Here is a 57,671-nt window from a genome sequence, read left to right on the forward strand (position 1 = left end):
GTAGCCGTGGACATGGATGCCTTTGCCGCCGTCAACGCGGACAAATGGGCGCGGCTGCAGGAACTCGCCGGTAAGGGCAGGCTCAGCGGCGCCGAGGCCGACGAATTGCTGGCGCTCTACCAGTCAACCTCCGGCCACCTGTCCCTGGTCCGTTCCATGGCGCCCGAAAGCGGGCTGTCCGCCTCCCTGTCAGCAACGCTGGCACTGGCCAGGACCCGTTTCACCGGCGCGCGTTCGAACGCCATGGCCGACCTGGCGAGGTTCTTTGTGGCGGCACTGCCGGCCGCGCTGTACCGCCTGGCCTGGCTTACCGTTGCCTGCGGAACAGCCTTCGTGATCATTGCTGCAGCGTACGCGGCCTGGATCGGAACGTCCCCCGAGGCGCTCCGTGCGGTGGCCTCCGAGGCCGCCGCCGCCCAGTACGTCGACCAGGATTTCATCAACTACTACTCGGAAAATCCGGCCGCGTCCTTTGCCGGTGCCGTGTGGACCAACAACGCCTGGATCTGCGCCCAGGCGGTGGCTTTGGGGATCACCGGGGTCTGGGTCCCCATGATCCTCTTCAGCAATGCCCAGGGCGTGGGCGTCGCCGCCGGGATATTCGCGTCAGCCGGAAAGTCGGACGTGTTCTACAGCTACATCCTGCCGCACGGCCTGATGGAACTGACCGCCGTCTTTGTGGCCTGTGCCGCCGGCCTGCGGATCTTCTGGGCCATGGTGGCGCCGGGCCCCCGGACCAGGGGCCGCGCGGTGGCGGAGGAAGGCCGGTCATTGATCACCGTGGCCCTCGGGCTGGTCCTGGTGCTGTTTGTCTCCGGCCTGGTGGAAGGCTTCGTCACTCCCAGCCCGCTTCCTGCCTGGGCCAAGATCGGAATCGGCGCGGCTGTGCTTGCCGCATATTGGCTGTACGTCCTCTTCCTCGGCAGGCGTGCCTTCCTCTCCGGTGAACGCGGGGACCTTCGCCGCGAAGATGCAGGCTACACGGAAATCGCTGCCTGAATCGTTGTAATCCAGCCGGGGTGGTTCCTCGCCCGGTGCAAGTCCCGGACGGTAGGCTCGACAGGAGAATGAATCGCGCCGGCACTGGGACCGGTGCGGAACCCAACGGAAGTGACGCTGCTGTGAATGACGAAACACCGGCCCGCGCCAAAAGCGCCGTGCCGCAGCCGGAGCCGTTCCTGGACACATCCGGGGATTCCGACGAGCCCGCGTTCTCCTGGCTGACGCCCGCCGGCGGGGATAGCCCAGGCACGGAAAAAGCCGCCGATGGGAAGCGGCTCCGGAGCGGTCCTGCGGGGAACGGCGTCCCGGCTGAAGCCGAAGAACCTGCGCCAGCCACCGCCGGAACTGACGGCGACGCGAAGGGTGCCCCCGCAGCTGAGGCGGAAGCCGGCAACGCCGTGCAGCCGGAAAGCCGGGCCGGCCGGAAGGCGGCGGAAGCCGCCATCGGATCCTCCGCCGTCGACAGTCCCGCATCCTCCACCGCGGGCCGTCCTGCAGACGGCTCTCCGTCTGCCGCCGCTTCCACCGGGCTTCCGGGCGGTGCCGGTTCACCGGTCTTCAAGGAATCCCTTCCCACATCTGCGCTGCATGTCCGCCCGCCCGAGGAGGAAGTGGCGCGCCGCAACGCCCAGCGGGAAAGCGCCGCGAACGCCAAACCGGCGGCGCCGCGCGTTATGCAGGTCCTGCTGGCCATCATGTACCCCGTGATCCTTCTGGTCCTGGCCGTCCGGGCCGTGACCAGCCCGCTGTTCCTCTGGGTCGAGTACAACCGCCCGGGCTTCCCTGGTGACGGCTACGGCTTCAGCACCGACGACAGGATGACCTACGGCTCCTACGCCGTGGACTACCTCAGCAACTGGGCCGGCCCCCGCTACCTCGGCGACCTGGTGCACCGGGGAGGCGAGAAACTGTTCAAGGACGGCGAAGTCAGCCACATGGCGGACGTCAAGGCGGTCATCCTGTCCACGTTTAGTGCCGGGACGCTTCTGCTCCTCCTTGCACTGATCGCCATCCTGTACCTGCGCAAGCGCAGCCCCGGCGGCGTCCGGCGCGGCCTTTTCGCCGGTTCCATCATCATGCTGGTCCTGATCCTGGGCCTTGGCACCCTCGCCGCGCTGGGCTGGCAGCAGTTCTTCACCGAATTCCACCGGGTCTTCTTTGCCGAAGGGTCATGGACCTTCAGCCTGGACGACACGTTGATCAGGCTGTTCCCCAGCCAGTTCTGGATAGATGCCGGCATCGCCATCGCCGGGTTGGTGCTCCTGGCCTCCATCGTGACGCTGGTCTTTACCTGGCCCACACGCCGCCGTCGCGGCGTCGCGCCTGAGGTGAAGCCCGCCAAGGCCGACACAGTGGATCAGCCGTAAAGTTCGGCGATCTCCGCCTGGAACTCCTTTACGACGTCGGACCGCTTCAGTTTCAGGGAAGGCGTCAGGTGACCGGACTCCACGGTGAACTCGGCGGCCAGGAGCTTGAAACTCCGGATCGACTCGGCCTTGGACACCGTCTGGTTGGCCAGGTCCACGGCCTCCTGCAGCGCCGCCAGGACCTGGGGGTCGTCCATCGCTTCGCTGAGGGGCACCGGCGGCAGGCCCCGCTCCGAGCGCCAGTTGGCCACGCCTTCCGGATCCAGGGTCAGCAGCGCTGACACGAAGGGCTTGCCGTCGCCCACCACCACGGCGTGGGCCACCAGCTGGTGGGCGCGGATTTTCTCCTCCAGTGGCCCCGGTGCCACGTTCTTGCCGCCGGCGGTCACCAGGAGGTCCTTCTTCCGGCCCGTGACCGTCAGGAAGCCGTCCTTGTCCAGCTCGCCCAGGTCGCCCGTCCGGAAGAAGCCGTCCACGAAGGCCTCCGCCTGGGCGGCAGGGTTACGGTGGTAGCCCCTGAAGACGCCGATTCCCTTGACCAGGATTTCGCCGTCCTCCGCGACCCGGATGGTGGTGCCCGGGACAGGTATGCCCACCGTTCCCACTTTGGTGCGTGACGGTGTGTTGGCCGTGCACGGTGCCGTCGTTTCGGTCAGCCCGTAACCCTCGAGGACGGGAATGCCGGCGCCGCGGAAGAAATGCGCGTCCTCGGAGGCAAGGGGACTGGCCCCGGAAACGGTGTACCCCACCTCGCCGCCGAGCGCCTGGCGCAGCCGCGGATAGACCAACCGGTCATAGACCCCATGCCGCATCCGGCTGAACAGGCCCGGGCCCGGGCCTTCTCCGCGGCTTTGCCGGTCCTGTTCCCGCGAGTAGTCGATGGCGGCTGCTGCTGCAGCCTCGAAGAGCCTGCCCTTGCCTGCCACAGCTGCCTTGTGCGCCGCCGTTGCCCTGACTTTCTCAAAGATGCGCGGCACCACCAGCAGGAACGTCGGGCGGAACGTCCCCAGGTCCTCGAGCAGCTGCGCGGCCCCGGGCGTATGGCCGAGCGTTGCACCGGCGGCCATGCACACCACCTGGACAGCCCGGGCCAGCACGTGGGCAAGGGGCAGGAACATCAAGGTGCGGGACGGGCCCTCCTGCAGTATCTCGGGCAGGAACGCCACGATGTTCTTGGCCACCAGGGCAAAGTTCCCATGGGTGATCTCACAGCCCTTCGGCTTGCCCGTGGTGCCGGAGGTGTAGACAAGCGAGGCGAGGTCGCCCAGGCCGGCGCGGCTGCGCTGGCGCTCCAACTCCGCGTCGCTGACCCCGGCGCCCGCAGCGGCGAGGCTGGCAAGGTCCGGGGCCTCGCCGTCGTAATCCATCCGCACCACGTTGACCAGGCGGTCGCTGAGCTCGGCGGAGCCGGCGACGACGTTGGTGACCAGCTGCACTGTTGCCCGGTCGCCGGCGAAGACGCGGCGCACTCCAGCGTCAAGGAGGATCCACTCCATCTGGCTGGGGGAGGACGTTTCGTAGATGGGTACCGTGACGCCGCCGGCGAACCAGATGGCGAAGTCCACCAGGGTCCACTCGTAGGAGGTGGGGGACATAACGGCCACTGTGTCACCGGGCTCCAGGCCGCCGGCGATGAGCCCCTTGGCAAGCGCGCTGACGTCCTGGAGGAATTTTTGCACGGGCACGTCCACCCAGCCGTTGGGCCCCTTCCGCCGGTACAGGGCGCGGGTTGGGTTGGCGGCGTGCTGCTCCAGCAGCAGGTCAGTCACGTTGCTGTTGGCGTCCAGCTCCACCAGCAGTTCCGTGCTCGCTTCTCTCACAACAGGTCTCCGTTTCCGCTGCCACGCCGCGGCAGCGGCTCCTTCAGGTATCTGTTGCCATCCTGCCCTAGATCCAGGACGGCATCCACATCCGGACTTTCCAGTCGACGTAGGGGATCACTTCGGCGGTCCAGATCGGGTAGAAAAACGCCGACAAAAGGGCGGCCGCGGCCAGGAACAGGACCACCAGGTACAGTCCCGAGCGCCGGCGCCAGGGCGGGTCGCCGGCCCTGCCCAGGACCAGCCCCAGGCAATACACCAGGGCCAGCACCAGGAACGGCTCGAAAGACACCGCGTAGAAGTAGAACATGGTCCGTTCCGGGTACATGAACCACGGCAGGTAGCCGGCGGCGACGCCCGCCAGCACAGCCCCGGCACGCCAGTCCCGCCGTCCCACCCACCAGAACAGCAGGACCACCAGCGCAATGGCGGCCGCCCACCAGATCAGCGGGTTCCCCACGGACAGGATGGCCGAGGTGCACTTTTCCACTGCACAGCCCGGGGTGCCCTGCTGCGGGGATTCGTAGAAGAACGACGTGGGCCGGCCCATCACCAGCCAACTCCATGCGCTGGCCTGGTAGGGGTGCTCCGAACTGAGGCCCTGGTGGAACTTGTACGCTTCCAGGTGGTAGTGGGCCAGGGACCGGACGGAATCGGGAAGCCATCCCCATTCCGCGGAGGGGTTGCTTTCGGCCCAATGGCGGTAGTAGGCGTCGTCCGACAGGAACCAGCCGGTCCAGGTGGCGGAATAGACCATCCCCGCCACCGGGACCATGCTGAGGAACGCGGGGATGCCGTCGCGGATAATGCCGCCGCTGATCCAGCCCTGGATCCCTGCCACCCGGCGCGCGTTGAGGTCCCACAGCACGGTGAGGAGGCCGAATGCGGCGAGGAAGAACAGGCCGGACCATTTGGTTCCCACGGCCAGGCCCAGGCAGACGCCCGCAGCCACCCGCCACCACCGCAGGCCCAACCACGGGCCGGCCAGCAGCGCGCCGGCCGGCGGTTGCCCGCCGTTGGCCGCCGCGGCGTGCGCCAAGCGGGCGGCCAGCCGCCGCCGCCCGTCGTCGCGGTCCATCAGGAGTGCGCCGAAGGCGGCAAGGATCCAGAACGTGAGGAAGATGTCCAGCAGCGATGTCCGGGACATCACCAGGTGGTGGCCGTCGATGGCCAGGAGCAGGCCGGCGGCGCCGGCCAGCGGCAGGGAACGGAACAGTTTCAGGGCGATCAGCGCGACCAGGAGAACGGTAAGGGTGCCGGTGAGCGCCGCCGCGAAGCGCCAGCCAAATGGATTTTCGGGCCCGAAAAGCCACATGCCCGCCGCGATCATCCATTTGCCCACCGGCGGGTGGACCACGTATTCGGGAGTGGTCAGCAGGACGTCGGGATTGCCGGCATTGAAGGCATCATTCGCTTTGTCCGGCCAACTGCGTTCATAGCCGCTGATCAGGTACGAATAGGCATCCTTGACGTAGTACGTCTCGTCGAATACGAGCTTGTGCGGCACCTCGAGGCGGATGAACCGCAGGAGACCCCCGGCCACTGCCGTCAGGACGGGGACCAGGATGAACCAGAGCCTAAGCGACGGCGGATAGTCCCGCCACGCGGGGCCGGGACCGATGAGCCGTGCACGCAGGGCCTCGAACGTGAAGGCCTCATCCGGCCGGCTGATCCAGGGCCGCGCGGGCCGCGTCGAGGTCTGCGTCACGAGCCCCATGCTACCTTTTGCGGCTGGAAGAGCAGGCCGCAGTAGGCTTGGGAGGTGGATCCGAACCCCAACACCCTTTCCGAAGCCGGCCCGTCGACCGCGGGGAGGATCGTCCTGGCCGCCACACCCATCGGCAACACCGGTGACGCCTCCGCCAGGCTGGTGGAACTGCTCGGCACAGCCGACATCGTTGCCGCGGAGGACACCCGCCGCCTCCACCGCCTGGTCCAAAGCCTCGGAGTTGCCGTCACAGGGCGCGTCATCAGCTACCACGAGCACAACGAGGCCACCAGGACTGCGGAACTCCTGGACCAGGTGCGGGCGGGCAGCACCCTCCTCATGGTGACCGATGCCGGGATGCCGGCGGTGTCCGACCCCGGATTCCGGCTCGTTGAAGGCGCCATCGCGGCGGGCCTTCCCGTCACGGCGGTTCCCGGTCCCTCCGCCGTCCTGACGGCACTCGCGCTCTCCGGCCTGCCCACGGACCGGTTCTGCTTCGAGGGGTTCCTGCCCCGCAAGGCCGGTGAGCGGGCTTCCAGGCTGGCGGACCTGGCGGCGGAGCGCCGCACCATGGTGTTCTTCGAGGCGCCGCACCGGCTGGAGGCCATGCTGCGGGCCCTCCGGGAGAAATTCGGACCGGACCGCCCCATCGCCGTATGCCGGGAACTGACCAAGACCTACGAGGAAGTCATCCGCGGCACCGTGGACGAACTCCTCCAGTGGGCGGAGGGCACGGAGGTGCGCGGCGAGATCGCCGTGGTGGCCGGGGGCGCCCCCGAGCAGGCTCCCGGCACCCCGGAGGACCACGTGGCGGCAGTCAATGAGCTGGTGGCACAGGGCATCCGGTTGAAGGAAGCCGTCGCCGCCGTCGCGGAGGATGCCCGGGTGAGCAAGCGGGAGCTGTACTCTGCGGTCCTGGCCGCCCGTTAGCAGGTTGGCGCACCGCTTTCCAGCCCTGTGCAGCTGCACAGCAAAGCGGTGATTCCGCAGTGCGCGCGGGCGTAGACCGGGGGAGTGCCCGGCAGTAGTCTGGCTGTTAATCAGCCCCATGATCCCGGTCACTCCGGCCGCGGCAACGGGCTGCCACAACCCTACTGACGAGGGAGTCATTGTGACTGTCACTGCACAGCCGGCCGTAACCGCCGAACGTGAAACCAGGCTTTTGGCCTCTGTTCCCACCGGACTGCTGATCAATGGTGAGTGGCGGGAGGCCGCTTCAGGCAAGACGTTCGACGTCGAGGATCCCGCCACCGGGAAGGTGCTGCTGAGCATTGCCGACGCCGGCCCCGAGGATGGTGCCGCGGCCCTGGACGCCGCCGCAGCGGCCCAGGAATCCTGGGCGAAGGTGCCGCCGCGGGAACGCGGCGAGATCCTGCGCCGGGCCTTCGACCTGGTGACTGAACGGGCCGAGGACTTCGCCCTGCTGATGACCCTGGAAATGGGCAAGCCGCTGGCCGAGGCCCGCGGAGAAGTGACCTACGGTGCCGAGTTCCTGCGCTGGTTCTCCGAGGAAGCCGTGCGGGCCTTCGGCCGCTACTCCGTCTCCCCGGACGGCAAGTCCCGCCTCCTGGTGACCAAGAAGCCGGTGGGCCCTTGCCTGCTGATCACCCCGTGGAACTTCCCGCTGGCGATGGCTACCCGCAAGATCGCCCCCGCCGTCGCAGCGGGCTGCACCATGGTGCTGAAGTCGGCAAACCTGACGCCCCTGACGTCCCAGCTGTTTGCTGCCGTGATGCAGGAGGCCGGGCTCCCCGCCGGTGTCCTCAACGTCATCCCCACCTCCACCGCGGGTGCCACCACAGGGCCGCTGATCAAGGATTCGCGCCTGCGTAAGTTGTCCTTCACGGGTTCCACCGAGGTGGGACGGCGCTTGCTCGCCGATGCCTCTGAGACTGTGCTGCGCACCTCGATGGAACTGGGTGGCAACGCCCCCTTCCTGGTCTTCGAGGACGCCGACCTGGACGCTGCCGTCACCGGCGCCATGGCCGCCAAGCTGCGGAACATGGGCGAGGCCTGCACTGCGGCCAACCGCTTCATCGTGCACGAATCCGTCGCCGCCGAATTCGCGGAGAAATTCGCCGCGAAGATGAAGGACATGACCACCGCCCGCGGCACCGAGCCTGAGTCGAAGGTGGGCCCGCTGATCGACGCCAAGAGCCGGGACAAGGTCCACGAACTGGTCTCCGACGCCGTGGCATCCGGCGCCAAGGCCGTAGTTGGCGGCGGCCCCGTGGAGGGACCGGGCTACTTCTACCAGCCCACCATCCTTTCCGGCGTCTCGGAAGGGACCCGCATCCTCTCCGAGGAAATCTTCGGCCCCGTTGCCCCGATCATCACCTTCAGCACCGAGGACGACGCCGTACGCCTAGCCAACAACACCGAATACGGCCTGGTGGCCTATGTCTTCACCAAGGACATCAACCGCGGCATCCGGATGGGCGAGCGCCTGGAAACCGGCATGCTCGGCCTGAACGCCGGCGTCATCTCCAACGCTGCCGCTCCCTTCGGCGGCGTGAAGCAGTCCGGCCTGGGACGCGAAGGCGGCCTTGAAGGCATCGAGGAATACCTTTACACGCAGTACATCGGCATCGCCGACCCCTACGCCGGCTAGTACCGGCGGTCTCCAAACGGACAGCAACCCACACGTGCCGGCCGGGCTTCCCCGGCCGGCACGTGTGGGTTTAATGCCCCGCCGCCCTGCGGCCGCCGTCGTGCCTTCGTTGCGGTAGGCGCGGCCGGAAGCGCGCAGCGATGTTCGTGGCCTTCCGGATTCCCGTGCGGGCCGCCCTGAACGGAAGCCTGACCAGCATTCCAAGCCGGCGCGTCACGGACGGCGGAAGCCAGGCTGCCGCCAACCGCCGGGGAAGGGTGGCATTTGCCTGGAGGGAGGCTTCCACTGCCGCGATTCCCGGCGCAAAGTCCTGTCCGGGCCTGCCGGATGGGCGTGCAGTGCCCGCGGTATGCCCGTTTACGGGCCGGCCGTACCTGTACTGCTCGAAGGCCGCGGTCAGGGTGATAACGGCTTCATGCGCCTCACGGTCCATGCCTCCGGCCTCGCCGAGCAGCTGGCCCCTGAACCGGGCCGAGTAGGCCCGCGGGGTTTCGCTGTCTCCGGCCGGTACTCCATAGTCCGTGCCAAGGTCCCTCAACTCGCTCCACGCCAGCGGGACGGACTGGTCCGGACGCCGCGGGCGCAGCCGGCGCGACCGGATGCCCGCGCGGGCCAGGTGCGGGGCAGCCGCCAGCAGCACCAGCCCTGCTGCCCCGGCGCCGCCAAGAATCCAGGGCATGAACTGGGCGCCGTCGCTGCTGCTGCCGCTGCCGGCACCGGGAACTGCCGGTGCGGTGGCACTGGGGGACGCACTGGGAACCGGGGCGGCATCGGGGATGAGGCCGTCATTGTTGCCCAGGGAATCGGGAACGGACTGGACGGATGCCTCGGTAGCGTAGTCCGGGACCACACCCCGTGACGGGGTTGGCTCGAAGGGCACCCAGCCCAGCCCCTGGAAATACAATTCCGGCCACGCGTGGGCATCACGGGCATCTGCCTCGTACTCCGGCAGGGCCCCTTGGCCGAAGACCGTAACGGTGGCCCCCGTCAGCCTGCCCGGGGCATATCCTACGGCGATCCTGCTCGGGATTCCCTCCAGCCTGGCCATCACCGCCATGGCCGAGGCGTAATGGATGCAGTAGCCGCTCTTCTGCTGCAGGAAGTCGGCCAGGACAGAGAGCCCGTTTCCGTCGTAGCCGCCCTGCACCGGCGACTGCAGGGAGTACGTAAACTCGGAAGAACGCAGGTACTTCTGGATGGCCATGGCCTTTTGGTACGGCGTGCCGGTCCCGGCCACGGTCTGGGCTGTATTTTTGACGATGTCCGGGACGTTGCCCGGGACCCTGGTGAAGACGTCCGGGATGCCCCGCACGGGTGCAGAGGACTGGGCCAGCAGCGCCGCGGTTAGTTTGGGCACCGCCGAGGTCACCGTGTACTCCTGCCGCCGGGTGGTGGTGTCGGTGCCTTTGATGCTCAGCGTGGCGGGATCGAAGGTCCATTGTCCGCCGAGTCCACGCACTGTCTCGGGTGCATAGGGGACAGGCAGGTAGGGGCTGGTGAAGGATCCGGCGTCGATGGCCGTGACCAGCCGCACCTGCTCGTCGGTCAGGACGGCGTAGCCCGGATCGATCCGCCCGTCCAGGGGAATGCGCGATGCTGCCCGGTCATCCGGTCCCCATGAGTCGCCGTCGAAACTGTCCACCGTCACCGAGCGCAGGTAGAGGGGCGCCGGGGACGTGGTGGCGTAGGTGATCCGGCCGCTCCCGTCAGGGGTGCGGAGGCTGTTGCCGAGGGTGATCATGGGATTCAGGCCAGTGGTGGTGCCCCACGGATTGATCCGTGATCCCTGCGGGAAGGTGCCATGGTCAAAGCCGGGGATAGCCAGCGGCAGCACCAGGGTGGCAGCCAGGGCCAACGCACCGGTCAGTGCGGCACGGCGGAGCAGCCCGGGGCTCCGGGCGGAGCCGCCCTGGAGCCTGCCATCGGGGGCAAACCATTGGCTGCAGGCGAGGATCAGAAGGTATCCGCCCGCGGTGGCCACGAAGCTCAGGACGCCAGCGCTCTGCGGCTTGATCATGGCCGGAACCACCAGCAGCGCCAGCAGGCCCGTACCGGCGGCGGCCGGCATGGCAAGGGGAACCGCCAGTGCATCAACCAGGATGACGGCCAGGCCAAGCACGGCGCAGACCACCATGACGATGCCGGCATTGGGTGCCACCGGGGCAGTTTCCCCGAGCACGGTTTCACTTGCCCGCCTGATCAGGCGGTCCAGGTCTGCGAAAGTGGAACCGGTGGGGAAGACCCAAAGGAAACTTGAACTGCGGAAGAAGGTGAGCGTCAGCACGCCGCCAAGTGCAAGGAATCCGGCCGCCGTGACCAGCAGGGGATGGGCCCGGACGGACCGGAGGGCCGCCAGGGTGAACGCCACCACCAGTACTGTGGTCAACGCCGGCCAGTACCAGTTCCAGCCGCGCAGAACGCCATTCAGGGACAGTGCCGCCCCGCAGACGGCCACGGCGATGGCTGCCGCCATGGCCCACGGGTAGGCTCCCCACCGCAGGCGGCCCGAGTCAGGCTCCGGCGGCAGCGGCGTGTGTTGCCCGGCGTCGGCAGGCCGCGCCGGTGCCATCGTCATGTCGCCACCCCCGCACCGCGCCGGACCTCGGAGGCGGGCGACGCCGGCAGGGCGGGCTCCTGGTCGAACTGGACCCACGCGGCAGCAGGAGGCGTCCGCGGCGCCACCGCCACAGCCCGCCAGCCGCCCTGGTGAAGGACGGCCAGGACGTCCCGCGACTCTGCCGGCCGTTCCACCACCACCATGGCGAAGGCGTTGGTGCCATAGGCCGCCGCCGGCGCCAGGGCCAGGGCCTCTTCGGCGGTAATGCGGCCCAGGACCGCGATGATGGGACCCCGCATCCGGTGCGCCGACAGTTTGTCCATCAGGCGGTCATCGAAAGCCGGGGGCCCCGGTTCGCTGTCTGCGGACGTGCGGCCTGCCGGCTCCCCGCGCCGCCCGGCATCCCTGGCCGTCGCTTCCCGGGCCATGCCGCCGCGGTGTTGGTGGGACGCACCGGAAAGGTGGATGGCCGCCAGGCTCTCGGCGATGGACTGCAGGCCCGCCGTCCCGCTGTACTCCTCCGCTGACGGTTCGGGGGAAGAAGGCGAATGCAGGAACGCGGGATCCCCGCCGGTGTCCAGCAGCCGAAGGCTGTAACTGCGTTCGGCGAGGTGCGCGCTGATGGACATGGCGGCAACAACGGACCATTCGAAGGTGTCGCTGGTGGCCCGGGCATGCCCGTCCTGGCCGGCCAGGCCCGGCATGGCGGTACCGGGGCTGCCGGCGAACGCACCCGACCGGTGGTCCAGGATGAGGGTTGCCTCCGGAGTGGTGACGGATTCCTCCTGCCGGACCATCAGCTCCCCGTGCCTCGCCGTGGCGGGCCAGTGGACCCTGCGCATCGGGTCTCCGTGGCGGTACTCCCGGGTCATGACGTCGTCATCGCTCGGGTTGGCGCGGACGCGGGTGGCGGTGACGCCGTCGCTGCCGCGGGCTCCGGCCAGGGCCGTGGCAGGAAGGACGACGGCGGCAGGCGTCACGGTGAGGACGTCGCCGTCGTCAATTGCCTGGCGGTGCAGCGAAAGGCCGAAGGGGTCCGTGAACTCGGCCGTCACCGGGCCGATCCGGAACTGGCCGCGGTGCCTGGACGTGAGGTGGTACTCGTAGCGGCTTGTGCCGCCGGAGGCGGAGCGGGATGGGAACCGGAAGGACGGTGCCTGGCCGAACTGGGCGGGCAGACGCTCCTCCATCGCAACCCGCCCGCTGCCGGGGTCCGTCCTGGCCACAGCAAGGTGCACCGTGGCAGGAGCCGACGTTTCAACGGGGGAGGGGTCGAATTCCCGGTACACCCGGAACCGGGGCTTGACCAGCCGGACCCCGGCAAGGGAAACCACCGGCAGGACCAGCAGCAGCAGCGCCAGCGTCAGCAGGTCCCGGCGCCCCATGACCTGTGCGGCGGCAAGGGCGAAGGCCCCGGCGGCAAGCATGCCCCAGCCGCGCCTGGTGAACAGGTGCCGCGGAAGCTTGTCCAGCAGGGCCATGGTTGGCCTAGCGGTTCCTGCTGCCAGCCGCGGCCGCAGCCCGCCCGGCTTGCCCGGGCTGGCCCTGCGGCACGGGCAGCCGGGACAGGATGCCCCGCAGGACGCTGTGCGGGGTTTCGCCGGACCCCGCTGCCTTGCGGTCCAGGATGACACGGTGTGCCAGGACGGATTCGGCCACATCGCCCACGTCATCAGGCAGGACAAAGTCCCGGCCGTCCAGTGCCGCCGTGGCCTTGGCGGCCCGCAACAGCTGCAGCATGGAGCGGGGGCTCGCGCCCAGCCGCAGCAGCGGACTTTCCCGGGTGGCCCTGCCCACCGACACGGTGTACTCCTTGACGGCTTCGGAGACAAAGACCTGCTGGACGGTGGTGATCATGGCCGCCACGTCGGCTGCGGTGACCACGGCCGAGACCTTTGCCAGCGGCGAGACGGCCTGATGGGTCTCCAGCATCTCGATCTCGGCGTCCTTGTCCGGGTAGCCCATCGAGATACGGGCCATGAAACGGTCCCGTTGTGCCTCCGGCAGGGGATACGTTCCCTCCATCTCAATGGGATTCTGGGTGGCCACCACCATGAATGGTTCATCCAGCTTGTAGGACGTGCCGTCCACCGTGACCTGGTGCTCCTCCATGCACTCGAGGAGGGCGGACTGGGTCTTGGCCGATGCCCGGTTGATTTCGTCGCCGATGACGATGTTGGCGAACACCGCCCCCGGCCGGAATTCGAAAAGCCTGGAGGCCTGGTTGTAGATCGATACCCCGGTGACGTCGGACGGCAGCAGGTCGGGGGTGAACTGGATGCGGTTGACGGTGCAGTCGATGGTGCGGGCCAGGGTCTTGGCCAACAGCGTTTTACCGACGCCGGGCACGTCCTCCACCAGGAGGTGCCCCTGCGCGAGGAGCACCGTCAGCGCAAGCTTGGCAGCATCGGACTTGCCGTCGATCACGGTGTTGACCGTGGTGAGGATGCGCTGGGCTGCCGCGTGGAAGGATGCCGCGTCCATGGCCGGCGTCCGGTGCCCGTTCAGGTGGCTGACGGAATCTGCGCCACCGGCCAGGTTGAGGTTCGGTGCGCCTGCGGTGTTGGCAATGCGTCGGTGGGGTTCCATCGGCAACCTTTCAGCCCGGGTTTCACCTGGACGGGACAGCAGGCCTGCCTTCGCCCCTCGGTGGGCGTGCGCGTGTGTTCGTTCCAGACTACTAACACAACTGCCATGCCTGACAGAGAGTTCCGGCAAATATGTGGCTGCCTGTGGCCGATAGGCTGGGTGGATGTGCGATTCGTCGATCCCAGCTGCCTACCGGCTCCCTGCCGAAGACGGAACTCCCGGCTCCGAGCCGGGCCGCCGCAAGGATTTCCCGCCCGCTCCGGAGCCCCTGCCCGTGCCCGTCATGGACAACCACACCCACCTGGACTTTCCGGAAGGCAACGGACCGGTAGGAATCACGGCTGCCCTGGACGCGGCAGCCGCCGTGGGCGTCCAAGGTGCAGTGCAGGTGGGCTGCGACCTGGAATCCTCACGCTTCACCGTGGAGGCGGTGGACCGCGATCGACGGCTCCTCGGGGCCGTGGCGCTCCACCCCAATGATGCACCGCACTATGCGGCCCGGGGCGAACTTGAGGACGCGCTTGCCGAGATCGAACGCCTGGCAACGCATCCCCGGATCCGGGCCATCGGCGAGACCGGCCTGGACTTCTTCCGGACCGAAGGCGAGGGACTGCGCCACCAGGAATACTCCTTCCGGCGCCATATCGACATCGCCAAGCGCCTGGACCTCACCCTGCAGATCCATGACCGGGACGCGCACAGCGACGTGGTGCGGGTGCTGCGCGAAGAAGGGGCGCCGGAAAGGGTGGTGTTCCATTGCTTCTCCGGTGACGCCGAACTGGCAAGGACCTGCAACGAAAAGGGTTGGTGGATGTCCTTCGCCGGCACCCTGACGTTCCGGAACGCCGCGAACCTTCGGGCGGCGCTCGCCGTGGCGGACCCGGAGCTCATCATGGTGGAAACGGACGCCCCGTTCCTCACCCCGCACCCCCACCGGGGACGCCCGAACGCGAGCTACATGGTCCCGTACACGGTGCGCGCCATGGCAGAATTGACAGGCTCCGACCTTGGCGGCCTCTGCACCACGATCTCCGAAAATACGGTGCGGGCATACGGATCCTGGCACTAAAAACCGCTTCCCGGTAACAGGCAAATTGCATATTTGGTATGCAAAAATGTTGGTCGCTTTATAACGCTACGGTTACAGTGGAAAACTATTAGCCGGGGTCGGGGAAGGCCAACGGGTAATTTCGCTCCAACTGCAGCCGGCCCGGCCTGTCCAACGGCCAGCCATGCCGCTGCGTGGAGCGTGGCGGCGCATCGATGCCCGGACTGCCGTATCCGCGGTTGTACCGGGCATTTTTCTGCGCGTTTCCCCGTGCCCGGATGGACCGAGAGTTACGGGCAATCGTGATCAAGTTCTTCACATCGGACGGCAAGTTCAGCTTTATCAAGGTTGGCGCCCAGCTGCTGGTGCTTTGCGGCCTGGTCGCAGGCCTCGTAGCCTTCGTGGGCAATAACAAAACAATTACGCTCAACGTGGACGGCAAAGCGTCGTCCGTGCAGTCCTTTGGTGGAACAGTTGAACAGGTGGTCAAGAGCGCCAACCTGGAACTGAAGCCCGGCGACCGCGTGTCGCCCTCCCTCGACGCAACTGTCCAGAACGGCACCGTCATCAACATCAACCAGGCCAAGGAAGTCAAGGTCAGCCTGGACGGTGCCGAGAAGACCGTGAACACCACGGCCCAGGACGTGGAAGACCTGGTCACCGAACTTGGTGTCGCCAGCGCGTCGTCGGTTTCGGCGCCCAAGGACGCCACGCTCGCACCCGCCGGTTCCTACGTCTCGATTTCCACCCCCAAGACCGTCAGCATCGTTGCCGACGGCAAGGTGAACACGGCCACCACCACCGCCCCCACCGTGGGCAAGGTCCTTGAGGACTCGGGCGTGACCCTCGGTGCCAACGACCGCACGTCGCAGCCGGCCAACGCCAACGTGGTGAACAACATGGTCATCAAGGTTTCCCGGGTGGACACCAGCCAGACCGCCGTCACCAGCGAAGAGGTTCCCTTCCAGACGGTCACGGCCGAGAGCGCCGACATGCTCAAGGGCGAGAAGGAAGTCACCCAGGCAGGCGCTGCCGGAAAGCTCGAGCGCACCTTCAAGCTGGTGCTCGTGGACGGACGGGAAGCCTCCCGCACGCTGGTCTCGGAGAACGTCGCTGTCCAGCCGGTCACCGAGAAGGTCACCGTGGGCACCAAGGCCAAGCCCGCACCCCAGGCGGCAGCAGCGCCTGCCGGCGCCAATACCGGCGCGGCAGCTCCGGCCATGATGAACGAAGCCATGTGGGACAAGATCGCCCAGTGCGAGTCCAGCGGCAACTGGAGCATCAACAGCGGCAACGGCTACTACGGCGGCCTCCAGTTCGATATCCGCACCTGGATTGGTGCAGGCGGCGGGGCTTACGCGCCCAACGCCAGCCTGGCCACCAAGGCACAGCAGATCGATATCGCCAACCGGGTCTACGCACAGCGCGGACTGTCCCCGTGGGGCTGTGGCTGGGCGGCAAGCAGCTAATCTCCACGATCCACGCAGCGGTAATACTGTGGCCGGTCCCGGGTTTCCCCGGGCCGGCCACAGTGCGTTAACCGGCCGGGACCCCGGGGCCGCGCGGGATAGGATACCTAGGTGACTGAACCGATCCCCGCCGTGCCCGCACCCTTGTTTGGTGCTTCCGATATACGCCGGATGGCAGAGGAAATCGGGGTCAGGCCCACCAAGACGCTGGGCCAGAATTTTGTCATTGACGGCAACACCATCCGCCGGATTGTCGCCGCTGCCGGCGTAGGTCCGGATGAAACGGTGCTCGAGGTCGGTCCGGGGCTTGGCTCGCTCACGCTGGGGCTGCTGGACGCGGCCGCGGCGGTCGTCGCCGTCGAAATCGATCCCATCCTGGCGGCAAAGCTTCCGGAAACCGTGAAGGAATGGCGCCCGGCCGCCGCCGACGCCTTCCACCTCGTGCAGGCGGACGCGATGAAGGTGACGGAACTGCCGGTGAAGCCCACCGCACTCGTTGCCAACCTCCCCTACAACGTGGCCGTTCCCGTGGTGCTGCACCTCCTGCAGCATTTCCCCAGCCTGCAGCACGGCCTGGTGATGGTGCAGGACGAGGTGGCCGACCGGCTCGCCGCACCCCCCGGGTCGAAGACCTATGGAGTGCCGTCGGTCAAAGCCGCCTGGTACAGCCAGATGCGCAAAGCCGGCGTCATCGGCATGAACGTTTTCTGGCCGGCTCCCAAGATCCATTCCGGCCTGGTGGCCTTCACCCGCCGCGAACCACCGGCCACCACCGCCACCCGCGAGCAGGTGTTCGCCGTGGTGGACGCCGCATTCGCGCAGCGCCGCAAGACCCTGCGGGCAGCCCTGGCCGGCTGGGCAGGTGGAGCTCCGGAAGCCGAGCGCTGCCTGCTCGCAGCCGGCGTCGATCCCACCGCCCGGGGTGAAGTCATCGACATCGCCGCGTTCGCCAGGATCGCCGAAGCCAAGGAAAACCGCCAGTGAGCGCAGCAGGCCGGTTCGCTGCCAGGACGGTCCGGGTCAAGGCCCCCGGCAAGGTCAACGTCTCCCTGGCGGTGGGTCCGCTCCGGCCGGACGGCTACCACTCAGTGGCCAGCGTCTACCTCGCCGTATCCCTCTACGAGGAAGTGGCAGCCACCAGCACCGCCACCCCGGGCATCACCATCAGCCTCAGCCCCGAGAGCACCCTGGACCTGGATTCGGTCGACATCCCGCTGGACAGCAACAACCTGGCCTACAAGGCGGCGGCCATCATGGCCGACGTTTCCGAACATGCCACCGGCGTGCACCTGGAAATCACCAAGCGTGTCCCGGTGGCCGGTGGGATGGGCGGCGGATCCGCCGACGCGGCAGCCACGCTCCTGGCCTGTGACGCCCTCTGGAACAGCGGCCTGTCGCGCGAGGAGCTGGCGCATCTCGCGGCGGAACTGGGTGCAGACGTCCCCTTCTCGCTCCTGGGCGGCACCGCCGTCGGCCTGGGTTTGGGCGACGAGCTGTCGCCCGCCCTTGCCAAGGCACAGACGCACTGGGTCCTGGTGGTCGCCGACTATGGCCTCTCAACGCCCGAGGTATACCGGACGCTGGACCGGCTGCGTGATGCCGCGGGCGCCGAAGCCGATGAACCCACCGGCGTGGACCCGCAGATCCTCGCGGCGCTGAGGGGCGGTGACGCCCACGCCCTGGGCCGGGTGCTGGTCAACGACCTGCAACGGGCTTCCATTGAACTGTCGCCCGCGCTCCGCGATACGCTGGGGATCGGCGAATCGCACGGCGCCGTGGCGGGAATCGTGTCCGGCTCCGGGCCCACGGTGGCCTTGCTGGCTGAGGACTCCATTGCCGCGGAAGCCCTCGCGGAGGACCTGCAGCGCTTCGGCCTGACGGCCCTCCCCGTCCAGGGGCCGGTTCCCGGCGCGCGCATCATCTCCGACACCCTCCTCTAAGCACCCCTCCAGTCCGGCAGCAGAAAGCAGTTCCCCTTGGCACACCTTCTTGGCGGCGAGAACCTCACGGTTTCCTACGCAACCCGCACCGTCCTGGACGGCATCACCCTGGGACTGGAGGAAGGGGACCGGATCGGCATGGTGGGCCGCAACGGTGACGGCAAGTCCACCCTGATGCGGCTCCTCGCGCTGCGCTCCACCCCCGACTCCGGCCGCGTCACCAAGCGCGGCGACGTGAACGTGGGCTACCTGGACCAAAGCGACGTGCTCGACGGCGACCTGACGGTGGGTGCGGCGATTGTCGGCGACCAGGCGGATTACGAATGGGCACGCAACCCGCGGATCCGGGAAATCATGGGCGGCCTGGTGTCCGACGTCGACTGGCACGCCAACGTCCATGCCCTCTCCGGCGGGCAGAAGCGGCGGGTGGCCCTCGCCAAGCTGCTCATCGAGGACCACGACGTCATCATGCTGGACGAGCCCACCAACCACCTCGACGTCGAAGGCGTGGCCTGGCTTGCCCGGCACCTGAAGACGCGCTGGCGGGCAAACCAGGGCGCGTTCCTGGTGGTCACCCACGACCGCTGGTTCCTCGACGAAGTCTGCACCAAGACCTGGGAAGTTCACGACGGGATCGTGGACCCGTTCGAGGGCGGCTACGCGGCCTACGTCCTGGCCCGTGCGGAACGCGACCGGATGGCGTCCGTGGTGGAAGGCAAACGCCAGCAGCTTGTCAAGAAGGAACTGGCATGGCTTCGCCGCGGCGCTCCGGCCCGGACAGCAAAGCCCAAGTTCCGCATCGAGGCGGCCAACGCCCTGATCGCCGACGTTCCGGCGCCGCGTGACTCCATGGCGCTGAGCAGGATGGCAACGGCGCGCCAGGGCAAGGACGTATTGGACCTGGAACACGTCTCGCTGAACTTCCGGGGCGGCGACGACGGCAGGAAGCTTTTCGACAACATCACCCTGCGCCTCGCACCGGGGGAGCGCCTGGGCCTGGTGGGCGTCAACGGCGCCGGCAAGACCACTCTCCTCAAGCTGCTCAACGGCGAGATCACCCCCGATGCCGGCAAGCTGAAGCGGGGCAAGACAGTGGTCACGGCGGTCCTCACCCAGGAGGTCAAGGAGCTCGACGACGTTGCGGACCTGCGCGTGATTGAGGTCATCGAGCGGGAAAAGCGTTCCTTCAACGTCGGCGGCAAGGAATTCAGCGCCGGGCAGCTGGTGGAGCAGCTCGGTTTCACCAACGAGAAGCAGTGGACTCCGGTCCGGGACCTCTCCGGCGGTGAGCGGCGCCGCCTCCAACTCCTGCGGCTCCTGGTGGGGGAGCCCAACGTGCTGATGCTCGACGAGCCCACCAACGACCTCGATACCGACACCCTCGCCGCCGTCGAAGACGTCCTGGACGGCTGGCCGGGAACGCTGGTCGTGGTCAGCCACGACCGCTACCTGCTGGAACGCGTCACGGACCACCAGATGGCGCTGCTCGGCGACGGCAAGCTCCGCGGCCTGCCCGGCGGCGTGGACCAGTACCTCGAGCTGCGCGAAGCCGCCCTGGCGGGCTCCACGGTAGCCGGCGGCGGTAACCCGGTCACCAGCGCGGGCCAGGGCCCCGCGGCCACAGCCAGCGGCACAGGCCCCTCGGAGGCGGAGAAGCGGGAGGCCCGCAAGGCGCTCAACCGGATCGAACGGCAGCTCAAGAAGCTGGATCAGGAGGAAAAGAAGCTTCACGACCTGATGCTGAAGACCACCGAGGCCGGCGATTTCGACAAGCTCGCCGACCAGAACAAACAGCTCAAGGACCTGGCCGACGAAAAGGACACCCTGGAACTGGAGTGGCTGGAGTCCTCAGAACTCCTGGGCGACTGAGCTAATTTGCCTGGTTCCTGTGCCCGGTTTGGTGCCGGGCGCCGGCCCTTCCGCGTCGCTTAGACACAGGGCATAGGGGACGCTCCGGTCGCTGAGCGACCTCCACGTCCCGATGCCCCGCGATGCGCTCCTTTCGGAAGGCCCGCCGCCCGGCGTGGTGACGTCGCCTCACGAGCGGGGAAGGGGGTTATCCGGCAGCATGCGTCAGAGGCGAGGAACGAGCCAGCATGCAGAGGATGACCCCCCTTCCCCGCGCACGGAACTACAGCGAGGCTTAGGGTTCCGACTGCAGCTCCGGGTCCTTCTTGAGTCCGGTCAGGCCGTTCCAGGCGAGGTTGACCAGGTGTGCCGCGACCGTGTGCTTGTCGGGCCGCCGGCTGTCCTGCCACCACTGTCCGGTCATGGCCACCATGCCGACAAGCATCTGGGCGTACATGGCGCCGTCGTCGCCGCTGAAGCCGCGGCGGGAGAACTCGTCCGAGAGGATGTGTTCCACCCGTGCGGTGACGTGGGAGAGCAGCGTGGAGAAGGCGCCCTCGGGCTGCGAGGGGGGAGCGTCCCGCATGAGGATCCGGAACCCCTCCGTCCGGTCCTCGATGTAGGTGAGCAGGGCCAGGGCGGCACGTTCGACGAGGACGCGGGGCTTGGCTTCCTCGGTGAGGGCGGTGTTGATTGCGTCCAGCAGGATGTGGAACTCGCAGTCGACCACTTCGGTGTACAGCCCCTCCTTGGAGCCGAAGTGTTCGTAGATGACCGGCTTGGAGACTCCGGCGCACGCGGCGATCTCCTCGATGGTGGTCCCGTCCAGGCCGCGGGCGGCGAAAAGGCCCCGGCCGACGTCGATCAGCTGGCTCCTGCGCTGCAGGCCAGTCATCCGCATCCGCGGAAGGTTGTTGCTCACCTTCCCATCATGCCTCACCGCCGGCGGCTGGAATCGGCGGGGCTGGGCTGGGCGGAAGGTGCTGTGTCGCGCGGCGCCCTGAACCCATGGCAAAATAGGGACTTGTGCCCGGACCTTGAGTCTTCCGGCACGGTCCGCTCTGGTGTAACGGCAGCACCCCGGCCTTTGGAGCCGTGGAGTATAGGTTCGAATCCTATGGGCGGAACTGCTGCGCAAGGAGCGATCACGAGGATGGCACCCGGTGCCTGGCGGCCTGCGCCGCCGGATGCCGCAAAGCGCCAGCACAACGAAGCAAGGAGAGCCCGTACGTGATCCCCGAGAATGCCGGTCCGGCCGCTGTAATCGTTCTGGCAGCAGGCGCCGGTACCCGGATGAAGTCACGTACCCCCAAGATCCTCCACGAAATCGGCGGCCTCTCCATGGTGGGCCACGCCCTCCGCGCCGCCCGCAGCATCGCGCCGCAGCGGCTCGCCATCGTGGTGCGCCATGAGCGGGACCTGGTGGAGGAGCACGTATCGGCCCTCGACCCGCAGGCCGTCATCGTGGACCAGGACGACGTTCCCGGCACCGGCCGCGCCGTCGAGGCCGCCCTGCAGGTACTGGACGCGGGAGGGGAGCTCGCCGGCACCGTGGTGGTCACTTACGGCGACGTGCCTCTCTTGTCCGGCGAACTTCTGGACGAACTCGTCGCCACCCATGAGCGCGAGGGCAACGCCGTCACCGTGCTCACCGCAGTCCTCGACGACGCCACCGGCTATGGCCGCATCCTCCGCGGCGACGACGGCTCCGTCACCGGCATCCGCGAGCACAAGGACGCCTCCGAGGCTGAACGGCTGGTCCGCGAGGTCAACTCAGGGATCTACGCGTTCGACGCCGCGGTGCTCCGCGGCGCGCTGGGCAAGGTCACCACCGACAACGCGCAGGGCGAGAAATACCTCACCGACGTGCTGGGACTGGCCCGTGAGGCAGGCGGCCGGGTAGCCGCCGTCGTCACCGCCGACCGCTGGCAGGTGGAAGGCGCCAACGACCGCGTCCAGCTTGCAGCCCTGGGCGCCGAGCTGAACCGCCGCACCGTGGAAGCCTGGATGCGCGCCGGCGTCACTGTCGTCGACCCCGCCACCACCTGGATCGACTCCTCCGTCACCCTGGACGAGGACGTCCGACTCCTGCCCAACACCCAGCTGCACGGGGCCACCACCGTCGCCAGGGACGCCGTTGTGGGTCCCGACACCACCCTGACCGACGTCCAGGTGGGCGAAGGAGCCACGGTGGTTCGCACCCATGGTTCCGGGTCGGTCATCGGCCCGCGCGCCGCCGTCGGCCCCTTCACCTACCTGCGCCCGGGCACCGTCCTGGGCGAAAAGGGCAAGATCGGCGCCTTCTACGAGACCAAGAACGTCACCATCGGCCGCGGCTCCAAGCTGTCCCACCTGGGATACGCCGGCGATGCCGAAATCGGCGAGGACACCAACATTGGCTGCGGCAACATCACGGCCAATTACGACGGCGAGAAGAAGCACCGCACGGTGATCGGCTCGGGCGTCCGTACAGGCTCCAACACCGTCTTTGTTGCCCCGGTCACCGTGGGGGACGGCGCCTACAGCGGCGCCGGCGCGGTGATCCGCAAGGACGTACCGGCCGGCGCGCTGGCGCTGAGCGTCGCTGCCCAGCGCAACGCCGAAGGCTGGGTTCCCGCGAACCGTCCGGGAACCCGCTCCGCCGAACTGGCCCAGGCGGCCACCAAGAACTCCTCAAGTACCCCGGCATCTACAGAAGAGGGCAAGTAACAATGAGTGAAATTACGGCGCACGGCGAGAAGAAGCTGGTGCTCGCCACCGGGCGAGCGCATCCGGAGCTTGCCCGGGAGATCGCCAAGGAACTCGGCACTGACCTCCTTCCCGTTGACGCCTACGACTTCGCGAACGGCGAGATCTACGTCCGGGCCGGCGAGAGTGTCCGCGGCACGGACGCCTTCGTCATCCAGGCGCATCCCGCGCCGCTGAACAACCACCTCATGGAACAGCTGATCATGATCGATTCGCTGAAGCGGGCCTCCGCCAAGCGCATCACCGTGGTGTCGCCGTTCTATCCGTACGCCCGGCAGGACAAGAAGGGCCGCGGCCGCGAGCCGATCTCCGCCCGCCTGGTGGCAGACCTCTACAAGACTGCAGGCGCCGACCGCATCATGAGCGTGGACCTGCACACCTCGCAGATCCAGGGCTTCTTCGACGGCCCCGTGGACCACCTGATGGCCATCCCGCTGCTCGCCGACTACATCCGCACCCGGGTGAACGCAGAGAACATCACCGTCGTCTCCCCGGACACCGGCCGCGTGCGGGTTGCCGAGCAGTGGGCCGAACGCCTCGGCGGCGCGCCGCTCGCATTCGTGCACAAGAGCCGCGACCTCACCGTGCCCAACCAGGCCGTGTCCAAGACCGTGGTGGGCCAGATCGAGGGCCGGACCTGCGTCCTGATCGACGACATGATTGACACCGGCGGAACCATCTCCGGCGCCGTGACGGTCCTGAAGAACGCCGGCGCCAAGGATGTCATCATCGCCGCCACCCACGCCGTCTTCTCCGACCCCGCCGCCCGCCGGCTGTCCGAATCAGGTGCGCGTGAAGTGGTGGTGACGAACACCCTGCCGCTGAACTCGTCCCAGCGCTTCCCGCAGCTGACCGTGCTGTCGATCGCACCGCTGATTGCCCGCGCAATCCGTGAGGTGTTCGACGACGGCTCCGTCACCAGCCTGTTCGACGGCAAGGCCTAGGATCCGCTGGTTGAGCCTGTCGAAGCCCGGCCTTGCCGGTTCGACAGGCTCAACCTCCGGCGCCGCTGCCGTTTTCAGGAAAAGGCCCCGCCGCTGGTAAGCTGGATCCCGATACCTTGGCGAGGGAGCGCATAGCCTCCGTTATCGACTGGGTCTGCTTGTCCTTCAGCTGAAGGACTGCCTTCTTGAAGGGCCGCCTCCGGGCCGCCCGGCGTTGAAGGTCACACCAGACCTCCGCCCTTGCTGAACCCCGTTTAGTCTTCAAGGAGATTTCCATGTCTGAGCAGAAGCTCGCAGCAGAACTGCGCACCGAATTCGGCAAGGGCTACGCCCGCCGCGCCCGCGCGAACCACCAGATCCCCGCCGTCATCTACGGCCACGGCGCAGAGCCCATCCACGTCACCCTGCCCGCAAAGGCCACCACCCTTGCCGTCCGCACCGCCAACGCCCTGCTGTCCCTGGACATCAACGGCGAAGGCCACCTGGCCCTGGTCAAGGACGTCCAGCGTGACCCCGTAAAGCAGATCATCGAGCACATCGACCTCCTGACCGTCCGCCAGGGCGAGAAGGTCACGGTTGACGTTCCGGTCCACGTTGAGGGCGAAACCGCACCCGGCACCGTACACAACCTGGAACTGACCGTTGTGTCCCTCGAAGCCGAGGCTACGCACCTCCCGGAGTCCGTCGTCGTGAACATCGAAGGCCGCACCGCCGGTGAGCACATCCACGCCTCCGACCTGGTCCTGCCCAAGGGCACTGTCCTGCTGACCGACGCCGAAGCACTCGTGGTGAACATCTCCGAGGCCGTCGAAATCGCCGAGGAAGCAGAAACCGAAGCTGCCGCCGAGGGCGAAGCCGAGGAAGCTCCCGCAGCCGAAGAAGCCGCAGCCGAGTAACCACTCCAGCGTTCCGCGCAGTGGCCGGACCCCGCCAGGGGCCCGGCCACTGCCGTGTCTGCCCGGTGAACCTTGCTTAACCGTCCCCCTAGGATTGACTCCATGACAGATACCTGGCTGATCGTTGGCCTCGGCAACCCCGGCGCACAGTACCAAGGCAACAGGCACAACGTAGGCCAGATGGTTCTTGACGAACTCGCCACCCGCATTGGAGCGGGATTCAAGGCGCACAAGGCCCGGGCCCAGGTCCTCGAAGGCCGGCTGGGCATTGGCGGACCGCGGGTGGTCCTGGCCAAGCCCATGAGCTACATGAATGTATCCGGCGGCCCTGTCTCCGCCCTCGCCAACTTCTATGGCATTGCCCCAGACCATGTGGTCGCGGTGCATGACGAGATCGATATCCCGTTCAACACGGTCAAACTCAAGCTCGGCGGCGGCGAAGGCGGCCACAACGGTCTGCGGGACATCTCCAAGGCCCTGGCCACCAAGGACTACCTGCGGGTCCGGGTGGGAGTGGGGAGGCCGCCCGGCCGGATGGACACCGCCGACTACGTGCTCCGCGATTTCGGCACCACGGAGCGGAAGGAACTGCCGTTCCTGCTCGACGATGCCGCAGATGCCGTGGAGTCCCTGCTCCGCGACGGTTTGACCGCTGCACAGCAGAAGTTCCACCCGGCCAAACCGGGATCACGGCAACCCGAATCGTAAAAGTTCCGTTCGACCCTATTTCCTTGTCTGTGCCTCGGGGTACTCTTCTTCCTATGCGGGGGAGCAATGGGGCTACATCCCGCTATTGCAGGATGTAGGGGAAAAGTTCATGTCGATCGAGCCACTCAGCTGGGGACGTGGGTCAACGCCGCAAGGTGACGGGCTGCCCACACCATCCTCCGCGGCGCCGGAGGGCCTGCAATGGTCCATGTCCGCACGCAGCGCCAACCTCGACGCCGTCCGCACCGCACTGACCAGCGAACATTCGCTGGGTGTCGTCATCACTGGAGCCAGGGGAGTTGGCAAGTCGTCCCTGGCCCGCGCCGCCGTAGCGGACCTCGGCCCCGATGTCTGGTCCCTGCAGCTGCGCACCGGCCCGTCAGGCTCCACCACCCCCTATGGCTGCCTGTCGTTCCTGCTGGCCCGGCTCCCGCAGGCGTATATGGGTTCGCCCACGGCCATCCTTCGCGGAATCACCTCCCTGATCCGCAGCGACGCCGCAGGCCGGCCCTGCATCATCACCCTGGACACCTCCGCCACCATTGACGACATGAGTGCCGGCGTGCTCTTGAACGTCCTGCTCACCGGCACCGCAAAGATCGTCGCCGTCGCACCGAATTCAAGCGACCTGCCGGCAGACTTCCACTGGCTGCTGACCGACCGCAAGCTGACCGAGGTGCGGCTGGGCAACCTCAACGAGCTGCAGACCCGGCAGGTCCTGCTGTCGCTGCTGGGCCACCGGGTGGCCTCATCCCTGGTCAGCACCTACCACCAGATGGTGGGTGGCAACCCCCTGCTGCTCAAAGCCCTGGTCACCGAGCAGCAGCTCTCCGGAAACCTGGTCCTGTCGGACTCCGTCTGGACACTGCGGGACAAGGTGGTGCTGGACGGCGCAGCAAGCCTTGACGACATCGTCCGGTCCCGCTGGTCGAGGGAAACACCGCAAACGCGGGAAGTCATCGAAATGCTCTCCTGCGCCCGACGGGTGGAGCTGTCCAGCCTCACCGCCATCTACGGCGCGGACGTGGTCGCGGACATGGAGGACGGCGGCCTGCTGGAGATTGACGACTCCGAGCAGCGCTGGGTGTCACTGCGCGAAAAATACATCGGTGACGTTGTCAGGACCTGGCTCAGTATTTCCCGCCGCCGCGAACTCCGGAGCATCCTGCTGGGCGGCCAGGAACCGGACCCCGCCACCCTCACGGTGGAAGAGCTCATGTCCTTTGCCGCCTGGACGCACGAATGCGAAGCCGAGCTGAGCCCGGCGCTGGCACTTGCAGCCGCCCAGGCCGCCGTCCAGCTCTTCGACCCCCGGTTCGCCCTGACCTACGCGGACATGCTGCAGCGGACCGACGCCGAATGGGCTCCGGCCCAACGCCAGAAGGCCGCCGCCTACCTTCTCCTCGACATGCCCGTCCAGGCCCTGGCTGCCCTGGATGACATCTCGCACCCTGAACTTGAGGCCCTGGACCTGGCAGAGTACGCCCAGGTCATTGCGGCCAAGGCCAGGGTCATGCTGTTCATCCCGGAGCAGGCCGGCAAAGTCCCGGAACTGCTCCGCTCGGCCCGGGAGCGGCTGGACCAATTCGGCGAGCATCCGCAGTGGCCGGCCCCGGCGGCGGTTGCGGCGAACCGCATCTCGCTGAGTGAATTCGAATACCAGGCGCACGCCGGCGACTACGCGGCCATGATCCCGGCCCTGGAGCGTGCGGCCGATCCTGCGGCCAACCCGGACCCCGGGTTCCGGATCCAGTCCGCTGTCCTCCTGATGGGCGCCCTCGCGCTGACAGGCCGCGAAATGGACGCCCTGGGCCTCATGCGGCAACTCGGCGGTCAACTCACCGATTACTCGCACATCGTGGGCCTGCGTGAGCACTACACCAGGGAGGCCTACTTTGTCCTGTTGATGGCCGGCCAGTGGAGGCGCTGCATTGACCTCCTGAACCCCTTCAGCGCAGGGCAGCCCCACCGGCTTCCGTACCGCAGCGCCGCCACCGAACTCGCGGCCGGCGTCGCGTACGCCTTCTCCGGCCGGGGCGAAGCAGCCCTGGAACCCTTGATTTCCGCCGCTGCCCAGTTGGAGCTGCAGCCGGTCCAGGCCGCGTTGCGCACCGCCTACGCAGCCACTGCCCTGGCCTACGCGCAGGCCGGGAACGCCGCGCTCGCCCGCAAGTACCTGGCGAAGCTGCAAAAGACACCCGGCAAGGCAGGGTTCGCGGCGGAGAGCATCATCGAGTTCTGCACGCTCGTTGCCGGCCGCTGGCTGGGAGACCCGGAAGCGGCCGCAGCCCTCAAGCAGGGCACCCGCCGCAACATGGAGGCGGGCCGGCACACCGTAGCCGGCGTCTACCTGCTGGCGGCAACGGTCAACGGCAGTGACGCGGATTTCCGCCTCCTGGAGGAGATCGCCGGCAACCGGCAGGGCCCGCTGGCCGAGGTCTCACGGCTGATCGCCGTCGGAACCCGGACCAAGGACGCCAAAACCCTCCTCGAAGGCGGCGAACTCGCAGCCACCCTGGAACTCGATGCCGTGGAGGCGCGGTGCATGGCCCTGGCTGTCGACTTCGCCCGCCAGGACGGCGACTCCCTGTCGGCCAGGACCGCGCAGGCCCGGCTGGACATCCTCGCCGCCACGGTGGCGAACCTGCCCATTGTGCCCAGCAGCGGGAGCCCCCTGCTGACCAGCCGGGAACGGCAAATTGCCCGGATGGCCGGCCGCGGTGCCTCCAACCGTGACATCGCCATGGAAATGGGCGTGTCTGTCCGCACGGTGGAAGGCCATCTGTACCAGGTCTTCACCAAACTGGGCGTGACTTCAAGGGGTGATCTGACTGGACTCGTCTAATGGGCACAAGCCCGCGTCTGCACACCGGCTCCTGACCGGCCGCCGGGAACCGGTGGAGCGGATCTGCAACCTGGTCCGCAGTGGCTCGCACCAGGCAGTCTTCATCATGGCCGGGCCGGGCATTGGAAAATCAGCGGTCACCGATGCTGTGACGGAGCGGTTGGCCGGGAACATGAACGTCCTTCGCATCCATGCCAGCTCGGCCCTGGCCGGGGTTCCGTTTGGGGTCCTGACCCCGTACACGGGGGAGCTCACCGCCGAGGAATCCGTCTCGCCCGTGGCCGTGCTGCGCTCGATGTGGTCCTATTTCGAGAAACTGAAGGCCGGCAACGGTGCCGCGGTCCTGTTGGCCGTGGACGACGCGCACCATCTGGATGATGCATCAGCAGGCGTGCTCGCCGAGGTGATTTCCGCAGGATGGGCAACAGTGCTGGCAGCGGCACGCCCCCGGCCCGGCCTGCCGCAGCCGCTCGACCAGCTCTGGTATGACGGACTGGCTGAACGGGTGGATCTGCGGCCGCTCAACCGGGAACAGATCGAAGAGGTCCTTGCCCACGTCCTGGACGGGACCGTCCCCGGCGCGACCGTTGACGCCATCTGGAACGCCACGGGGGGCAACCCCCGAATCCTCGACGCCGTGCTGCACGACTCCGCCGAAGCCGGCATCCTGGCCAAGCGCAATGGCATCTGGATGCTGATGGGCGCCCTGCCTGCCGACGGACCCCGCCTCGCTGCCGTGGTGGCAAAAGACCACCTCCGGCGGCGCACCGAGGAACAGGAAGCGCTGAAGCTGGTCGCCCTCGCCGGGCCGGTGGGCCGGAAAGTGATCGAAGACATCAGCGGCGCGGCCGTGGTCCGCTCCCTGCTGGACCAGCAGATGATTGTGGAATCGTCAGGCATCCCGGCCGAGCTGTCCATCTGGAACGGGCTTTTCGCCGGCGCCATCAGGAACACGGTGTCGGTATCCCGCAGCCTTCAGCTCCTTGAGAAGGTCAAGGCGCACCAGGACCCTGCCCTCCTGCACGGGGAAGGCAGGCTCCGGTCCGTCGAGTGGGCGCTGGAATGCGGAGTGCGGGTCAGCGAGGATGACATGCTGGCTGCGGCGCGCGAGGCCCTGCTGCGGTTCCGGAACCACAGTGCACGGTCCATCGCAGCCCGCGTCCACGACCCTGACCTGGTCCCGCTTGCCCAAGCCATCCAGGCACGGGCGCTGTATAACGAAGGCGCCTACGCGGAGGCCGCGGCCCTGCTCGACCCATGCTGGCTTCCGCTGGCCGGGGACCCCCAGGGACCCGCCGTGCTGCTGCTGCGGGTTTCAGCGCACCGGGCCATGGGCAATTTCCTGGGCTCGGTTTCCGACGACGTCGAGAAGCACTGCACGCTTCCCGGCGGTGAGGGAAGCTGGCAGGCAGAGCTGCTGCACCTGCTCCAGCTGGGCGCCGAGGTGAATTTCCAGGCGCTGGCCGACGAAGTGGACGCAATGCGGATGGCGCCGGCCGCAGAATCGGGTGGAGAACCCGTGCGCGCCCTGGCCGAAGGGCTCCTGGCCCACGCCCTCGCCGCGGCGGGACGGCCCGTCCAGGGTTTGGAGGCTGCACTGCTGGCCGCCTCGGAACTTCCGCCGCTTGAGGGCAGCCTGTTCTTCTTCCCGGAGTTTGTGCTGGGGCGGCTCGTGTCCGACTACCTGGCCATGGGTGAATGGGAATCGGCGGAACGCGAACTCGACCACTACGCCGCCGGGCACCTGCCGGGTGCGGCCACCTTCAACGGCAGCCTGGAACTGCTGCGGGGCTATTCGTTGCTGCGGCAGGGCCGCATGGAACGCGCCTACCAGGTGCTGCTGCCGGCGGTGGAAGCACTGAGGCTGAATGATCCCCTGCAGCTGTACCGGTTCGGCACAGCACTTGGCTTCTACGCGGCAGCAAGGCTTGGCGACACGGAGCAGGCACGGCGCCTGGAACGGGACCACAAGGATGCCGACACCGGCTGGCCCGCCCATGACCTCCTGGCGGAAGCCTATGTGGCGGCCGCCGCCGAATACCTGGCCCACGACGGCAAGGGCCTCGCCGCCCTGCAAACACTCATGACCACCACGGAGGCATCCGCCCGGACCGGCAACCTGCTTGAAGTCCTGGCCATGTGCTGGGACCTCGGCGACCCCTCGGTGGTCCCCATGGTCCAGGCAGCGGCCCGGGACGTGGAAGGCCGGTGGGCAGAGTCCTTGCTGACCCTGGCCACTGCATGGGAAAACGCGGACGGGGACACCCTCATGGCAACGGCTGCCTCGCTGGAGGAAGCAGGCTTTGTCAACATGGCCCGTGAGGCCTACGCCCGTGCCAGCACCGTACTGGAGCAGGCCGGGGAGCGCCGCCGGTCCAGGCAGGCCGTAGCCCAGCGCGAGAAGTGCGACCACGAACTGGGGGAGCGGTTCCGCGAGGGACGCTTCATTGCGGCGGCGCCCACCGTCCGCCTCACCCGGCGGGAGCAGGACATCGTGGAGCTTGCCGTCCAGGGGCTCACCGACCGGGAGATCGCGCAGCGGCTGATGGTCTCCGTCCGGACCGTGGAAGGCCACCTCTACCGCACCTACGTCAAGCTCGGGGTCCGCAGCCGCGACGAGCTGGAGTCGGCCCTGCCCAAGTAGGCTGTCCGTCTCCCCGGCGCAAATCGTCGGTGCACTGGAGGGGTATCCGGCGCGTCGGCACTCACGCTGCGGCCCGCCGTCGGCATACGCCTGACCGTCCGGCGTCCGGGAAGTCCTGCCTGCCCGGCGTCGTGCATTGCCCTGCCTGTGGACGCCTCCCGTCCCTCCCCATCCGTAGGGGCGGGACCCCCTCCCCGTAGTCCCCACGGCGGGATTCGAGTACACCCTACTCGTGTCCGGCAGGGCGCCGGGAGCTTTACTTAAGGAGGCAAAGCAAAGCGGCAGGCTGGAGGACCGCGGAGCAGCCGACAGGACATGATGGCCCTCTCGACTTCCGGTCCCCGGACCGGGTAAAGACGGGGCCGGCGACGTCAGAGTCTTCTGAGACCGAGACTCTCCCCCCAGCCGTCGCCGGCCCTCTGCTCCCTCGGCTGAAGCCCGGGACTGCGGTGGCGGCTGCCCCTCCCGGGCAGCCGCCACAGCCGTGTGTGGGACAATTGGGATGTCAGACATTGGCAGCCCAAGGAGTTCGTTTTGGCCCTCGTTACAACGCCCGCCACACTGGAACGCGCCGTACCTGCCATGGACAACGCCGAGGTGCTGCGCATCCGCAACGACTTTCCGGTCCTCAACCAGCTGGTCCACGGGGAGCCGCTGGTCTACCTCGACTCCGGGGCCACTTCGCAGAACCCGGTCAGCGTCATCGAGGCGGAGCAGGAGTTCTATGAGCAGCGCAACGCCGCCGTACACCGCGGGGCCCACCATCTCGCGGTAGAGGCCACCGACGCCTTCGAGGATGCCCGTCAGACCCTGGCCGACTTCATCGGGGCGGACTATGCGGAGACCATCTGGACATCGAACGCCACCGAGGGGTTGAACCTCCTTTCCTACGCGCTCTCCAACGCCACCCTGTGGGCCGCGCAAGGGCGCGGTGACCAGGGGCTCAAGGACCTGGCACTGAAGCCCGGCGACGAGATCGTCGTGACGGAGATGGAGCACCACGCCAACCTCATCCCGTGGCAGGAACTTGCCTTCCGCACCGGGGCGACGCTGCGCCACATCCCCATCGGGGACGACGGCAGCCTCCTGATGGACCAGGCCGCAGCCGTCATCGGCCCCCGCACCAAGGTCCTGGCTTTCACCCACGCCTCCAACGTCCTGGGCACCATCAACCCGGTCCAGGAACTGGCGGCCCTGGGCCACAGCGCCGGCGCCCTGGTTGTCCTGGACGCCTGCCAGTCCGCCCCGCACCTGCCGCTGGACGTCAAGGCGCTCGGTGTCGACTTCGCCGTCTTCTCCGGCCACAAGATGCTTGCCCCCACCGGCATCGGCGTGCTGTACGGGCGGCAGGAGCTGCTGGACATCCTGCCGCCGTTCCTGACCGGCGGGTCGATGATCACCACCGTCACGATGGAAAGGGCGGAGTACCTGCCGGCGCCCCAGCGCTTCGAAGCGGGCACGCAGCGCATCTCCCAGGCGGTGGCCCTCGCCGCCGCCGCGAACTACCTTACCGAGACCGGACTGGACCGGATCCACGCGTGGGAGGCACACCTGGGCCAGCGCCTGGTGGCCGGGCTGGAGGCCCTCCCCGGCATCCGCGTGCTGGGCCCGGCCGCCGGACAGGAACGGATCGGCCTGGCGGCGTTCGACGTCGAGGGCGTCCACGCCCACGACGTGGGCCAGTTCCTGGACTCCCGGGGCATCGCCGTCCGGGTGGGGCACCATTGCGCCCAGCCGCTGCACCGCAGGCTCGGCCTCACCGCCACCACCAGGGCCAGCACCTACCTGTACAACACCACCGACGACGTGGACCGCTTCCTGGAAGCAGTGGCCGGCGTCCGGGCATACTTCCGCGCCTAGCGGCGGGACGAAAGAGGACACCATGAGCCTAGACCAGCTGTACCAGCAGATCATCCTTGACCACTCCAAGGCCCGGCACGGCAGCGGACTGGCGGCCATGGAGGCACCGGACGGCACCTCCACCGGCCAGTCGCACCAGCTCAACCCGGTGTGCGGCGACGAAGTGACCCTCCGGCTCGCGGTCCGGGACGGCAAGGTGGCCCAGGTCGCGTGGGACGGGGCGGGCTGCTCCATTTCGATGGCCTCGGCCTCGGTCCTGACCGATCTTGCCGAGGGGATGACCGTGGCCGAACTGCACAAGGTCATCGACAGTTTCCGTGAGGTCCTTCGCTCCCGCGGCAAGGTCCAGGCCGATCCCGAACTGCTCGGCGATGCCGCGGCCTTTGAGGGCGTGGCGCGTTACGCGGCCCGCGTCAAGTGCGCCATGATCTCCTGGGTCGCCGCCGAGGACGCCCTCAACCAGGCAGCCTGAGCGGCCGGTCCCAAACATGCAAAAGGCTCTCCTTCCAGCGGAAGGAGAGCCTTTTGCATTGAAGACCTTTATCCCAGCAGGCCGAGGACGCCGATCACCGCGGTAGCGAGGCCGAGCACCATCGAGATGCTCACCAGCACCACATGCACGGTCAGGAACTTCGTCGCCTTGCCGGCGGTGTCGCGGGCCCGCGGGTCCTTCATGACCCGGCGCAGGAACTGGGGCCAGACCACCAGGGACCAGACCCCGGCGACGACCAGGACCAGTGCGGGGAAGACGGGAAGCTGCATGGGTTAGTGGCTTTCCAGCCAGGCCTGCGCCTGTGCGGCCTGCAGGTTCAGCGCCTTGGCCACCATCGGCTCGGCCGCGTCGGCGATCTTGCCGCCCAGGAACGGAACCGAGGACTTTACGGCGCCCTCAAGCTCCACCCGGGTTCCGCCGCCGTCGGCCACCAGCCGCTGCACCGCGGTGACGTCCACGGGGGCGCCGGCGATCTTCAGTGAAATGTTGCTCTGCCGCGAGCCGTCCGGGGCGGGCGCGTCCCAGCTTTCGACCTGCGTCACCTTGAGGTGCTCGCCCACGAACTTCCGGGCGATCTCCGGCAGGCGGGTAGTGGGAAGGGTCCGCACGGAGGTGGCGTTGAAGGCCCCCGCGATGTCGCCGTCCACGCTGAAGGACTCCAGGCTGCCGCCCACCAGCTGGCTGACGTGGCGCTGGAAGTCCTCGTTCACCAGCACAGCAGCAACGCTGTCAACGGGGTGCGGAAGGGTGGTGGTTGCGCTCAGCGCCATGGGTCCTCCTGGGACGTGGGGAACGGATTAAGCCTCCAACATCCTACGGGGTGATCGGTGCCGGCTCCGCATCGGCAAGTTTCTGCGCGGCCGTGGTAATGTTCCGCGCCATCGCCGGGAAAATCAGGCTGTGGAACGGGAGGACGGCCAGCCAGTACAGCCGCCCGCTGAGGCCCTTGGGGAAGAAAATCGCGCGTTGCCGGTAGCGGCTGCCGCCACCGTCAGGCTCCACCGAGAGCTCAAGCCAGGCCCGCCCAGGCGCCCGCATTTCAGCCCGCAGGCGCAGGAGCCTGCCGCGTTCGATCCGCTCCACGCGCCACCAGTCCACCACCTCGCCGACGGCGAGGGAGTGAGGGTGCCGGCGGCCGCGCAGCAGCCCCGCTCCACCCGTCAGCTTGTCCAGCCAGCCCCGCACCTGCCAGGCCAGCGGCAGGGAGTACCAGCCGTTGCGCCCGCCGATGCCTTCGATGATGGTCCACACATGGGCGGGGTCCACATCGCCGTGGAAGGTCCGTTCGTCGATGTATACCTTGTGCCCGGCCCACTCGGGGTCGCTGGGAAGCGGGTCCGAGTCCGCACCGGCGCTGGCCCAGGTGGTCTCCACCTGGCCGTCACGTTCCTTGCCCAGTGCAAGGGCCACGGCCGTGCGGTAGGGGGTCAGGCCGCCGTCGGGCTGGGGAATGTACTGGTCGATGTCGTGTTCGTTGGCCACGGCGTCGTGCTGGAGCGACTGGACCAGGGGCACCGCCATGGACAGCGGGATGGGCGTGGTCAGGGCTACCCACATCCCGGCCAGTTTGGGCGCCGGCACCGGCAGGGCGAGCACCACGCGGTAGGGCAGGCCTGCTTCAGCGGCGTACTCCTTCATCATGCCCGCGTAGGTCAGTACCTGCCGGCAGCCGATATCGAAGGTCCGGTTGATCGGTCCCTCCAGCGAGGCCGCGGACACCAGGTAGTAGAGGACGTCGCGGACGGCGATGGCCTCGATCCTGTTGCGCACCCAGCTGGGCGCCGGCATCAGGGGCAGGGTTTCGGAAAGGTGCCGGATCATCTCGAAGGAGGCGGACCCGGAACCGATCACCACGCCGGCCTGGAACACGACGGCGTCCACAGGGCTGTCCAGGAACACCTTTCCCACCGCCTCGCGGGACCTCATGTGCGTGGAGAGTTCCACGCCCTGCGGGTGCAGCCCGCCCAGGTAGACGATCCGGCCCACGCCTGCCGCTGCGGCGGCCTCCGCGGCCGTGGTGGCCATGGCCTTTTCCTTGGCCTCAAACCCGGCACCGGCAGCCATCGAGTGGACCAGGTAATAGAAGACGTCGACGCCGGCCAGGGCGTCGCGGAGGGCATCACCGTCGTCGAGGCTGCTTTCCACGACGTCCACCTTGTCCCGCCACGGGACGCCGGCGATCTTGTCGGGGGAGCGGACCAGCACCTTGACCGTGTGGCCGGCTTCCAGCAGCCGCGGCACCAGCCGGCCGCCAATGTAGCCGGTGGCGCCGGTGACGAGGACGGTCTTCGGTGTTGGCTGGGCACTCATTGCGGTCATGCTGGCTCCTGTTCGTCCCAAGGGGTTCGGAGCGGCAGCCCGTCCGGACGGCTGTTCCGATCGAATTTGGCGTGGCCCTGCCAGCCTAGGCCCGCAGCCGCCGCCCCGCCATGTCGCTCCTGCGCGGTAGGCTGGGTATACCCGGGATTCGCAGCGAATTTCGGGTTTTCGCGTTGCCTGCGATCCCCATGAACACCACAGGAGTTTCTGCCATGAGTCTTTCCGGCCCGTCCGCCGCCGGCAAATCCAGCACAGGCAAGACCGGCACGGGCACAGCAGGCCGGGGCCCGGCACTGGACGGGCTGCGCCGCGCCCTGGAGCCGGACCAGACGTTCGCCCGCGTCCGGGCCGAGGCCGCCAGGGGCTTCGCCGTCCGTGGGCAGGACTACCAGATCAGTGCCCCCGCCGGCCTGCGGCCCGTCCTCCTCGCGGAGATGGCGGACGGCCTCACTGCAACGGCCGACGGCGCGGAACCCGGCGTGGTGCTGGCGGTCACCGCCACCGGCCGCGAGGCCGAGGACCTGGCCGCAGCGCTGCGGGCCTACCTGCCGGCAGACGCCGTCGCAGAATTCCCCAGCTGGGAAACCCTCCCGCACGAACGGTTGTCGCCGCGCTCGGACACGGTGGGCCGGCGGCTGTCCGTGCTGCGCCGGCTGGCACATCCGGAAAGTTCGACGGCGGGGCGGCTGCGCGTCGTCGTCGCTCCCGTCCGCGCCGTGGTCCAGCCCGTCGTGGCGGGCCTGGGGGACCTGGTCCCGGTCACCCTCAAAGTAGGCCAGGACGTTCCGTTCACCAGCGTGGTGAAGAGCCTCGCCGATGCCGCCTATGCGCGCGTGGACATGGTGACCCACCGCGGCGAATTCGCCGTCCGCGGCGGCATCATCGACGTCTTCCCGCCCACCGAGGACCACCCCATCCGCGTCGAGTTTTTCGGGGACGAAGTGGACCAGATGCGCTGGTTCGCCGTGGCCGACCAGCGCTCGCTGTCCGCTCCGGGCATCCACCACCCCACCGAACTGCACGCCCCGCCGTGCCGCGAAATCCTGATCACCCCGTCCGTCATGTCCCGGGCCGCCACCCTCAAGGCCCAGCTCCCGGCCGCGGCGGACATGCTGGAAAAGATCGCCGGCGGCATCGCCGTGGAGGGCATGGAATCCCTCGCCCCGGTGCTGGTGGATGCCATGGTCCCGTTCGTGGACCAGCTTCCGGCGGATTCCATCGCTGTAGTGATCGAACCGGAGAAGGTCCGCACCCGCGCACACGATCTCGCCGCCACCAACGAGGAGTTCCTCGAGGCCGCCTGGTCCACCGCGTCCGACGGCGGGGCCGCCCCCTTGGACCTCAGCTCGCAGGCCAGCGCGGCGCTGCATTCGGCGAGCTTCCGCTCGCTGGCTGAAACCCGCGGATCGGCCTTGGCCCACGGGGTGTCCTGGTGGTCCATCACGTCCCTGGCGCAGGACGCGGAACTGCTCCCCGAGATCGACGTCCTGAACCTGCACGCCCGGGAACCCCGCGGCTACCAGGGGGACGTGGCGGAGATGATGGACTTCATCGGCTCCCATGTCCGGGACCAGTGGCGGATCGTGGTGGCCACCGAAGGCCCCGGGCCGGCCCAGCGCCTGGCGGAACTTTTCCACGAAAACGACATCCCGTGTGCCCGCGTGGACAGCCTGGACCACGAGCCCCAGCCGGGCATCATCGAGGTGACCACTGCCGTCGTCGGCCGTGGTTTCGTCCTGGACGGTCTCAAACTCGGCCTGCTCACCGAAGCCGACCTGCTGGGCCGCACCTCTGCCGGGTCCACCAAGGACATGCGGCGGATGCCCTCCAAGCGCCGCAACGCCGTCGACCCCCTGCAGCTGGTGGCGGGCGACCATGTGGTGCACGAGCAGCACGGCATCGGCCGGTTCGTGGAGCTCATCCAGCGCAAGGTGGCCGGCGGCGGCGGCGACGGCGTGCGCGAATACCTGGTCCTGGAATACGCGCCCGCCAAGCGCGGTGCACCCGGCGACCGCCTGTTCGTTCCCACCGACCAGTTGGACCAGGTGACCCGCTACGTCGGCGGCGACACCCCGGTCCTGAGCAAAATGGGCGGCGCGGACTGGGCCAGCACCAAGTCCAAGGCCCGCAAGGCCGTCAAGGAGATCGCCGGTGAGCTGATCCGGCTGTACTCGGCCCGGATGGCGTCCCGCGGGCATGCGTTTGGCCCCGACACCCCCTGGCAGCGCGAACTGGAGGAAGCCTTCCCGTACGTCGAGACGCCCGACCAGTTGACCACCATCAACGAGGTCAAGGCGGACATGGAGCGGGAAATCCCCATGGACCGGCTGGTGTCCGGCGACGTCGGCTACGGCAAGACCGAGATCGCGGTCCGCGCCGCGTTCAAGGCGGTGCAGGACGGCAAGCAGGTGGCCGTGCTGGTGCCCACCACTCTGCTGGCCCAGCAGCACTATGAAACATTCACCGAACGCTTCTCCGGCTTCCCGCTCCGCGTCCGCCCGCTGTCCCGGTTCCAGAGCGCCAAGGAGGCAAAGGAAACGGCCGAAGGCGTCAAGAGCGGAGCCGTGGACGTGGTGATCGGCACCCACAGGCTGCTGGCCAAGGATTTCGAGTTCAAGGACCTTGGCCTGGTGATCGTGGACGAGGAGCAGCGGTTCGGCGTCGAGCACAAGGAAGCGCTGAAAAAGATGCGCACCAACGTGGATGTGCTGGCCATGAGTGCCACCCCCATTCCGCGCACCCTGGAAATGTCGCTGACCGGGATCCGGGAAACCTCAACGCTCGCCACCCCGCCGGAGGAACGGCACCCGGTGCTGACCTACGTGGGCCCGTACACGGACAAGCAGACCTCCGCCGCCATCCGCCGCGAGCTGATGCGCGAAGGCCAGGTCTTCTTCGTCCACAACCGCGTCTCCACCATCGAACGGACAGCCGCGAAGATCCGTGAACTGGTCCCGGAAGCCAGGGTGGAGGTTGCACACGGCAAGATGTCCGAGAGCCGCCTGGAGCAGATCATCGTGGACTTCTGGGAGAAGAGATTCGACGTCCTGGTCTGCACCACCATCATCGAGACCGGGCTGGACATCTCCAACGCCAACACCCTGATCGTGGACGGGGCGGACAAGTACGGCCTGTCCCAGCTGCACCAGCTCCGCGGCCGTGTGGGCCGGGGCCGGGAACGCGCCTATGCGTACTTCCTGTACCCGTCCGAGAAACCACTGGGCGAGGTGTCGCTGGAGCGGCTCAAGGCCGTTGCTGCCCACAACGAACTCGGTGCCGGCATGCAGCTGGCCATGAAGGACCTGGAGATCCGCGGGGCAGGCAACCTGCTCGGCGGGGAGCAGTCAGGACACATCCAGGGCGTGGGATTCGACCTGTACATCCGCCTGGTGGGCGAAGCCGTGGCGGACTTCCGCGGCGAGGCCGAGGAAAAGGCCGCCGAGATGAAGATCGAGCTTCCGGTCAACGCGCACCTGCCGCACGACTACGTCCCCGGCGAACGGCTGCGGCTGGAGGCCTACCGGAAGCTTGCCGCCGCGTTGACGGACGAGGCCATTGACGAGGTGCAGGCCGAACTCGTGGACCGCTACGGCGAGCTTCCGCTGCCGGCCCAGAACCTGGTGGCCGTGGCGCGCTTCCGGGTGGCGGCCCGCGAGGCCGGACTGTCCGACGTCGCGCTGCAGGGAAACTTCATCAAATTCTCCCCGGCATCGCTCCCGGAATCCAAGACGATGCGGCTGAACCGGATGTACCCGGGCTCGCAGTCCAAGGCGGCCCTGGACGCCATCCTTATACCCAAGCCGAAGACGGCCCGGATCGGCGGCAGGGACCTGCAGGACGCCGAAATCCTGGAGTGGGCCAACGGCGTCATCCGCAACATTTTCTCCGACGCGCCGCTGGCGGTGAGCTAGGACTTGATGGGAGGTCATCACGCCGCGTCGGGAGCCGCGGCGTGGGTAGCTGTTGCGTCCACCGGACCCTACACCCTGGGCTGGTACCCGCTGGATCCCACCGGCATCCTCATCGGCGGCATGGCCACCGCCGGTACGGCGTTGGTCTGCGACTGGGACCACCGGTCCAGCACCGTGGCGCACTCGCTGCCGCCGCTGTCCAACGCGATCGCACGCGGCATCGAAAACGCCAGCGGCGGGCACCGGCAGGGCACACATTCGATCCTGGGAGCGGCCGTGTTCGTGTTCCTGGCCGGCCTGGCGTCACAGGTGCACATGGATACCGGCTGGGGGAGGCTGTCAGTGGGCGCGGGACTGCTGTGTATGTTCCTGATCAACATCGCAGCGAAGGCGTTGAAACTTTTTCCCAAAAGCGGGTTCGTCTCGAACTGGATCTTCGCGCTGGTCATGGCGGGCCTGGTGACGGTGTACGCGCCGGAACAATGGACCTGGCTGCCCACGTCCATGCTGATTGGCGTGGTGGTGCACATCGTGGGCGACCTCATCACCACCGGGGGAGTGCCGCTGCTGTGGCCACTGGTGGTCCGGCCGCCGAAGCCCATGCGCCGCCTGCCGTTGCTGCGGAATGTGTGGCGGCCCAACGGCGCCCTGTCCGTGCCCCTGCTCGGGCGGGCCGGTTCCAAACGGGAATGGCTGGTGCTGATCCCCGTGAGTGCGTACGCCATGGTGGGCATGTCCATGGCGGGGTGGGCCATCGCCAAGCACCACTGGGGACCGGTGGCGGCCGCAGCCGGTGCCTGGATCAGGCTCTGGTTCTAGGCTCCGTCAGCGGCTGGCAGCGGACAGCAAAGGGCCCCGGACAGCAAAGGGCCCAGAACAGCAAAGGACCCCGGACAGTGTCCGGGGTCCTTTGGATGCTGGTACTTGCGTGGAGCTTAGTGCTCGCCGGCGGAGTCGGAGCGGCCGAAGACAGTCAGCGGAATCCAGAACGCCAGCGCAAAGAGGAGCAGGCACACGGCCATGGGCCACGGGTTGTCCAACGTGAGGAAGGACAGCGAATAGATGGCGCCCAGGAACAGGGCAAAGCAGACCACGAAGAGGACCAGGCTGCCCGCCAGGGTGTTCTCGTTCTGCGGGGTCCGGACGGCTTCCTGGTTGGACGCCGAGTCCCGGCTGGACGCGTTGATCTGGCTGGACATGTTTTCCTCCTCGGCCCCGGGGGGCGTCATCTGCGGCGGCTTCCGGTGCCGGTCAGTAAGCGGCTGAACCCTGTTCACCCTTGACGATGGCAATCCCGGAGCTGGCACCAATACGTGTTGCACCTGCTGCAATCATAGCCTGCGCGTCAGCCAGGGACCGTACACCGCCGGAGGCCTTGACGCCCAGGTCCGGGCCCACCGTCCTGCGCATCAGGGCCACGTCCTGCACGGTTGCGCCGCCGCCGTTGAACCCGGTTGACGTCTTGACGAAGTCGGCCCCGGCTTCCACGGCCGCCTGGCAGGCCAGTACCTTCTGTTCATCGGTCAGGAGGGCCGTTTCGATGATGACTTTCAGGATGGCGCCGCCCGCGTGCACGGTTTCGGCGACGGCGGCAATGTCCTCCACCAGCGCACCCTTGTCCCCGGCCCGGGCGGCGGCGATGTTGATCACCATGTCAACCTCATCCGCGCCGTCCAGCACGGCGCCGCGGGCTTCGAAGGACTTCACGTCGGTGGGCGTTGCCCCCAGCGGAAAGCCCACCACGGAGCAGGCCAGGACACCGGAACCCTTGAGGGCGGTGGTTACGGTCTTGACCCAGATGGGGTTGACGCAGACAGACTTGAACCCGTACTCGGCGGCTTCGGCGCAGACCTTCAGCACGTCCGCTTCGGAGGCCTCGGGCTTGAGCAGCGTGTGGTCGATGAAGGAGGCGATGTTCGCGGGTCCGGCAGGCTGGTCGGTGCCTGGGTGCACGGTGGCTTCGTTGCTCATGATGGTCCTCTCGAAGGGCCGCGGAGGCCTGGCGTTGACTCGGTTTCGGGAACCATCTTGTCACAGCGCGGCGTGTCCAGGCGCAGGGTGTCCGGGCACGGGCAGGCGGCCCTTCGGGCCCAGCTCAGGCAGCAGCCTGCAGGACCGGCCGTGCCGATGCCGCGGTCAGCAACTGGGTGGCGCAGGCGCCTGCCGCGGACGCGGCCGCCACCAGCAGGCCCAGCCGCACGCCGTCGAACGCGGCGGCGTCACCGATGGCCCAGATGCCCGGAACCGAGGTGCGGAAGTCCCTGCTGATCACGATGCCGCCGCCGGGGGCCGTGTGCAGGCCCGCACTGGCAGCGAGGTCGTCCCGGGATACCCGTTCCTCCGCCAGGACCACCAGGTCGCCGGTCATGCTGCTGCCGTCTTCGAAGACCACGGCGGAGGCAGCAAGGGAGGAAGCGGATCCGCCGGAAACGACGGCGGGGATGACCGCGGCAGGCCGGGCGGTGGTGCGGATGGGCCGCACGCCCTTGGCACGCAGCACTGCCTCCGCCTGCCCCGCCGCTGCACCGGTCCCTACCAGGATCCCGACCGGGCGCCGGCCCAGTTCCCTGGCCACTTCCTGCACGCCTTCGGCAATGCGGGGGGCGTCGTCGATGGTGGAGTAGCTCAGGCACTGCGCCGCGCCGTCCACAGGGTTGGCGACCGGCGCCGAGCCGGTGGCGATGACCAGCTGGTCGTACGCGAATTCCATGCCGTCGGCGGTTGCCACGGTCCGGTTCGCGGCATCAATATGGCTGGCGGGCTGGCCGAAGCGGACGGAGACCTGGGGGAGCAAGGCCAATTCCAGCAGCTCGTCCGGAGCGTCGTCCCGGTTGCTGAGCACCGTGATGGTGCCGGTGAACCGGGCGCGGTCCAGTTGCGCCACCAGGGCCTGGGCGGCGGGTCCGGCGCCGGCAATGACGATGCGGGTTGCGGTGGAGGTGGACGTGGAGGGTGCCGGAGCGGACATGTGCTGGCCCTTTCGCTGGCGGCCGGAGAGCGGCCGGAACTTCGTGATGGGACCCAGCGTAGGCCTGCGCTTTTTCCGGCGTGTTTCCCCGCAGTTGCCGTTCAGCGGGTCCCTGTTCGCCAGTATTTACCGGCCGGTAACAGAACCGGTGACGCACCTCTCATTCCGTGCCCGCGCGATACAATCCACCCCGTTCCCGGGCCATCCGGCAGCGTCAGACGCGGGTGGCCAGGTGCGGCTGGGGCAGGTGCTGCCACGTCAGACGCGGATCCGGTAGCCGCGCTTGACCACCGTTTCGATGAGCTTGCCGTCGGGAAGCGCGGACCGCAGCCTGCTGACGGTCATGTCCAGCGCGTGCACGGAACCGCGCAGCTCCAGCAGGTCGGACAGCGACTCCCGCGACAGGACGGCACCGCCGGCGCCGAGCAGTGCGCGCAGGAGCAGCAGGGGAGCAGGCGCCAGTTCCACCTGCTGGCCGTCGATGCGCAGGCTGCGCCCGCGGAGCTCGATGTTTCCGGAGCGGGTATCCAGCCGCCGGACATGGTTCAGCGCCAGGTGCTCGCAGACCAGCCGGATGAGGGCACCCATCCGGAACCGCTCGGGAATCAGCGGCGTCACGCCGGCGTCCAGGAGCGGCTGGGCCGTGACGGGGCCCACCACGGCGGTGGTCACGTTCAGTTTCAGGCTTTCCACCAGCTGCTTGTAGAGGCCCATCTCATGGGCCGTGCTCCACATCGCGTCCACTGCGGGGGCGCTGGTGAAGGTCAGCACGTCCAGGTTGCCGCTGCAGGCCGCTTCGATCAGCCGCGGCAGCTTGTCCTCGCCGTCGGGCTTTACCCAGCGGTAGGGCGTGACGGTCAGGACGGTGGCGCCGGACATCCGCAGCCGTTCGATCTGCCGGACGTCGGTGTAGCCGTGCAGCTGCATGGCCACGGTCTTGCCGCGGACGCCTTCGGTGAGCAGCATGTCCACCAGGGTGGACGTGGTTTCGTCGCTGCTGATGCCGACGTCGGCAAGACCCGCGGCGCGCACGGCGCCGCGGGCTTTGGGTCCCCGGACGAACATGCGGCAGCTGCCCAGCGTTTCGAGCAGTTCGTCGCCGATCCCGAAGGAGTCCGCGGCCTCGCACCACCGGCGCATGCCGTAGGCGGTGGTTGCGATGCACAGGTCCGGCTTGGCGGCGATGATGGCTTTGGTGTCCTCGATGAGGCGCATATCCTCCTGGACGGGGGCAATCTTCAGGGCAGGCGCGTGCAGCACCTCGGCGCCCCGGCGTTCAAGGGCCTCGATGAGGTCCCGCGAGCGGCGGTCCGAGGTTACGCCGATGCGGAAACCCTCCAGCGGCGACTCGGCGGCGTCCGTGGCTTCCTCGGCCTGGGGTACTTCGGGCCGCAGCTGTTCAGCCGGTGCAAGTGCAGTCATGGGGGTCAATCCTTTCATGATCCCAGCAGCGAGGCCGCCAGCCTGTCCAGGTCCGCGGCGGCTCCGGCGTGACCGCGGTTGGCTTCGGCCACCCGGACCACCTCGCCGATGACCAGCACTGCGGGATTGCTGCAGCCGGCAGCGGCGGAGGCGATGGTGCCCAGGTCCGCGATGGTGGTGCGCTGTCCGGGCCGGTAGCCGCGTTCCACCACGGCCATTGGCATGTCCGGCCGCATGCCCGCGCGGCGCAGGCCTGCCGCCAGCTGGTGGAGGGTGCCGATACCCATCAGCACCACGATGGTGCCGCCCAGCCCTGCCAGGTGGTGGTGTTCCTTCTCCGTGAGCGGGGCGTGCCCGGAAACCACCGTGAACATGTGGCTCACTTCCCGGTGGGTCACGGGGATTCCTGCCGCTGCCGGTACGGAGATGGCGCTGGTGACGCCCGAGACCACCTGGACCTTGACGCCCGCCGCCACGCAGGCCGCGACTTCCTCGCCGCCGCGGCCGAAGACGTACGGGTCCCCGCCCTTGAGCCGGACCACGTTGTTGCCGGCCAGCGCGCTTTCCACCATCAGCTTCTCGATGTCGGACTGGCTGACCTTGTGGTGCCCCGGCTTCTTTCCGACGTCGACGAGTTCCGCGGACGTCAGCATTGGCAGCTCCTGGTACGGCGCCAGGCGGTCGTAGAAGACGACGTCGGCATCGCGCAGAGCCTTGACGGCGGCGACGGTGAGCAGGTCGCCGGTGCCGGGGCCGCCGCCCACCAGGGTGACGTGCCCGGCGGGGCCGGCGGCGGGTTCCGCGGCAACCGGGATGCCCGCCGTGCGGCAGCGGTCCAGGAACGCGGCCCAGCCCGGCTGTCCGTCGTCGACGGCGGCCACCAGGAACAGCTGCTCCGGCAGTTCGGCGACGGTGGCGCTGCCGGGGGTGGCACGACGGTGGACGACGGCGCCCGCGGCCTGGTACCGCCGCACCGCCTGCCGCGCAGCGGCCGGGTTGCCGGTCACCAGGACGTTCCGGCCCGTGAGGTCGACACTGAGCTGCATGGCTATGCCTCGTTTCCGATGGTTTCCGGCGCGGCGGGGCGGACCGGGATGGAAGCGCCGATCAGGACCTTGCCCTTTTCCTCGGCGGTGGCGGGGCGCATCTGGCCGCGCTCGTCCGGGACAAAGGTGATGGAGTCGTCCTTCTGGTCGGGGGCGTTGACGAAGGAACGGAACCGGCGGAGCCGCTCCGGGTCCTTGAGGGTGTCCGCCCACTCATCCACGTAGGTGTCCACATGCTTGGCCATGGCGGCTTCAAGGTCCGCCGCGATGCCCAGGGTGTCCTTGACCACCACGTCCTCGACGTGCTTGATGCCGCCGTCGAGTTCTTCCTGCCACCGGGCCGTGCGCTGCAGCCGGTCCGCCGTGCGGATGTAGTACATGAAGTAGCGGTCGATGTACTTGATCAGGGTTTCGTCGTCCAGGTCCTTGGCCAGGAGCTGCGCGTGGGCCGGGGTGGCTCCGCCGTTGCCGCCGACGTACAGGTTCCAGCCGTCCGCCGTCGCGATCACGCCGACGTCCTTGCCGCGGGCCTCGGCGCATTCGCGGGCGCAGCCAGAGACGCCCATCTTCAGCTTGTGCGGGCTGCGCAGGCCGCGGTAGCGCAGTTCCAGCTTGATGGCCATGGCCACCGAGTCCTGGACGCCGAAGCGGCACCAGGTGGAACCGACGCAGGACTTCACCGTGCGCAGGCTCTTGCCGTAGGCCTGCCCCGACTCGAACCCGGCGTCCACCAGTTCCTTCCAGATCTCCGGGAGCTGCTCCAGCCGCGCCCCGAACATATCGATCCGCTGGCCGCCGGTGATCTTGGTGTACAGGCCGTACTTCTCCGCGACAGCCGCGATGACGCCAAGCTTCTTCGGCGTGATCTCGCCGCCGGCGATGCGGGGCACCACCGAGTAGGTGCCATCCTTCTGCATGTTGGCCAGGGCGCGGTCGTTGGTGTCCTGGAGGGTGCCGCGTCCGGCGTCGAGCACGTAGGCGCTGTTCTGGCTGGCCAGGATGTTGGCGATGGTGGGCTTGCAGATGTCGCAGCCGGCCCCGGTGCCGTACTTGGCCATGATTTCCTCGAAGGAGGTCAGCTCCAGGACCCGGATGGCGTCGAACAGTTCCTGGCGGGACAGTTCGATGTGCTCGCAGAGGGCCTTGGAGACCTCCACGCCGGACTTGGTCAGCTCGGTCTCCAGCAGCTTCTTCAGCATCGGCACGCATGACCCGCACTGGGTGCCCGCCCGGGTGCAGCCCTTCAGCTCGCCCAGTTCCTGGACCGGCGCATTGCCCTCGCAGGCGCCGCAGCCGTTGATGGCGTCGCGGATGCTGCCGGCGGTGACGTTGTTGCAGGAGCAGAGCGTGGCGTCGTCCGGAAGTTCCGTCTCGGGAGCCTCGCCGCCGCCTGCCGCGCTGAGGAACGCGCCCGGCTCGGCGGGCAGTTCGCGGCCCAGCAGCGGCCGGAGGCTCATGTAGGGGGATGCGTCGCCGACGAAGATGCCGCCCAGCAGGGTCTTCGCGTCGTCGGTGGTGACGATCTTCTGGTAGACGCCGCGTGCCGGGTCCGCGTAGACGATCTCGAGGGCGTGCTCGGTCCGGGCGAAGGCGTCCCCGAAGCTGGCGACGTCAACGCCGGAGAGCTTCAGCTTGGTGGCGGTGTCGAAGCCGGGGAAGGTGGCGTCGCCGCCGTGCAGCCGGTCCGCCACGATCTCGGCCATGGTGTTCGCCGGAGCCACCAGGCCCAGGCACATGCCGCCGAAATTGGCTACCTCACCGATGGCCCAGATGCCCGGCACCTCCGTGGCACAGTAGTCGTTGATCACCACGCCGCCGCGCTGGCCCAGGCTGAAGAGCTGCTCCTCGCCGTCCGCGGCACGGAACAGCTCGTCGCGCGGCCGGACACCGACGGCGACAATCACCAGGTCTGCCGGGATGATGCGTTCGTCAGCCATGAGCACGCCGGTGACCTGGCCGTCGTCGTCCGTCACGATCTCCGAAGGGAACACGCCGCCATGGACTTCGAAGCCCTTGGCCTCGATCAGCCGGCCCAAAGCCTGGCCTGCGCCTTCGTCCAACTGGGTGTTCATAAGCCAGGGGGCGCCGTTGATGACCACGGGAGTGGCGCCGAGCTGCTCGGTGCCGGCGGCCGATTCAAGCCCCAGGAGGCCGCCACCGATGGTCACGGCGTTGATCTTGCGGCCGAGCTTTTCGGTGAGTTCGGCGATGGCCTTGTTGATCGCCCAGACATCCTCCAGCGTGCGGTAGACGTGGGCGTGCCCGGCACCGGGGATGGGCAGGCGGACGGCGTCCGAGCCCGTGGCCACCACCAGTTCGTCATATTCGTAGGCGTTCCCGGCGGCGGTTTCCACCGTCTTGGCCGCCGCATTGATCCTGACCACGCGTTCGCCCGTCTTCAGGTCCAGCGAAGCGTGGTCCCACATGGACGCCATCCCCAGGGTGAGGTCCACCCCGGTATCGGTGAGGGCCTTGGAGAGCGCCACCCGGTCGTAGGGGAGGTGGGCTTCCTCGGTGAGGACCGTGACATGCCAGCCATCGAGGCCGCGGGCATGCATGGCGTCCGCAAAACGGTGGGCCGCGGGGCCGCCGCCGGCAACGACGATGCGGCGCGGAGTCTCTGAGCTTGAAGTCTGTTCGGTCACTGTGGGCCTTTCGCATGGGCCGCAGACGGTGCTCTGCAGCTTGTGCCTCCAGCCTAGGGAGGGGCAGTTTCGCCTCAGTTTCCCAATTGTTTCGTCAACTTAACTTCTGCATCACGAACGCATTTCCGCCCGCGTTAGGTCTCTTTTACGCGCCGGACACATTCACCGCACCCGGTTGAAACACCCGGAACCTAGCGTGGGACACGGCCGCAAAAGCTGCCGCTGCAACGACAACAGGCACAGGGAAAGGAGCCGGACATGACGGCAACACTGGAACTTGGGGCGCTCGCCGCCGAATCTGACCTCGCCGGATCCGGAACCGGCTGGCACCGTGTCTGCACGGTGGATGACCTCGAACCCGCCTGGGGCGAGGCCGCCCTGGTGGCAGGCCGCCAGGTGGCCCTGTTCCGCACCGGCCCCAGCGAAGTCTTCGCCGTGGCGCATGAGGACCCCGCCACGGGAGCCCACGTCATGGCCCGGGGCATCCTCGGGTCCAAGGGCACCCGCCCCACCATCGCTTCGCCGCTGCACAAGGAGGTCTACGACCTTGAATCCGGCGAATGCTTCAGCACCCCCGGGCTGCGGCTGGCAGTGTTCAGCACCCGGGTCATCGACGGGTTCGTCGAGGTGGAACTCTAGGACTTTCCCGCACATGGAAAGGGGCGCCGGGCTTTCAAAATGCCCGGCGCCCTCCTTGTGCTTAAGGACCGGCTACAGCCCCAGCGCCTCGCTGATGTCTTGCAGGACCTCATCGAGCGACGCACGGGCCGCCTGGCGCGCTGCGGGCAGTTCGGCCGCCGTGCCCACCTGGTGGATGACTTCGAGGTAGCACTTGAGTTTCGGTTCCGTGCCGCTCGGCCGGATGATCACCCGGGTCAGGTTGCGGGTGACGTAGAGCAGGCCCTCGGTGGGCGGAAGCTGGCCGCTGCCTTCGGCGAGGTCCGTGAAGACTTCCACCGCAGACTGTCCGAATGATTCGGGCGGTGAGACCCGCAGGCGGTTCATCATGGCGTCCAGCAAGCCCAGGTCCGCCACCCGGATGCTCAGCTGGTCGCTGGCGTGCAGGCCGTGCTGAAGGTACAGCTCGTCCAGGGTGTCGAAGACCGTCCTGCCGGCGGCCTTGGCCGTGGCCGCGAGTTCGGCAATCAGGACCGCGGCGGAGATGCCGTCCTTGTCCTTCACCAGGTCCGGCGCAACACAGTACCCCAGGGCCTCCTCGTACCCGTAGACCAGGCCGGGGACGCGGGAGATCCACTTGAATCCGGTGAGGGTTTCCTCATGGGCGAAGCCGGCCGCGGCGGCAATCCGTGCCAGCAGCCGTGAGGAAACGATCGAATTGGCGAAAACACCGGGGCTGTCCGCATCTGTGCCCGCGGCAGGGCCGTCGGCAAGCCGGGCAGCCATGTGGGCACCCAGCAGTGAACCCACTTCGTCGCCCCGGAGCATCCGCCAGGCGCCGGTGCCGGGGTCCTTCGCCGCCACCGCAGCCCTGTCCGCATCGGGGTCGTTGGCGATGACGAGGTCGGCGTCCAGCTTTGCGGCCGCTTCCAGGGCAAGGTCCAGCGCGCCCGGTTCCTCCGGGTTGGGGAAATTGACCGTGGGGAAATCGGGGTCCGGTTCGGCTTGTTCGGCCACCACGGTGACATCCGTGAAACCTGCCGAGCGCAGGACGTCGAGCGCCGTCCCGCCGCCCACGCCGTGCAGGGGCGTCAGGACGATCCGCAGGTCCCGCGCGGGGAACCGGTCCGGCATGGCGAGGGCCGCCGTCGCCCGCTCGTATTCCGCTGCCAGCGAGCCGTCCAGGACAGTCCACCCGTCCGTGGCCAGCGCGATGGATTCCAGCGGTCCCACGGCACTGATCCGGGCCGCGATTTCTGCGTCGTAGGGCGCCACGATCTGGGCGCCCTCGCCGTCCGGGGCAACCGCGTGCCGGCCCAGGTAGACCTTGTATCCGTTGTCCTGCGGCGGATTGTGGCTGGCCGTGACCATGACGCCGCCGTCGCAGTCCAGGGCGCGGACGGCGTACGCCAGCAGGGGAGTGGGCAGGGCTTCTGGCAGCAGGAAAGTCTCGATGCCGGCGGCGGTGAAGATGGCGGCCGTTTCCAGTGCGAAGACGTCCGAGTTATGCCGGGCGTCATAGCCGACGACGGCGCGGGGCCGGGTTCCCGAAGCAGCCCTGCCCGCGGCGTCAACCAGGAAGGCGGCGAGGCCGGCAGCGGCGCGGCGCACCACCACGCGGTTCATCCGGTTGGGCCCGGGACCCAGTGCGGCCCGCAGCCCGGCGGTGCCGAACTGCAGGGTGCCGCGGAAGCTGTCTTCCAGTTCCTGCCGCGCCGCGGGATCGCCGTCCCCTGCCAGGCGCACCAGCTCAAGGAGCGATGCCTTGGTGGCGGGGTCCGGGTCCTGGGCGGCCCACTCACGGGCCTCGGCGAGCAGGCGAAGTTCGGCATCGGCAGTCGTCATGGGCATAACGCTATCGTCATTGCCCGCCCATGCGATGCACCCGGGGGCCGCGACCGGGTTAGAGCCGGGCGATGATGTCGGCCAGCAGCCGGGAGATGCGCGGCCCTGCCGCCTGCCCGGATTCGAGCACTTCCTGGTGGCTGAGCGGCTGGGGGCTGATGCCGGCCGCAAGGTTGGTGACCAGCGAAATGCCGAACACCTCCATGCCCGCATGCCGCGCTGCGATGGCCTCCAGCGCCGTCGACATGCCGATGAGGTCCGCGCCGATCCGCTTTGCGTACTGCACCTCGGCCGGCGTCTCATAGTGCGGGCCGGGGAACTGTGCGTACACGCCCTCGTCCAGGGTGGGATCCACCTCGCGGGCCAGGTTCCGGATCCTGGCGGAGTACAGGTCCGTCAGGTCCACGAAGGTGGCGCCCTCCAGCGGGGACGCAGCGGTGAGGTTGATGTGGTCGCTGATCAGCACCGGGGTGCCGGGGGCCCAGGTCTCGTTGAGTCCGCCGCAGCCGTTGGTGAGGACCAGGGTGCTGCACCCGGCCGCTGCGGCTGTCCGAATACCGTGCACCACGGCGCGGACACCCTTGCCCTCGTAGTAGTGGGTGCGGGCACCCAGGACCAGGGCCCGATTTCCGTCCTTGGTCAGTACAGACCGGATGGTGCCCACGTGGCCTTCCACGGCGGGGGCGTGGAAGCCGGGCACTTCGTCGGCGGACAAGGTGGCGGTGGTCTCACCGATCAGGTCGGCGGCTTCGCCCCACCCGGAGCCGAGGACCAGGGCGGTGTCGTGGCGGTCCACGCCTGTCTCCTCGGCGATGTAGTCCGCGGCGGCGCGGGCGGCGGCGAACGGGTCCGTGTTCAGGAAGTCTGTAGTACTCACCAGTACAAGTTATCCTGCCGGCCCTGTTGCGTCCGTCACGGCTGACCCGGAAAGCGCCCGGAATTCTTGGTGGTCAGGCGGAAATGGACGAGAATGGATGACTGTGACTACGCATCCAGATTTCAGTTCCCCCCGGATCGCAATCCTGGGAGGTGGTCCCGGCGGATATGAAGCTGCCATGGTGGCCGCCTCGCTGGGGGCGACGGTCACGATCATCGAGCGCGCCGGGCTCGGCGGCTCGGCCGTGCTGACCGACGTCGTTCCGTCCAAGACCCTCATTGCCACGGCAGACCTGATGACCCGGGTTGCCGAAGCCGGCGAGCTGGGCGTCAAGTTCGACGTCGACGGCGGGGACTTCGTTCCGGTGATGCGCGCCGACCTCAAGCACATCAACGACCGCCTCCTCAACCTGGCCCGCAACCAGTCCCAGGACATCCGCGACGGACTGGAGAAGCAGGGCGTGCGGATCATCACCGGATCCGGCCGGCTGCTGGACAGCCACACCATCGAGGTCCTGACCGTGGACGGCACTGAGACGGTCGAGGCTGACACCATCCTGCTGGCCGTGGGCGCCCACCCCCGCGAGCTGGATACCGCCCGCCCGGACGGGGAGCGGATCCTGAACTGGACCCAGATCTACAACCTGGACGAACTGCCCGAAGAACTCATCGTGGTGGGTTCCGGCGTGACCGGCGCCGAATTCGCCTCCGCCTACAACGGCCTCGGCTCCAAGGTCACCCTGGTGTCCAGCCGCGACCGCGTCCTGCCCGGCTCGGACGTCGACGCCGCCGTGGTACTGGAGGAAGTCTTCGAACGCCGCGGCGTCCGCGTCCTCTCCCGCTCCCGCGCCCAGAGCGTGGAACGCACGGACGACGGCGTCGTCGTAACCCTCGCCGACGGCTCCACCGTGACCGGCAGCCACTGCCTGCTGTGCCTGGGCTCCATCCCCAACACCGCCGGCATCGGCCTCGAGGAAGCCGGGGTGGCCGTCAGCGACAGCGGCCACATCAAGGTCGACGGTGTCTCCCGCACCACGGCGCCCAACATTTACGCCGCCGGTGACTGCACCGGCGTCCTGCCCCTGGCATCGGTGGCCGCCATGCAGGGCAGGATCGCGGTGGCACACTTCATGGGCGACGGCGTCACCCCGCTCAAGCTCCACCAGGTGGCGTCCAACATCTTCACCTCGCCCGAAATCGCGAATGTCGGCGTGTCCGAGGCCGAGATCGAGTCCGGCAAGTACCAGGCCGATGTCATCAAGCTCTCCCTGCGCAGCAACGCCCGCGCCAAGATGCGCAACGCCAAGGATGGGTTCGTCAAGATCTTCGCCCGCAAGGGCTCCGGAACCGTGATCGGCGGCGTGGTGGTGGGCCCCAACGCTTCCGAGCTCATCTTCCCGATCTCCATCGCGGTCAAGCAGAAGCTGCACGTGGACGACGTCGCCAGCACCTTCACCGTCTACCCGTCGCTGACCGGATCCATTTCCGAGGCAGCCCGCCGCCTGCACGTCCATATGTAGGACTTCCGCAGCCGGCAGCGGTTTGGGAGGCTGGACCGCTGCACGGGCATCTGCCTAGACTCGGACGAGGTATGGCCGGGACTTCATAGCGAAGTTCCCGGCCGTTCCTTTACCAGCAGTCGACGGTAGGAGAAGCGCATGGAATTGCAGGACGTGAAATGGAACGACCAGGCGCGGGAGAAGATCCTGCTGGACGCTGACCGGGCGCTGCAGGAAGCGGTCCAGGAAGCGGCCTCCTCCCTGTCGGGGTCAGACAAGGACCAGGTCTACAAGTTCCTGTTCGAGAAGCTGAAGGACCAGTTCGTGGACTTCCAGCCCGGGCCGGACCTGACCAAGTATGCCGAGGCGGTGGCCGGCGGGGAACTTGATTCCGGGTCCCAGGCCTAGCAGGCCAGTGGGCCGGCACCGAAGTGCCGGCCCAGCGGTCGTTCAGAAGCCCTCCACCGCCCGTCAGGCCGCCGTTACGACCTGAAAGTGCCGCTCGATCAGGCCCTTGATGTCCTCATGGCAGCCGCCGCAGCCGGTGCCGGCGCGGGTGGCCCTGGACACCTCCGGCACGGTGGAGCAGCCATCGGCCACCGCTGCGGTGATGGTGGAACCGCTGACCCCGGCACACCGGCAGACCGTGCCGGCGGGATCGGCAGGCCCCGCCGCCTGCGGCTGGTCCGGTCCGTCCAGGCGCAGCAGCAGCGACCGGTCGGCCGGCAGTTCTGCGCCCCGTTCGAAGAGTCCCACCAGTTCCGCCGCGGTGCGGGGCATGCCCACGGCCACCAGGCCTTCCAGGACGCCCCCGCGCGTGGTCATTTTGACGTAGCGGCCATGTTCGGGATCGGACCACTGGGCCACCTGCAGCCGCGGCCGGCCCTGGGCGGCGCCTGCCGTGAGGGCGTCCTCGTCCCACGGATCGGCGGAGTTGTCGCCGGCCACGGCCATGTTCAGGCCGCGGGCTTTCAGGACGATCACGCCGGGCTGTTCCGCCGGCAGTTCCGGCAGGACTTCGGCGTCGTCGACGGCGCCGGCGGCGAGCAGGGTCAGGTACTCCGCCAGCCATTCAGCCTGGCGCCAGCCGGGACCCACCAGCCCGGCTGGACCCTTGGCGTTGCGGCACGCCGCGCAGTCCGGGGCCGGGCAGCGTACCTCGGCGCAGTCGCCGATGGCGAAGATATGCGGCTCATGGTGCGCCCGCAGCCGGTGGTCCACCAGGATCCCGGCGCCGGTGGAAAGCCCGCAGCCTTCGGCCAGTTCCGTGCGGGGACGGACGCCGCACGAGATGACCAGCAGGTCCCCGTCGATCGCCGAACCGTCGTCAAGAAGCAAAGCCGAAAATCCGCCGTCGGGCCCGTTGTGCTCAACGCCTGTTGAACGCGCGTTTCCAGCCATCCGGACGCCGCAGCGGCGCAGCCCCGCAGCCAGGACGGCTCCGCCGCCACGGTCGATGTTGCGTCCCAGCGGGTGCGGGCCGTTGTGGACCACCGTCACGGTGGCGCCCTCCTCGGCCGCGGCGAGGGCTGTTTCCAGGCCCAGGACGCCGCCGCCCAGCACCACGACGCGCTTGCCGCCGTCCACCGCCCGCCGGAGCACGTCGGCATCGCGAAGGTCCCGCAGTGCCGTCACGCCCGCCGGCAGGACCGGGGAGGCTGGGTCCGGGTTGATGCCCGTGAGGTTGGGGATGACCGGCCGCGAGCCGGTGGCGAACACCAGCCGGTCGTAGTGGACGGAGTCGCCACTGGACAGGAGCACCTGCTGGCGGGCGCGGTCCACGCGCCGGACGCGGACGCCCAGCCGGACGTCGACGCCCTCAGCCACCAGGCCGGCCGCATCCGAGAGGGCCAGCGCCTCCGCGGTGGTCCGGCCTACGCCGAGGTCCGCCACCAGGACCCGGTTGTAGGCGGCTTCGGCTTCCTCGCCCACGACGGCCAGCCGGACCTCCCCGCTGCGTACAGCGGGCAGGAGTTCGTCCACAAGCCTGGCGGCTACGGGACCGAATCCCACAATGACAATCTGCTCGCTCATCTGGCCTCCGTCGTTTGCAAAATGCGGGCGGAACCGGGCGCCGGCACGGGCCGGACCCACACGGTGTTCAGTTTGAACTCGGGCATCCCGGAGACGGGGTCGGTGGCCGCCTCGGTCAGCCGGTTGGCGCTTTCGGCGCCCGGGAAGTGGAAGGGCAGGAAGACCGTCTCGGGGCGGATGGCAGTGCTGAGCTCAGCCCGGCACACCACTTCTCCGCGCCCGTTGGCCACCGACACCAGGGAACCGTCGGCGATGCCCATGGCCTCCGCTGCCGCCGGGTGGAGTTGTGCCATTGCTTCCGGCCGGGCCGCGAGGAGTTCGGCCACCCGCCGGGTCTGGGCACCGGACTGGTAGTGCTCCAGCAGGCGGCCCGTGATGAGGTTCATGGTCCGGCCCCCGGGCTGGGGGCCGGTCCCGGGAGTACGACGGCGGCGGGGCACCACCGGGACCAGCACCGCCTTGCCGTCGGGGTGCGCGAAGCCATCCTGGAACAGCCGGGGCGTGCCGGTGCTGCCGGCGGGGTACGGCCAGTAGGCCGCCTCGCCGCGGTCCAGCATGGCGTAGTCGATGCCGGAGTAGTCGGCCAGGCCTCCCGCCGAGGCACGGCGCAGTTCCTCGAAGACAGTCTCCGGGTCCTCGCTGTAGGTGGATGGGGCCGCCAGGCGCTCCGCGAGGCGGGCCATGATCCACAGTTCGCTCCGGGCACCGGCGGGTGGGGAGATGGCGCGGCGGCGGCGCAGGACGCGTCCCTCCAGGTTGGTCAGGGTGCCGTCCTCTTCGGCCCACTGCAGCACGGGGAGGATGAGGTCCGCTTCCGCGGCGGTCTCGGACATGAAGAAGTCGCATACCACCAGGAAGTCCAGGCTCCGCAGGCCCGCGATCACGGCGTTGGCATCGGGTGCTGCCACGGCAATGTTGGAGGCGTGCACGAAAAGGCACCGGACGCCGTCGGGCTGTCCCAGCGACTTCAGCAACTGGACGGCAGGCAGGCCCGGTCCCGGGATCGTCTCCTCGGGAACGCCCCAGACCGCCGCGACGTGGGCGCGGGCGGCGGGATCGGTGATCTTGCGATATCCGGGCAGCTGGTCCGCCTTCTGGCCGTGCTCGCGGCCGCCCTGGCCGTTGCCCTGGCCGGTGAGGGTGCCGTATCCGCTGCGCGCCGAACCGGGCAGGCCCAGGAGGAGGCTGAGGTTGATGGCCGCGGTGGCCGTGTCCGTGCCGTCCACGTGTTGTTCCACGCCGCGGCCGGTGAGGATGTAGCTGCCGCCCTTCCGGGCCCCGGCGGCAAGCATGCGGGCGGTCTCCCGGATCAGGTCTGCCGGGACGCCGGTAAGGGACTGCACCCGTTCCGGCCAGAAGGAGTTGACGCTGCGGACCACGGCGCTGTAGCCCGAGGTGCGTTCCCCGATGAAGGCCGTGTCCACCAGGTTTTCGTGGATGACCACGTGGGAGAGGCCCAGCAGGAGCGGAAGGTCGGTGCCGGGAAGCGGCTGGAGGTGGAGGCCGCCGCCGTCGGCGGTAAAGGCTGCCGTGGCGGAGCGGCGGGGATCCACCACGATCAGGCCGCCGGCATCGCGGGCACCCTGGAGGTGCTGCACGAACGGCGGCATGGTCTCGGCAACGTTGGAGCCAAGCATCAGGATGGTGCTGGCGGTGTCCAGGGCTTCCAGCGGGAACGGCAGGCCGCGGTCCACACCGAAGGCGCGCATCCCTGCTGCGGCGGCGGAGGACATGCAGAACCGGCCGTTGTAGTCGATGCGTGAGGTGCCCAGGGCCAGGCGCGCGAATTTGCCGAGTTGGTAGGCCTTTTCGTTGGTGAGGCCGCCGCCGCCAAACACCCCGACGGCGTCCGCGCCGTAGCTCGCTCTGGCATCCTTGACTGCCGCGGCGGCAAGGTCCAGGGCCTGGTCCCAGCCGATGGGGCGGTGGACGCCGTCGGCGCCCTTCAGCAGCGGCTCAGTGATGCGGCCGGCGTGGTTCAGGAGCGAGGGGGAGGTCCAGCCTTTGCGGCACAGGCCGCCGCGGTTGGTGGGGAAGTCGCGGCCGGCTACTTCCAGGACGGCACGGGCCCCGGGTGCAGCAGGTGCGGGACCTGGCCCCGGCTGTGCAGCCGGGGCCAGGTCCGCCGGGGACGTGAGCGTCATGGCGCACTGCAGGGCGCAGTAGGGGCAGTGCGTGGCGGCGCTGGTGGTCATGTTAGACGTGTCCCATCGCGTTCCGGCCGGCGTTGCGGATGTAGCAGGTCCAGCAGACCAACAGCATCAGGACGTAAGCGCCGACGAATCCGTAGAAAGCCGGGGTGTAGGAGCCGCTGGCGGCGCTGGAGGCGTTCAGGACCTGGGGGATCACGAAGCCGCCGTAGGCGCCGATCGCGGAGATGAGGCCGAGGGCCGAGGAGGCCAGGCGCTGCGTGGCCACCGTGCTTGCGCCCTTGCGGGCAGCCCGGCTGGAGGTGGCGAAGATGACCGGGATCATCCGGTACGTGGCGCCGTTGCCGAAGCCGCTGGCGGTGAAGAGCAGCAGGAAGAGGACCAGGAAGAGCACGAAGTTCTTCAGGGGCAGGGTCCAGATCATGGTCAGCGTGATGACGGCCATCGAGGCGAAAGCGGCCACCGTCATCCGGGCCCCGCCCATGCGGTCCGCCATGCGTCCGCCGTAGGGGCGGGCCAGCGAGCCGACCAGGGGGCCGAGGAACGCCAGGGACAGGGCCACGGTACCGACGGCGATGGAGGAGAACGCCGGGAAGTAGTCCTTGATGAGCTTGGGGAAGACCCCGGCGAAGCCGATGAACGAGCCGAACGTCCCGATGTACAGCAGTGCCATGACCCACAGGTGCGGTTCCTTGAGCGCCGCCACCGAGCCGGCCACGTCTCCCTTGGCGCTGGTGAGGTTGTTCATGTACTTGAAGGCGCCGAACGCGGCCAGCAGGATGAGCGGAACCCACATCCAGCCGGCCATGGGAAGGTTGACGGTGCCGGCGGCCAGCAGGGTGATGACGATGGGCACGGCAAGCTGGGCGACGGCGGCACCCAGGTTTCCGCCCGCGGCATTCAGGCCGAGCGCCCAGCCCTTTTCCCTGGCCGGGTAGAAGAAGGTGATGTTGGCCATGGAGCTGGCGAAGTTGCCGCCGCCGAAGCCTGCCAGGGCTGCCACCAGGAGCATGACGCCGAATGGCGTTTCCGGGTTGGAGACGCACAGGGCCAGTCCGGTGGAGGGAATCAGGAGAAGCAGGGCGGACACGATGGTCCAGTTCCTGCCGCCGAAGCGCGGGACCATGAAGGTGTAGGGGATGCGGAGGGTGGCACCCACCAGGCTGGGCATGGAGATCAGCCAGAAGATCTCCGAGGTGGAGAAGGTGAAGCCTGCGGCGGGGAGCTGGACCACCACGATA

The 57,671-nt window shown here is 68.3% G+C and carries 42 protein-coding genes and 1 tRNA gene (1 of these 43 only partly in view); 23 read left to right on the forward strand and 20 right to left on the reverse strand.

Features of this window, described 5'->3' with window-relative positions; genetic code table 11:
• Positions 1 to 6 precede the first annotated feature (6 nt).
• Entirely contained in the window at positions 7 to 999 is a 993-nt protein-coding gene (locus PUN71_RS08420) for a stage II sporulation protein M (RefSeq protein ID WP_277798034.1), read from the forward strand.
• Between the two features lie 122 nt (positions 1,000 to 1,121).
• Complete coding sequence (locus tag PUN71_RS08425; RefSeq protein WP_277798035.1) at positions 1,122 to 2,369, forward strand: TIGR01906 family membrane protein; 1,248 nt, start codon at positions 1,122 to 1,124, stop codon at positions 2,367 to 2,369.
• Here the strand turns inward: PUN71_RS08425 and PUN71_RS08430 are convergent.
• Both PUN71_RS08430 and PUN71_RS08435 read right to left on the reverse strand, forming a co-directional pair.
• On the reverse strand, positions 2,360 to 4,189 hold the full coding sequence (locus tag PUN71_RS08430) for an AMP-dependent synthetase/ligase (RefSeq protein ID WP_277798036.1): 1,830 nt from the start codon (positions 4,187 to 4,189) through the stop codon (positions 2,360 to 2,362). The genes PUN71_RS08425 and PUN71_RS08430 overlap by 10 nt on opposite strands.
• 67 nt (positions 4,190 to 4,256) lie before the next feature.
• Entirely contained in the window at positions 4,257 to 5,906 is a 1,650-nt protein-coding gene (locus PUN71_RS08435) for a dolichyl-phosphate-mannose--protein mannosyltransferase (RefSeq protein WP_277798037.1), read from the reverse strand.
• A gap of 45 nt (positions 5,907 to 5,951) precedes the next feature.
• Here PUN71_RS08435 and rsmI point away from each other — a divergent pair, with 45 nt between their 5' ends.
• Together rsmI and PUN71_RS08445 are read left to right on the forward strand one after the other, a co-directional pair.
• The gene (rsmI, locus tag PUN71_RS08440) at positions 5,952 to 6,827 is read left to right on the forward strand and encodes a 16S rRNA (cytidine(1402)-2'-O)-methyltransferase (protein ID WP_277798038.1); all 876 of its coding nucleotides are present in this window, start codon (positions 5,952 to 5,954) and stop codon (positions 6,825 to 6,827) included.
• Between the two features lie 181 nt (positions 6,828 to 7,008).
• Positions 7,009 to 8,508, forward strand: a complete 1,500-nt coding sequence (locus PUN71_RS08445) for an NAD-dependent succinate-semialdehyde dehydrogenase (protein WP_277798039.1) — start codon at positions 7,009 to 7,011, stop codon at positions 8,506 to 8,508.
• 70 nt (positions 8,509 to 8,578) lie between these two features.
• Here the strand turns inward: PUN71_RS08445 and PUN71_RS08450 are convergent, their stop codons facing one another.
• From PUN71_RS08450 to PUN71_RS08460, 3 genes are read right to left on the reverse strand one after another with little or no spacing between them, the layout of a single operon-like run.
• Positions 8,579 to 11,083 carry a transglutaminase TgpA family protein gene (locus tag PUN71_RS08450; protein ID WP_277798040.1) on the reverse strand — a complete coding sequence of 835 codons (2,505 nt, stop codon included), beginning with the start codon at positions 11,081 to 11,083 and terminating at the stop codon, positions 8,579 to 8,581.
• Positions 11,080 to 12,546, reverse strand: a complete 1,467-nt coding sequence (locus PUN71_RS08455) for a DUF58 domain-containing protein (RefSeq protein ID WP_277798041.1) — start codon at positions 12,544 to 12,546, stop codon at positions 11,080 to 11,082. The genes PUN71_RS08450 and PUN71_RS08455 overlap by 4 nt, the downstream gene beginning before the upstream one ends.
• Before the next feature lie 7 nt (positions 12,547 to 12,553).
• Positions 12,554 to 13,654, reverse strand: coding sequence for an AAA family ATPase (locus PUN71_RS08460; RefSeq protein ID WP_043454932.1), 1,101 nt, complete (start codon positions 13,652 to 13,654; stop codon positions 12,554 to 12,556).
• Between the two features lie 163 nt (positions 13,655 to 13,817).
• Between PUN71_RS08460 and PUN71_RS08465 the strand changes: the two genes are divergently transcribed.
• The 5 genes from PUN71_RS08465 (at position 13,818) to PUN71_RS08485 (ending at position 19,980) form a co-directional block, all read left to right on the forward strand.
• Complete coding sequence (locus tag PUN71_RS08465; RefSeq protein ID WP_043454931.1) at positions 13,818 to 14,723, forward strand: TatD family hydrolase; 906 nt, start codon at positions 13,818 to 13,820, stop codon at positions 14,721 to 14,723.
• Between the two features lie 257 nt (positions 14,724 to 14,980).
• Positions 14,981 to 16,171 carry a resuscitation-promoting factor gene (locus PUN71_RS08470; protein WP_277798042.1) on the forward strand — a complete coding sequence of 397 codons (1,191 nt, stop codon included), beginning with the start codon at positions 14,981 to 14,983 and terminating at the stop codon, positions 16,169 to 16,171.
• A 111-nt stretch (positions 16,172 to 16,282) separates the two neighbouring features.
• Positions 16,283 to 17,155 (forward strand): 16S rRNA (adenine(1518)-N(6)/adenine(1519)-N(6))-dimethyltransferase RsmA, encoded by an 873-nt coding sequence (gene rsmA / locus PUN71_RS08475; RefSeq protein ID WP_043454927.1) that lies wholly within the window; start codon positions 16,283 to 16,285, stop codon positions 17,153 to 17,155.
• Positions 17,152 to 18,111, forward strand: a complete 960-nt coding sequence (locus PUN71_RS08480) for a 4-(cytidine 5'-diphospho)-2-C-methyl-D-erythritol kinase (protein ID WP_043454925.1) — start codon at positions 17,152 to 17,154, stop codon at positions 18,109 to 18,111. The genes rsmA and PUN71_RS08480 overlap by 4 nt, the downstream gene beginning before the upstream one ends.
• Positions 18,112 to 18,147: 36 nt before the next feature.
• Positions 18,148 to 19,980, forward strand: a complete 1,833-nt coding sequence (locus PUN71_RS08485; protein ID WP_043454924.1) for an ABC-F family ATP-binding cassette domain-containing protein — start codon at positions 18,148 to 18,150, stop codon at positions 19,978 to 19,980.
• Between the two features lie 274 nt (positions 19,981 to 20,254).
• Here the strand turns inward: PUN71_RS08485 and PUN71_RS08490 are convergent, their stop codons facing one another.
• Positions 20,255 to 20,881 (reverse strand): TetR/AcrR family transcriptional regulator, encoded by a 627-nt coding sequence (locus tag PUN71_RS08490; protein WP_277798043.1) that lies wholly within the window; start codon positions 20,879 to 20,881, stop codon positions 20,255 to 20,257.
• A 133-nt stretch (positions 20,882 to 21,014) separates the two neighbouring features.
• Between PUN71_RS08490 and PUN71_RS08495 the strand changes: the two genes are divergently transcribed.
• The 9 genes from PUN71_RS08495 (at position 21,015) to sufU (ending at position 33,076) form a co-directional block, all read left to right on the forward strand.
• Positions 21,015 to 21,086 (forward strand) — tRNA-Gln (locus PUN71_RS08495).
• Between the two features lie 103 nt (positions 21,087 to 21,189).
• Entirely contained in the window at positions 21,190 to 22,668 is a 1,479-nt protein-coding gene (gene glmU / locus PUN71_RS08500; protein WP_277798044.1) for a bifunctional UDP-N-acetylglucosamine diphosphorylase/glucosamine-1-phosphate N-acetyltransferase GlmU, read from the forward strand.
• Positions 22,669 to 22,670: 2 nt separating this feature from the next.
• On the forward strand, positions 22,671 to 23,651 hold the full coding sequence (locus PUN71_RS08505) for a ribose-phosphate diphosphokinase (RefSeq protein WP_043454920.1): 981 nt from the start codon (positions 22,671 to 22,673) through the stop codon (positions 23,649 to 23,651).
• A 275-nt stretch (positions 23,652 to 23,926) separates the two neighbouring features.
• On the forward strand, positions 23,927 to 24,547 hold the full coding sequence (locus tag PUN71_RS08510; RefSeq protein ID WP_277798045.1) for a 50S ribosomal protein L25/general stress protein Ctc: 621 nt from the start codon (positions 23,927 to 23,929) through the stop codon (positions 24,545 to 24,547).
• A gap of 102 nt (positions 24,548 to 24,649) precedes the next feature.
• Entirely contained in the window at positions 24,650 to 25,255 is a 606-nt protein-coding gene (pth, locus tag PUN71_RS08515) for an aminoacyl-tRNA hydrolase (RefSeq protein ID WP_277798046.1), read from the forward strand.
• Between the two features lie 109 nt (positions 25,256 to 25,364).
• A complete protein-coding gene (locus PUN71_RS08520; RefSeq protein ID WP_277798047.1) occupies positions 25,365 to 28,100 on the forward strand; it encodes a helix-turn-helix transcriptional regulator in 2,736 nt (911 codons plus the stop codon).
• A gap of 52 nt (positions 28,101 to 28,152) precedes the next feature.
• Complete coding sequence (locus PUN71_RS08525) at positions 28,153 to 30,744, forward strand: LuxR C-terminal-related transcriptional regulator (protein WP_277798048.1); 2,592 nt, start codon at positions 28,153 to 28,155, stop codon at positions 30,742 to 30,744.
• A 534-nt stretch (positions 30,745 to 31,278) separates the two neighbouring features.
• Positions 31,279 to 32,604: a SufS family cysteine desulfurase gene (locus PUN71_RS08530; protein ID WP_277798049.1), complete on the forward strand. Its 1,326-nt coding sequence runs from the start codon at positions 31,279 to 31,281 to the stop codon at positions 32,602 to 32,604.
• Between the two features lie 22 nt (positions 32,605 to 32,626).
• On the forward strand, positions 32,627 to 33,076 hold the full coding sequence (gene sufU / locus PUN71_RS08535; protein WP_043454912.1) for a Fe-S cluster assembly sulfur transfer protein SufU: 450 nt from the start codon (positions 32,627 to 32,629) through the stop codon (positions 33,074 to 33,076).
• Between the two features lie 68 nt (positions 33,077 to 33,144).
• Here the strand turns inward: sufU and PUN71_RS08540 are convergent, their stop codons facing one another.
• The 3 genes from PUN71_RS08540 to PUN71_RS08550 are packed head-to-tail and all read right to left on the reverse strand — an operon-like array spanning position 33,145 to position 35,416.
• The gene (locus PUN71_RS08540) at positions 33,145 to 33,366 is read right to left on the reverse strand and encodes an SCO4848 family membrane protein (protein ID WP_043454910.1); all 222 of its coding nucleotides are present in this window, start codon (positions 33,364 to 33,366) and stop codon (positions 33,145 to 33,147) included.
• Between the two features lie 3 nt (positions 33,367 to 33,369).
• Positions 33,370 to 33,867 (reverse strand): DUF2505 domain-containing protein, encoded by a 498-nt coding sequence (locus PUN71_RS08545; RefSeq protein WP_043454909.1) that lies wholly within the window; start codon positions 33,865 to 33,867, stop codon positions 33,370 to 33,372.
• A gap of 43 nt (positions 33,868 to 33,910) precedes the next feature.
• Positions 33,911 to 35,416, reverse strand: coding sequence for an SDR family oxidoreductase (locus PUN71_RS08550; RefSeq protein WP_277798050.1), 1,506 nt, complete (start codon positions 35,414 to 35,416; stop codon positions 33,911 to 33,913).
• A gap of 212 nt (positions 35,417 to 35,628) precedes the next feature.
• On the opposite strand from PUN71_RS08550, the gene mfd reads away from it, so the two are divergent.
• Together mfd and PUN71_RS08560 are read left to right on the forward strand one after the other, a co-directional pair.
• Entirely contained in the window at positions 35,629 to 39,327 is a 3,699-nt protein-coding gene (mfd, locus tag PUN71_RS08555) for a transcription-repair coupling factor (protein WP_277798051.1), read from the forward strand.
• 6 nt (positions 39,328 to 39,333) lie between these two features.
• Positions 39,334 to 40,146, forward strand: a complete 813-nt coding sequence (locus PUN71_RS08560) for a metal-dependent hydrolase (RefSeq protein ID WP_277798052.1) — start codon at positions 39,334 to 39,336, stop codon at positions 40,144 to 40,146.
• Positions 40,147 to 40,262: 116 nt separating this feature from the next.
• Here PUN71_RS08560 and PUN71_RS08565 read toward each other — a convergent pair whose 3' ends face one another.
• The 6 genes from PUN71_RS08565 to nirB all read right to left on the reverse strand — a co-directional run bounded on the left by PUN71_RS08565 (position 40,263) and on the right by nirB (position 47,408).
• Positions 40,263 to 40,526 (reverse strand): hypothetical protein, encoded by a 264-nt coding sequence (locus PUN71_RS08565; RefSeq protein ID WP_043454904.1) that lies wholly within the window; start codon positions 40,524 to 40,526, stop codon positions 40,263 to 40,265.
• 52 nt (positions 40,527 to 40,578) lie between these two features.
• A complete protein-coding gene (gene deoC / locus PUN71_RS08570; RefSeq protein WP_277798053.1) occupies positions 40,579 to 41,298 on the reverse strand; it encodes a deoxyribose-phosphate aldolase in 720 nt (239 codons plus the stop codon).
• Between the two features lie 124 nt (positions 41,299 to 41,422).
• On the reverse strand, positions 41,423 to 42,295 hold the full coding sequence (locus tag PUN71_RS08575; RefSeq protein ID WP_277798054.1) for an FAD-dependent oxidoreductase: 873 nt from the start codon (positions 42,293 to 42,295) through the stop codon (positions 41,423 to 41,425).
• 258 nt (positions 42,296 to 42,553) lie between these two features.
• Positions 42,554 to 43,717 (reverse strand): uroporphyrinogen-III synthase, encoded by a 1,164-nt coding sequence (locus PUN71_RS08580; protein WP_277798055.1) that lies wholly within the window; start codon positions 43,715 to 43,717, stop codon positions 42,554 to 42,556.
• 14 nt (positions 43,718 to 43,731) lie between these two features.
• On the reverse strand, positions 43,732 to 44,763 hold the full coding sequence (gene cobA / locus PUN71_RS08585) for a uroporphyrinogen-III C-methyltransferase (protein ID WP_277798056.1): 1,032 nt from the start codon (positions 44,761 to 44,763) through the stop codon (positions 43,732 to 43,734).
• 2 nt (positions 44,764 to 44,765) lie between these two features.
• Positions 44,766 to 47,408 carry a nitrite reductase large subunit NirB gene (nirB, locus tag PUN71_RS08590; RefSeq protein WP_277798057.1) on the reverse strand — a complete coding sequence of 881 codons (2,643 nt, stop codon included), beginning with the start codon at positions 47,406 to 47,408 and terminating at the stop codon, positions 44,766 to 44,768.
• Positions 47,409 to 47,666: 258 nt separating this feature from the next.
• Between nirB and nirD the strand changes: the two genes are divergently transcribed.
• Entirely contained in the window at positions 47,667 to 48,047 is a 381-nt protein-coding gene (gene nirD, locus PUN71_RS08595) for a nitrite reductase small subunit NirD (protein ID WP_043454897.1), read from the forward strand.
• Positions 48,048 to 48,119: 72 nt separating this feature from the next.
• Here nirD and PUN71_RS08600 read toward each other — a convergent pair whose 3' ends face one another.
• Both PUN71_RS08600 and PUN71_RS08605 read right to left on the reverse strand, forming a co-directional pair.
• Positions 48,120 to 49,871 (reverse strand): phospho-sugar mutase, encoded by a 1,752-nt coding sequence (locus tag PUN71_RS08600; protein ID WP_277798058.1) that lies wholly within the window; start codon positions 49,869 to 49,871, stop codon positions 48,120 to 48,122.
• Between the two features lie 58 nt (positions 49,872 to 49,929).
• Positions 49,930 to 50,748, reverse strand: a complete 819-nt coding sequence (locus tag PUN71_RS08605; protein ID WP_277798059.1) for a purine-nucleoside phosphorylase — start codon at positions 50,746 to 50,748, stop codon at positions 49,930 to 49,932.
• A 103-nt stretch (positions 50,749 to 50,851) separates the two neighbouring features.
• On the opposite strand from PUN71_RS08605, the gene PUN71_RS08610 reads away from it, so the two are divergent.
• Entirely contained in the window at positions 50,852 to 52,267 is a 1,416-nt protein-coding gene (locus PUN71_RS08610) for an NAD(P)H-quinone dehydrogenase (protein WP_277798060.1), read from the forward strand.
• Positions 52,268 to 52,405: 138 nt separating this feature from the next.
• Positions 52,406 to 52,654: a hypothetical protein gene (locus PUN71_RS08615; protein WP_043454891.1), complete on the forward strand. Its 249-nt coding sequence runs from the start codon at positions 52,406 to 52,408 to the stop codon at positions 52,652 to 52,654.
• Positions 52,655 to 52,717: 63 nt separating this feature from the next.
• Here the strand turns inward: PUN71_RS08615 and PUN71_RS08620 are convergent, their stop codons facing one another.
• The 3 genes in view from PUN71_RS08620 to PUN71_RS08630 are tightly spaced (at most 1 nt apart) and all read right to left on the reverse strand, a layout consistent with a single transcriptional unit that may run on beyond the window.
• A complete protein-coding gene (locus PUN71_RS08620) occupies positions 52,718 to 54,280 on the reverse strand; it encodes an FAD-dependent oxidoreductase (RefSeq protein ID WP_277798061.1) in 1,563 nt (520 codons plus the stop codon).
• Positions 54,277 to 56,475, reverse strand: a complete 2,199-nt coding sequence (locus PUN71_RS08625; RefSeq protein WP_277798062.1) for a molybdopterin oxidoreductase family protein — start codon at positions 56,473 to 56,475, stop codon at positions 54,277 to 54,279. Before PUN71_RS08625 ends, PUN71_RS08620 begins: the two co-directional genes overlap by 4 nt.
• Position 56,476: 1 nt before the next feature.
• On the reverse strand, positions 56,477 to 57,671 hold the 3' portion of the coding sequence (locus PUN71_RS08630; protein ID WP_043454887.1) for an MFS transporter. Its footprint extends 218 nt past the window's final position; the window shows 1,195 of its 1,413 coding nt (coding positions 219-1,413); its start codon lies beyond the right edge, outside the window; it ends in the stop codon at positions 56,477 to 56,479.

The sequence above is a fragment of the Arthrobacter sp. NQ7 genome, assembly GCF_029581595.2.
Taxonomy (GTDB): domain Bacteria; phylum Actinomycetota; class Actinomycetes; order Actinomycetales; family Micrococcaceae; genus Arthrobacter; species Arthrobacter phenanthrenivorans_B.

Excerpts from the sequence above, each read along its gene's own strand:
- PUN71_RS08460 (WP_043454932.1), bottom strand. The coding sequence starts at position 13,654 with ATGGAACCCCACCGACGCATTGCCAACACCGCAGGCGCACCGAACCTC.
- PUN71_RS08545 (WP_043454909.1), bottom strand. The coding sequence starts at position 33,867 with ATGGCGCTGAGCGCAACCACCACCCTTCCGCACCCCGTTGACAGCGTT.
- PUN71_RS08465 (WP_043454931.1), top strand. The coding sequence starts at position 13,818 with ATGTGCGATTCGTCGATCCCAGCTGCCTACCGGCTCCCTGCCGAAGAC.
- PUN71_RS08435 (WP_277798037.1), bottom strand. The coding sequence starts at position 5,906 with ATGGGGCTCGTGACGCAGACCTCGACGCGGCCCGCGCGGCCCTGGATC.
- PUN71_RS08550 (WP_277798050.1), bottom strand. The coding sequence starts at position 35,416 with ATGACCGCAATGAGTGCCCAGCCAACACCGAAGACCGTCCTCGTCACC.
- PUN71_RS08600 (WP_277798058.1), bottom strand. The coding sequence starts at position 49,871 with ATGACGACTGCCGATGCCGAACTTCGCCTGCTCGCCGAGGCCCGTGAG.
- pth (WP_277798046.1), top strand. The coding sequence starts at position 24,650 with ATGACAGATACCTGGCTGATCGTTGGCCTCGGCAACCCCGGCGCACAG.
- PUN71_RS08575 (WP_277798054.1), bottom strand. The coding sequence starts at position 42,295 with ATGTCCGCTCCGGCACCCTCCACGTCCACCTCCACCGCAACCCGCATC.
- PUN71_RS08620 (WP_277798061.1), bottom strand. The coding sequence starts at position 54,280 with ATGAGCGAGCAGATTGTCATTGTGGGATTCGGTCCCGTAGCCGCCAGG.
- PUN71_RS08505 (WP_043454920.1), top strand. The coding sequence starts at position 22,671 with ATGAGTGAAATTACGGCGCACGGCGAGAAGAAGCTGGTGCTCGCCACC.
- PUN71_RS08615 (WP_043454891.1), top strand. The coding sequence starts at position 52,406 with ATGGAATTGCAGGACGTGAAATGGAACGACCAGGCGCGGGAGAAGATC.
- PUN71_RS08455 (WP_277798041.1), bottom strand. The coding sequence starts at position 12,546 with ATGGCCCTGCTGGACAAGCTTCCGCGGCACCTGTTCACCAGGCGCGGC.
- PUN71_RS08520 (WP_277798047.1), top strand. The coding sequence starts at position 25,365 with ATGTCGATCGAGCCACTCAGCTGGGGACGTGGGTCAACGCCGCAAGGT.
- PUN71_RS08540 (WP_043454910.1), bottom strand. The coding sequence starts at position 33,366 with ATGCAGCTTCCCGTCTTCCCCGCACTGGTCCTGGTCGTCGCCGGGGTC.
- PUN71_RS08450 (WP_277798040.1), bottom strand. The coding sequence starts at position 11,083 with ATGACGATGGCACCGGCGCGGCCTGCCGACGCCGGGCAACACACGCCG.
- PUN71_RS08565 (WP_043454904.1), bottom strand. The coding sequence starts at position 40,526 with ATGTCCAGCCAGATCAACGCGTCCAGCCGGGACTCGGCGTCCAACCAG.
- PUN71_RS08625 (WP_277798062.1), bottom strand. The coding sequence starts at position 56,475 with ATGACCACCAGCGCCGCCACGCACTGCCCCTACTGCGCCCTGCAGTGC.
- cobA (WP_277798056.1), bottom strand. The coding sequence starts at position 44,763 with ATGCAGCTCAGTGTCGACCTCACGGGCCGGAACGTCCTGGTGACCGGC.
- nirD (WP_043454897.1), top strand. The coding sequence starts at position 47,667 with ATGACGGCAACACTGGAACTTGGGGCGCTCGCCGCCGAATCTGACCTC.
- PUN71_RS08510 (WP_277798045.1), top strand. The coding sequence starts at position 23,927 with ATGTCTGAGCAGAAGCTCGCAGCAGAACTGCGCACCGAATTCGGCAAG.
- deoC (WP_277798053.1), bottom strand. The coding sequence starts at position 41,298 with ATGAGCAACGAAGCCACCGTGCACCCAGGCACCGACCAGCCTGCCGGA.
- PUN71_RS08470 (WP_277798042.1), top strand. The coding sequence starts at position 14,981 with ATGGACCGAGAGTTACGGGCAATCGTGATCAAGTTCTTCACATCGGAC.
- PUN71_RS08580 (WP_277798055.1), bottom strand. The coding sequence starts at position 43,717 with ATGACTGCACTTGCACCGGCTGAACAGCTGCGGCCCGAAGTACCCCAG.
- sufU (WP_043454912.1), top strand. The coding sequence starts at position 32,627 with ATGAGCCTAGACCAGCTGTACCAGCAGATCATCCTTGACCACTCCAAG.
- mfd (WP_277798051.1), top strand. The coding sequence starts at position 35,629 with ATGAGTCTTTCCGGCCCGTCCGCCGCCGGCAAATCCAGCACAGGCAAG.
- PUN71_RS08560 (WP_277798052.1), top strand. The coding sequence starts at position 39,334 with ATGGGAGGTCATCACGCCGCGTCGGGAGCCGCGGCGTGGGTAGCTGTT.